Raw genomic sequence first — 56,357 nt, 5'->3', positions numbered from 1 at the left:
CACGCGTAACGATGGTCCGTCCGGACACGGTCTTTGAGCAATAGCGCCTGCGTCCATTTTCTCTTTTGACCAGTAGGTTAAAGATGGTATGGGGTGCCCATGACGCATTCTATCTTGATCTTGAATGGCCCAAATTTGAACCTGCTTGGCACCCGCCAGCCCGAGGTTTACGGGCCAACGACCTTACAAGACATTGAAAACCTATGTGTGACGCAGGCGGATGCGCTTGGTTTTACCGTCGTATTTGCGCAGACCAATCATGAAGGCGAGATGATCGATATGCTGCACGCGGCGCGCGGCACATATGACGGCGTTATTTTGAATGCTGGTGCTTATACGCATACGTCGATTGCGCTCATGGATGCGATTTCAAGCATCATGTTGCCAGTGATTGAGCTTCACCTGTCAAACATCCACGCGCGCGAAGAATTTCGGCAAACCTCTTATATTTCTAAGGTCTGTATTGGGCAAATCTGTGGATTTGGCGCCGCGGGGTACCCGCTGGCGATGCAGGCGATGGCTGACTATTTGGGTGATCCCCTATGAGAACACTTGTTGAACAGTTGTCAAAGCTGACCAACGCGGGCACGGTCGAAGATCTCTGGACCCTGCATACTGAGCAAATGGACGCCTATGGGTTCGACCGGGTGATGTATGGCTACACGCGCTACCGCACGTCCAGTTCGCTTGGGGACCCGCAAGATTGGGTGCTTTTGTCAAACCAAACGCCTGAATATATGCAGGTGTTCTTCGACGAATCCTACTATTATCACGCCCCCATGTTGAAATGGGCCTTGGCGAATGATGGTGCCTGTAGCTGGCGCTGGATGATGGATATGAAGCGGATCGACAATCTCACGCAAAGCGAGGCGCGTGTGATGGAGTTTAACCGCAAGATGAATGTGACGGCTGGCTATACGGTTAGCTTTCGGTCCATTTCAGAACGCACCAAAGGGGCGATTGCTCTCACGGCCAAGCCAGGCATGACGCAAGATGCCGTCGAACAGGTCTGGGCGCAGCACGGTGACGAAATCATCGTGATGAATAACGTCATGCACCTGAAACTTCTCACCCTGCCCTATACTGGCGAACGCCACCTGACAAAGCGTCAGCGCGAAGTGCTACAATGGGTTGGTGACGGCAAGACGACACAAGACATCGCGATTTTGCTGGGGCTTACTTCTGCGACAGTGGAAAAACACTTGCGGCTCGCGCGCGAGGCATTGGACGTTGAAACAACGGCGCAGGCGGTCCTGAAGGCCGCTTTTTACAACCAAATGTTCGTTATAGACGCAGAAATTTAGCGACCTGTGATTCGTCACTCAACCAAAATCAGCCGCTGCTTTTGAAATGATCAACCATATGACGTGGCGTGAAACGTCACAAACATGCGTGAGGTCAGGTTTCCCTGACTTTAATAATGCTGCGTCATTTGGCAACTTGTAGAAGTTCCGTGAGTGGTGGCCTTGGGCCTGGGAACAGCGGTTTGGACCCCTTGTGATTTCAAGGCACTCCAATTCGTGCCGGTTTTCCGGACGCTGGTGTTTTGGGTTTGCCCATTAACATCAGCACAATTGATAGTGTGCGTTCTCGTCCCGAAATTGGAACGCACATAGATCAAAGCGACACCGTGTCTTTTCCCGAGCACGGTGTCGCGTCATTTTTAGAACCGCATTTTCAATACAAAAAGGCCCCGTTGGAAATCCAACGAGGCCTCAATCATTGCACGATTGCAGCTTAGCCGTTCAGCTTTGCAACTTCGGCAGCAAAGTCTTCTTCGACTTTTTCGATGCCTTCGCCAACAGCGACGCGGGCGTAGCCTGTGATTTCAACACCAGCTTCTTTGGCTGCGGCAGCAACGGTCAGATCTGGGTTCACAACGAATTGCTGGTTCAGCAATGTGACTTCGGCCATGTATTTCTTCATGCGACCAACGATCATTTTTTCGATCACAGCTTCTGGCTTGCCAGATTCGCGTGCGATGTCCATTTGAACCTGCTTTTCTTTTTCGACAACAGCCGGGTCAAGATCAGCTTCGGACAAAGACGCAGGGTTTGCAGCAGCGATATGCATCGCAACTTGACGACCGAATGTTTCGTTGTCGCCGTTCAGCGCAACCAGAACACCAATGTTACCCATGCCAGGTGCCGCAGCATTGTGGACGTAGTTCACAACTTGCTGACCTTCGAGCGCAGACATCCGGCGCACAGACATGTTCTCGCCGATTACAGCAACCGCATCAGTCACAGTTTGCTCAACGGATTTGCCGTTCATGTCAGCCGCTTTCAGCGCGTCGACGTCGGAAACACCCAGTGCAACGTCAGCAATGCCAGCAACCATTTTTTGGAAGTCAGCGTTTTTACCAACGAAGTCGGTTTCAGAGTTCACTTCGACAGCGATCCCTTTGCCGTCTTTGACAGCGACAGCGACAAGACCTTCAGCCGCGGTGCGGCCAGATTTTTTTGCCGCTTTTGCAAGGCCCTTGGTGCGCAGCCAATCAACGGCAGCTTCCATGTCGCCAGCTGTTTCTGTCAGCGCTTTTTTCGCGTCCATCATGCCTGCGCCCGTGCTGTCGCGCAGTTCTTTCACCATTGCAGCGGTGATTGCCATGTTACTTCTCCTTAGCGGAATTCATAATATCTGGAGGTAGGGAATAACGCCCCTACCCCACTGTTTTGTGACGCTTACTCAGCTGCGGCTTCTTCAGCGACAACTTCTTCTGCGAACTCTTCCATGGCACCCATGTCAACGCCAGCTGCACCCAGCTGAGCAGACATACCGTCAAGCGCTGCGCGTGCAGCCAGATCGGTGTAAAGCGCGATGGCGCGTGCCGCATCGTCGTTCCCTGGGATGACGTAATCAACGCCGTCTGGTGAACAGTTGGTATCAACAACAGCCACAACTGGAATGCCCAGTTTCTTAGCTTCTGCGATCGCCAGGTCTTCTTTGTTGACGTCGATCACGAAGATCAGGTCAGGCACGCCGCCCATTTCGCGGATACCGCCCAATGATGCTTCGAGTTTGCCTTGCTCACGTTCCATGCCAAGACGTTCTTTCTTGGTCAGGCCAGCGAAACCGTTTGCAGAAGCTTCGTCAATCGCCTTAAGGCGGTTAATGGACTGGGAAACGGTTTTCCAGTTGGTCAGCGTGCCGCCCAACCAGCGGTGGTTCATGTAGAACTGCGCAGATTTCTCAGCAGCTTCCATGATTGGCTTTGCTGCTTGACGCTTTGTGCCAACGAAAAGAACGCGGCCGCCTTTGGCGACGGTGTCACGGATGACGTTCAGCGCTTGATCCAGCATTGGAACAGTCTGTGTCAGATCCATGATGTGGATGCCGTTACGTGAGCCGTAGATGTACTGACCCATTTTAGGGTTCCAGCGTGCGGTCTGGTGACCAAAGTGTACGCCTGCTTCAAGCAGTTGGCGCATGGAGAACTCAGGAAGAGCCATGTCGTTTTTCCTTTTCCGGTTTCAACCTCAGCGGGGGATTAGGCATATGCCCAACCGGTGGATCCTTTGGGATTTCTCCCCATTGGACCCGCCCCCGCCTGCGGGATTAAGTAGCTGCCCTTTAGCCGGGGTTTGCGCCCGGCGCAACCCTTTGGGCGTGGGTTTTGGCTAATACCTAAAGAAATGCGCGTTCAATGAACCAATAAGCGCCAATGACCGCAATTGCGACGGATGCCGGGACCGCAACAATCTGGCGGTAGGCTGCAACACGGTCGCGCATTTGGATCGATAGCGCGCAAAGCGCAAACACGAGCGCAAGAGGTCCTGCAAACAGCCACACAGGCCCTTCTGCCAACCCTTGCAGCACAGGCGGGTTCAGCACGATAAGCGCAACAGCGGCGGCAAAAAGCACGCCATAAAGCACAAACCCCTGCATTACTTCGTTTTCACCACGGTCCACACGGAGTGCCTGCCAGACGCAAGCAAACATCACGGCGATTACGGCAAGCTGGCCAACTTCGACGCCGACGTTAAAGCCGATAAGCGCGGGAATGAATGCGTGCTCGGGCAGGCCGAATTCGGCCAAAACGGACGCAAACCCAAGCCCGTGCAACAGCCCAAAGGCAAAAATCACATAGGGCCGCCATGGGCTTAGCCCCTTGGTGAAAATGTTTTCAACAGCGACATATGCAATCGATAAGGCGATGAGGGGCTCAACAACCGCGATAAATTCAATGTTGAACGTATTGAGAAAGAAATCATCAAGAAACGATGTGTGCCCAAGGGCGGCCAGCGCCAGCGTAATCGTGTGGGCTAAGGTAAAGAGTGATACTTGAACCAGCAGTGGCTTCATCCGCGCGGCAAGGAAAAACAGACCCAGCACAAACAGGATATGATCCAAGCCTTTGGGGACGATATGGTCAAAGCCGATGGGGATATAGCTGGCGAACACCTGCCAACCCGTCTGTGCAGACCCACCGTTAATCAAAAATGGCGGGGTGAGTTCGCCACCTGATACGGTGCCGGTAAACGGCGCATAAGCGATGTCGTTTTGGCGCACGATCAATGTGCCGTAAATTCCGGCCCAACCGACCTGAAATTCGGTCGCATCGACCGGATATTCACCAACGAGGCTTAGCCGCGTGATCCGCACGGCCTCGTCGTTTTCGGCAGGGTATACGATTGTCCCATTGTTTTGAAATGTGATCGGCTCACCGTCAGCCAATACTGTAAAGTTAGATGCGAAAGCGGGCCAATTGGCATCAAATCTATTCGCTATTTCTTGCGGGCTAAGCGCGCGCAGGGCATCGTACCCTGATGCGTTTTCAGCGTTGTCAGTATCGATAATACTGCTGAGATCAACGCTCGCGAGCATCGCTTCAGCGTTCACCTCAATTTCGATCAAGATGGTGCCATCATCTGCACGCAGGTCCAGAATACTTGGAAAGACCTCATGCGCGCGCAACGGCGCTGACATCACAATCAACGTGATGATGCTTGACATCAGGGCCCGAAAAGCAACCTTTGCGATGTTGGATAAGGAAACATTGATGCGCATTTTCTCACTTCTCTTGTTGGTGTCGGCACTGCCCGCGTCAGCTCATGAATTTTGGATCGAACCTACGGCCTACCAGATAACGCCAGACGTTAATCTGCAAGCAGATATTGTCAACGGGCAGGATTTTGGCGGCACTGCGCAAGTCTATTTACCGCAACGATTTGAACACTTTGTGGTGATTTCAAATGATCTTGCGCAAAATGTTCTGGGCCGTATGGGGGACCGTCCCGCGTTGAACCAGACACCCGTCGCCGAAGGGCTGAATATCGTGGCCTATCAGGCACGCAATGCAACTGTTGGCTATAGAACATGGGAAGATTTTCAGGGTTTTGTAGATCACAAAGATTTCGGCGATGTCCTGACCCAACACCAAGCCCGTGATTTGCCCGAAGTTGAGTTTACAGAAGTATATTCACGCTATTCAAAAACCTTGATCGGTGTGGGTGATGGTGTCGGTGCCGACCGCCGCACGGGGTTAGAGACGGAATTGGTGGCATTAACCAACCCCTATACCGATGACCTGTCAGAAGGGTTTTCGGTGCAATTGTATTACCAGCACGATGTCCGGGCCGATGTACAGGTTGAAGTGTTTGAAAAATCTAACGCAGATGAAGTGACCATCACCTATTACCGGACCAACGCCGAAGGTATCGCGACATTCCCGGTTCAGGCGGGCTATAGCTATATGGTGGATGCGGTTGTTTTACGCGAACCAAGTGTAGCGCTTGCGGATGAAACCGGCGCTGTATGGGAAACACTTTGGGCCAATCTTACTTTTGGGGTGCCGGAGTGAACGATAACCTGCGTCAAAAAATCATCGCCGTTTGCGACCAGAAAATCGCGCAAAAGGGCGACAAAGTCGGCCTGTCCTTCTATGCGTTCTTTGCTAATAAAAATGATGATCCTGCACTTTTAATGCAAGCCGCTACATGGTGGATCGAAACCCATCAGCTTGACCATTTTGAAAAGGCTGTAAAAGTTAAGGATATGATACTGGATGGCAAATAACCTCATGAAATTCAATCATATTGGTATTCCGACCAAGGGTGCATTCGACGGTGAAATTCCTCTGCCACATCTGGGAATGACGGTCAGCGACCATAAAAACAACCCTTTTGGCATTCAATGGCAGCGCTATCACGACGACGCACCCTATCCTGAGTTGGTCAAGAATGTCGCGCATGTTGCGTTTGAGGTCGATGATCTGGCCGCGGCATTAGAAGGGCAGAACGTCATCATTGCGCCGAACGCTCCTATTCCCGGTCTGATGGTCGCATTTATCGAGCTCAACGGCGCGCCTATCGAATTGATGGAAGTCGATAGATCCGTGTGTGAGGAAGACATTTAACCCTGATATCCCGACCCGGACAATCGAATAACTTGTTTTTAATGATTGCCCTCTTTGGGCCCCTAGGTCACAACGCAAAACATGACAAGTACATCGAATATCTTATGTATTGGATCCGTCCTTTGGGATGTGATCGGACGCACCGCCAGTTCAATGCGCGTGGGGTCTGATGTGCCGGGGCGGATCACCCGTCTGCCCGGCGGCGTGGCAATGAACATTGCAATGACATTGCGCCGTTTTGGCATGACCCCTGCCCTGCTCACCGCCATTGGCCGCGACGCAGAGGGCGAAGAACTGGTGGCAGAGGCCAAGCGCATGGGCATGGCTTGCGATTATATCTACCGCTCAGATGACCTGCCCACCGATGTCTATATGGCTATCGAGGGCGCAAACGGGTTGATTGCCGCCATCGCTGATGCCCACTCTTTAGAAGCCGCTGGCGATAAAATTTTACGCCCTTTGGCGAATGGGGCCTTGGGCACGGCTGAAACCCCTTATGCGGGGACCGTGGCGCTTGACGGGAACCTGACGGTTGAATTGTTGCAGGTGATTGCTGCATCCCCTTTGTTCCAATTGGCTGATTTGCGGGTGGCCCCTGCGTCACCCGGTAAGGCCGAACGCTTACTCGCGCTGCTTGGGCACCCTTCGGCGACGCTTTATGTGAACCTCGAAGAGGCCGGGTTGCTGTGCAATACGGTGTTTGACGACAGCGCCAGCGCTTGCGCAGCCCTGATGGATCGTGGCGCATATCGCGTTTTGGTCACCGATGGCGGCAAATCTGCGTCTGAGGGCACGCATGGCGATGTGATTACCCAAACCCCGCCTGCTGTGATGGTCACCCGTGTGACCGGCGCAGGCGATACATTTATGGCGGCGCATATCGCGTCCGAGGCCGAGGGCATGGACCGCCCTGCCGCCCTGACACGCGCGCTCAACGCCGCAGCCACTTACGTTTCCGGAGAAACACCCCTATGACAATACCTATTCATTATAGCGAAGAAGTGGCCCATGCCCGCGCCGATGGCCTGCCGATTGTTGCGTTAGAAAGCACGATTATCACCCATGGTATGCCCTTTCCGCAAAACGTGGCGACGGCGCGTCTTGTCGAAGATGATGTGCGCTCGGCAGGTGCCGTGCCAGCAACAATCGCGGTCATCGATGGGTTGCTGCACGTCGGGCTGGAACCCGCACAGCTTGACGCGTTGGGTCAGGCGAATGACGTCGCGAAGTTGTCGCGCGCTGATATGGCTGCCTGTATTGCGACGGGTGGCACAGGCGCAACCACAGTCGCGGCCACAATGATTGCTGCCAATCTGGCGGGTATTCAAGTCTTTGCGACGGGTGGCATCGGCGGCGCGCATCGGGGCGCTGAACTCAGCTTTGATATCTCTGCGGACCTACAAGAATTGGCGCAAACCCCGGTGACCGTTGTTGGCGCGGGTGCCAAGGCGATCCTTGACCTGCCAAAGACGTTTGAAGTGCTTGAAACCCTTGGGGTTCCTGTAATCGCTTACGGGCAAGACACGCTGCCCGCTTTTTGGTCTGCGCAATCTAATTTGGCCGCCCCGCTGCGCATGGACAGCGCTGTTGATATTGCGCGCGCGCAGATCACACGCAGCGCCATGGGGCTGAGCGGTGGACAGTTGATTGCAAACCCGATCCCCCAAGATGACCAAATTCCCGCAGAAGTTTTGGCCCCAATTATCGCCCAAGCACTGTCAGAGGCGGAAGCGCAAAATGTCAGTGCAAAACAGGTCACCCCATTCTTGCTAGGGCGCATTTTTGAGCTCACGGACGGGCAATCGCTTACGGCGAATATAGCGCTCGTACGGAACAACGCGCGGCTTGCTGCACAAATTGCAATCAATATGGCGAAATTAACCGTTCAGGATGTGACCTAAGCTTGTGGCGCGCCTGCGCAGTGCCTAGATGTTTACAAAGCCATTTGAGACAGCAATATGATTGACGCAACACCAGACGAACCCAAACGCCGTGGCAAATTGCGTATCTTTGCGCGGCTGCGCGGCAATTTCCTTGCGGGGTTAATTATCGTCGCGCCGATTGGGCTGACATTTTGGCTGATTTGGACCGTGGTTGGTTGGATTGATAGCTGGGTTTGGCCGTTTGTGCCCAACGCCTACCAACCCGAAGAATTGGTGAACCGCATTTTGGGGCTTGAAGGCGCTGACCAAATCACGGTCAACGTCCGTGGCATTGGTGTATTTATCTTTTTGTTCTTCACCATGATGGTAGGTTGGATCGGCAAGGGGTTGATTGGTCGATCATTCTTGCGCTTTGGCGAAGGATATGTTGACCGGATGCCTGTGGTGCGGTCAATCTATAACGCCGCAAAGCAGCTGGCGGAAACCGTTTTTTCGCAGCGCGATACCTCGTTTGATCGGGCGTGTTTGGTTGAATACCCGCGCAAGGGCATTTGGGCCATTGCGTTCATTTCTATCAACGCAAAGGGCGAGATTGACGCAAAGCTTTCGGATGGTGAACCCTTTGTCACCGTATTCTTGCCGACCACGCCAAACCCAACCTCCGGGTTCTTGCTGTTTTTGCCGCAACGCAATGTCAAAGTGCTTGATATGACCGTTGAAGACGCGGCCAAGCTCGTGATTTCTGCGGGTCTTGTTTATCCTACCCCCAAAGACGCCGAAACAGCGATTGCGGATGCGTCTTAGGTGATTGGCGCTGCACTGACGGGATTTGCGACCGCCTTTAGCCTGATCCTCGCGATTGGCGCGCAAAACGCGTTTGTTTTGCGCCAAGGATTGACGCGCAGCCACGTTTTTTACCTGTGTTTGCTCTGTGCCGGCTCTGATGCGATTTTGATCGTGGCAGGGGTTTTGGGATTTGGTGTGATCACCGAAATGTATCCGCAATTACCGCAGATTATGACATGGGGCGGTGCCGCGTTCTTGATCATTTACGGTGCGATGCGGCTTTGGGCGGCCTACAAGGGTGAATATGCGATGCAGATCGCGGGCCAATCGGCTGGGCTTTGGGCGACGTTGGCCACAGGGGCTGCGCTGACATGGCTCAACCCGCATGTCTATCTGGATACTTTGGGGCTGATCGGGGCGATTTCGGTGCAGTTCACGACCATGCCCTTAAAAACGGCCTTTACCATTGGTGCAGTCACATCATCGTTTACATTCTTTTTCGGGCTTGGTTACGGTGCGCGTTTACTGGCCCCTGTAATGCAATCGGCCAAAGCTTGGCAGGTATTGGATGTGTTAATCGCCCTGGTGATGTGGGCGCTTGCGTTCAAGTTGCTTAGCTAAACATATCCGCCAGATCGACCGTGCTTTGCTGGTTAAGGTCATCTTTATGTGCCGCTAAAAATGCACCAGCGGCCTCTTCGCCAGCTGCACGTAACCGTGCGAGAACAACGGGCGTCGCGATGGTTTTGGTGGCGACATTTAGGTCATTCATTAACGCATCGTCAGCGATCATATGTACAAGTACATCTTTCATCGACCCCGCGGGCACTGCCCCATCGGTGATCAAACGTTTAACAAAATCAATGCTGCGTAATTCGCGCAAGAGTGAGCTGTTAAAGCTGATCTCATTAATCCGGTTCTGGATCGATTGCACATCAGTGGGCAGCGCATCGCGATAAAGCGGGTTGATATTTACGATCAAAATATCATCTGGCAGATGCTTTTCAAACAATGGAAATAGCGCCGGGTTGCCCGTATATCCGCCGTCCCAAAAAGCTTCGGTTTCGCCAGTTTTCGGGTCGATAAATTCCACCGCTTTAAACAGGCTGGGCAGGCAGGCCGAGGCCAAGATCACATCGGAGGAAATCTCGTCACCTGCAAAGACGCGGATCTTGCCGGAACGCACATTTGTCGCGCAGATATGAAGCTCAGGTCCCGCGTCGCCACAGACTTTATCATAGTGAAATTGGTCAACGATGCTCGCGAGAGGATTTTTCCCTGCCATCCCAAAGTCATAAGGCGACATAAGCCGCGATGTGAAATCAACTGCTGTATAAAGCGGCGAATAATGCAGCGATTTTGCCCAATGTTGGGCAGTGGGCCCAAGTGTCGACATCCACGCAGAAAAATAGGGATCGGTGACGGCCCCGACCTGCCCCCAAAGCCAATCAAGGTTATCAATCGCGCCTTGGCGTCCGCCCGCTACCCAGCCGGACTTGAGCGCCGCCGCATTAAGCGCCCCGGCAGATGTTCCTGATATCGCGGCAATTTCGATATCTTCTTCAGCCAAGAGCCGTGACAGTACGCCCCAGGTGAACGCCCCATGTGCGCCGCCGCCTTGCAGGGCAAGGTTTATCCGTTTCACAATGCGGTCCAACCGCCATCGACGCTAATGGTTGTGCCTGTAACCTGCGCGGCCACGTCTGAACACAGATACAGCGCTGTGCCGCCTAATTGTTCTGTCGTGGCGAACTCTTTGGACGGTTGCCGCTTTAACATGACATTTTTAATCACCTCTTCGCGGGTCATGTCGTATTCTTTCATCGTGTCGGGGATTTGCGATTCGACCAACGGGGTCAGCACATAGCCCGGACAGATGGCATTACAGGTGATTGGCTCTTGCGCCGTCTCTAGCCCGATGGTTTTGGTGAGCCCGACAACCCCGTGTTTGGCCGCGACATAGGCGGATTTATAGGGTGACGCTGTCAGACCATGCGCCGAGGCAATGTTGATGATCCGGCCCCAGCCCTTGGCGCGCATGCCTGTGATTGCGGCAGCGGTGGTGTGAAAAGCCGAACTCAGGTTAATGGCGATGATCGCATCCCATTTTCCGCCGGGGAATTCTTCGACCGGGGCGACATGTTGGATGCCGGCGTTGTTTACCAAAATATCACAGGCGCCTGCGTCCGCGATCAGGCGGCGACAGTCATCGCCTTTGGACATGTCAGCCTGAATATAGCGGGCCGACACGCCGGTTTGCGCGGCGATTTCGGCGGCCAACGCGTGATCCTCAGCGTTGTCAGTGTAGGAATTGAGCACCACATTCACGCCAGCTTTGGCCAATTCGCGCGCGACACCCAGCCCGATGCCTGAATTTGAGCCGGTAATAACGGCGGTTTTTCCGGTTAGTGACATGATATTTGCTCCGTCATGATGCTTTGCGACTCACTTTATATGCTGCAACTGCAAAGGTCACTGTGCATTGGGATCGCCAATAAAAAAACGCCCGCACAAGGCGGGCGTGAAGTTATTGAGGCAGGTTTCATACAGGCAAGAAACCTATCGAGCAGTGACCCCTTTATAAGCAATCCGCCGCATGGGTCCAAGCTAAAAGTTTGAAAACACACAAAAGCCGCATTACGGTCTTTGAGAGCAATCGATTCAAAACAACGGGGCATCACAATTATGGCATCACATCGGACACACAGTTGGCGCGCATTTTGCGCAAGTATCGCGCTTGTCGCAGCGGGCACAGTTGCAACCGCCGAACCCCAGCATGGCATAGCTATGTATGGTGATCCGGCCTTACCACATGATTTTGTGTCCCTGCCCTATGCCAACCCAGACGCGCCCACAGGTGGCCGGATGGTCACCGCCGAGGTCGGCGGCTTTGACAGTTTGAACCCGTACATCACCAAAGGAAGCGTGCCTTGGCAGTTGCGCTATTTGGTCGGCGAAAGCCTGATGGGACGTAGTTTGGATGAACCTTTCACACTTTACGGTGTCTTGGCCGAATCGATTGAGGCTGGACCGAATCGCGAATGGGTTGAGTTTACGCTCAACCCGGCGGCAGAATTTAGTGATGGCAGCCCAGTCACGGTCGAAGATGTCATCTGGTCATTCGAAACATTAGGCACCGAAGGGCACGCGCGCTACCGCGGATTTTGGGACAAGGTAGAGAGCCTTACAGAGGTACGCCCGGGTACGGTTCGGTTCAACTTTAACACCGCAGATCGCGAACTGGCCCTTTTGGCAGGCCTACGCCCTATCCTGAAGAAATCGCAATGGGATGGCGTTGATTTTTCACAAAGCAGCTTGGACATCGTGCCAATCACCTCGTCTCCGATGGTGATCGCTGATTATGAGCCCGGGCGGTTTATTTCCTTAGAACGCAACCCTGATTACTGGGGCGCGGATATCCCGTTTCGCCGGGGTACATTCAACCTCGATGAAATCCGGTTAGAGTTCTTTGGCGATGAAACCCCCGCCTTTGAGGCATTCACCGCCGGAGAGGTGAATTTCACCCGCGAATTCAGCATCGCACGGTGGGATAGCCGTTACAATTTCCCCGCCGTCCAAGCGGGCGACGTTGTGAAATCTGTCTTGGCGCATGGCCGCCCAACGGGGATGACCGGGTTTGTAATGAACACGCGTAACCCGCTTTTTGACGATTGGCGTGTGCGCGATGCGATGTTGCATGCTTTCAATTTTCAGATCATCAACGATGCGGCCACGGGCATGGCGCAGCCGCGCATTGAATCCTATTGGGGGAATTCACCACTGGGCATGCAAGCCGGTCCGGCATCCGGGCGCGTCGCAGAACTGCTCGCTCCTTTTGCTAATGATCTGCTGCCGGGGACATTAGAAGGTTATGCGTTGCCCGCAGGTGACGACAGCCAGCGCAACCGCGCGGATATGGGCGTTGCACTGGCGCAATTCGAGGCCGCGGGATGGACCATCCAAGACGGCGTTATGACGAATGAAGCCGGACAACCGTTCGCATTTGAACTTTTGCTCAAACAAGGCAGTTCCGAACATGTGACCATGGCCGATATATACGCGCAGACGCTCGAATCTATGGGTATTTCCATGACAATCGCGCAGGCCGACGGGCCACAGTATAAAGAACGTACAGATGCTTACGATTTTGATATGACCTACTATCGTCGCGGCGTTACGCTGTCGCCAGGCAACGAGTTGTATCTCTATTTCGGTCAGGAAAACGTAGATACGCCCGGTGGACGTAATCTGATGGGGGTGGAATCGCCCGCAATGGATGCGATGGTCGATCAAATGCTGAATTCACCAAGCCAAGATGATTTTGTCGCCTCTGTACGCGCAATGGATCGGTTGTTGACGGCGGGCCGCTATGTGATCCCGTTCTACCAATGGAACGTGTCGCGCATCGCACATGACAAAAACCTGCATCACCCAGAGACGATGCCGGTCATGGGGGATTGGCCCGGTTGGCAGCCAGACGTCTGGTGGTACGCAGAAAATTAAATCACGCTAAGTCAGCGACGTGACCCATAAAATGGTCGCGTCGTCTTGGCTGATGGACACAACGTTATGGCCCATAGATGCGTCATAATAGGCGTTGTCGCCGCGCGAGAGATCGATGGGTTCATAAAACTCGGTAAACAGGCGTACCTGACCGGTCAAAACATACAGAAACTCTTCGCCGTCATGGCGCACCCAGCCTTCAAAATCATCCATCGACCGGGCACGCACGCGGGCACGGTACGGCAGCATTTTCTTTGTGGTCAGTGTTTCCGCCAGCAAAGCATGTTCATACGTCGTGGTGATTTTGGTGCCCTCTTCACCATTGCGGGTGACGGCCATACGCCCGTTCACCTGCCCTTTGGACGGCGGGGTAAATAGTTGTGGAACTGATATTTCCAACCCTACGGCCAGCTTCTTGAGCGCATCGTAGGTCGGAGACATCTGACCGTTCTCGATCTTTGACAGGGTGGACCGGGCCAACCCAGCCTGCTGCGCGGCCTGTTCTAAGGTCCAGCTGCGCGCCTTGCGCAATTCGCGCACGCGGGCGCCTAAATCAAGTGGCTGTGCAATCGTACTATCGCCATTTTCATGGGCAACACGGATCAGTTTTGTTGGGTCATTTTCGCTCATACCGCTTCTTTTATGCAGGCGATCAGAGGCTTGCAACTCTGACACGCACCAAATTTAGGATATGTTGTGCTGTGCTGCACAGCAATTGCACTGGTTCTTTGGCGCTAACATGGTATCAGTGCGTCAGCGCGCGGCACCCGCTTGCATGAAATTTGTAAGGTTATCCGCGTAAACCCATAAGATTCGACACGGCAGGAGGCCCAGATGGTCAAGCTCGACATTATTTCCGATCCGATCTGCCCCTGGTGCTACATCGGCAAAACCAATCTTGATAAGGCTTTGTTAGACTTCCCGGATCATCCGTTTGTCATGGAATGGCATCCGTTTCAATTGAACCCGGATATGCCCGCGGGTGGCATGGATCGCCGCGAATATCTGGAAACCAAATTTGGCGGCAAGGAAGCCGCCGTGCGTGCCTATGCCCCCGTGGTGGAACACGCCGAAAAAACCGGCGCGCATATTAATTTTGATGGGATAAAGATTACCCCCAATACGATTGATGCGCATCGGTTGATTCACTGGGCCGGGATTGAGCAGCGTCAGACCTTTGTGGTTGATCTGTTGTTCAAAGCCTATTTCATCGAAGGCCGCGATATTAGCAATCACGAAGTTCTCGCAGATATTGCCGATACCGCCGAAATGGATGCGGCGACAGTGACCAAGCTGCTGGCCTCGGATGCCGATACCGCCGATATTCGTGCACGCGACAAACATAGCCGCGAAATGGGGGTCAACTCTGTCCCCACATTTATCGTAGCACAGCAGCATGCCGTGCCCGGGGCGCAACCCCCTGAAGTCTGGAAAGACGTGATCACAGAGATCATGAGTAAGCTCGAAGAAGACGCATGACTGCTCCGCAGCCTGCATGGCACACCAATGACCATCACCGCATTTCAGCGGCCCCATAAGCAACGCGGTTAATCACCGCGACCTGTTGCCTGTCGTGGCGACGCTATTTTGCTTTTTGATGGATCTGAAAAATGAAACGACTACCCCAAACTGAATTTATTGCGCTTATGGCAATGCTTGCCGCGACCGTGGCATTTTCGATCGACGCGATGTTACCCGCCCTGCCCCAAATTGGACAGGAACTGACACCGCTGCATCTGAACCGCGCGCAGCTTATTATCACCAGCTTTGTGTTCGGTATGGGGATTGGCACCCTGTTCACCGGGCCATTGTCAGACGCATTTGGCCGCAAACCCGTGATGGTTGGTGGTGCGCTGATTTATATCACTGCCTGTGTGGTTGCATGGCAATCGCAAAGCATAGAGATTATGCTGCTCGCCCGCGTGATCCAAGGCCTTGGCGCTGCCGGTCCGCGTGTTGTGGCAATGGCACTGGTGCGCGATCTTTACAGTGGGCGGGAAATGGCGCGGATTATGTCATTTGTCATGCTGGTGTTTTCGATCATACCCGCACTCGCACCAACAATCGGACATTACGTCATTATCGGCTTCGGTTGGCGCGGCATATTCGGGGCATTTGTCGTCTTTGCAGCCGCCGTATTGCTTTGGCTTCTTCTGAGGCAGCCAGAAACACTGACCCCAGAAAAACGTCGTCCACTTAGTATGAAGTCAATCGGATCGGCTGTGCACGAAATGTTCGTTCATCGTACGGCGCGGCTGTCGATCTTGGTCCAGACGCTGACCTTTGGCATGTTGTTCACGTTAATCTCTTCAACGCAGCAGGTGTTTGACCAGACATTTGGTCAGGCAGAGCATTTCCATCTCTGGTTCGGCGGTATCGCGATTTGCGCCTCGAGCGCCAGTGTGGTTAATGCGCGCCTCGTGGTGCGCCTCGGGATGCGCGCTATTATCAAGACGATGTATACCGCGCAGATTTTTCTGACCATTATGCTGATTTTAGTCACCCTATTTGATGGCCCATATTGGCTGAGCTTTGGGGCCTATGTCATTTGGGTGCTTGGGAATTTCTTTCAGGCCGGGTTGACAATCGGCAACCTGAACGCGCTCGCGATGGAGGAAATGGGGCACATTGCCGGGCTTGCAGCATCGGTGATCGCAGCTGTGGCAACGGTTGGTGCGGTGATGATCGCGGCCCCGGTCGCGCTGATGTTTGACGGCACGCCGATGCCGATGGCTTATGGCGCGCTGGTTTGTGCGAGCCTCGCACTTTGGCTGACAACCATGATCAAACGCCCTGGCGAAGAGTAAGCCCCCTATATCATCTTGCCAAAAATACTCAAAAAATCAGGCCGGGTTTACCCGGCCTTTTTCTTTTTCTCATCGGCCAGTTTTTGTGCCAAGGCGCGGGCAATATTAAACGCGCCTTGAATTTTATCGCGCTCTTTGGACCAATCCTGCAACACAACAATCTTGTTTTCTTTGACCTTCGCCTGCCCGTTTTGGGCATGCACAAATTCGACCAACCCCTGCGGAGAGGCGAATTTATCGTTGTGGAATTGAATCGTGGCCCCTTTCGGCCCTGCATCCAATTTCGCGATCCCAGCGCGTTTGCACATCGCCTTAATCCGCACCACCAACATCAACGTATTGACCTCACGCGGCAATTTGCCAAAACGGTCGATCATTTCAGCGGCAAAACCTTCAAGCTCGACCTTCGTTGCCAGCTCGGACAGACGGCGGTAAAGGCCCAAACGCACATCCAAATCGGGCACATAGTCTTCGGGGATCAATACCGGCACGCCAAGGTTAATCTGCGGTGCCCATTGTCCGTCGTCGATGATGCCCTCTGCGTCACCCGATTTGATCGCAGCGATCTGATCTTCAAGCATCTGTTGATACAACTCATACCCAACTTCGCGCATTTGGCCTGATTGTTCTTCGCCCAACAGGTTCCCTGCGCCGCGAATGTCCAGATCTTGACTGGCCAGGGTAAAGCCCGCGCCAAGGCTATCAATTGACCCCAAAACGCGCAGACGTTTTTGTGCCGTATCGGTCAGTTTTTGACGCGGTTTAGTCGTCAGGTAAGCATAAGCGCGGGTTTTTGAACGGCCAACGCGTCCTCGAATTTGATAGAGCTGCGACAGGCCAAACATATCAGACCGCCAGACGATCATCGTGTTGGCCGTCGGGATATCAAGGCCGGATTCAACAATCGTCGTCGCCAAAAGCACGTCATATTTGCCGTCGTAAAACGCGTTCATCCGGTCATCTAGCTCACCTGCGGCCATCTGACCGGTGGCGGTGATATAGCTGATCTCGGGCATTTGTGTTTTCAGAAACTCTTCCATCTCGGGCATATCGGCAATGCGTGGCACCACGATAAACGATTGCCCACCCCGGTAATGTTCACGCAGCAAGGCTTCGCGGATTGTCACGCTGTCGAATTCGCTAACATAGGTGCGGATCGCCAAACGGTCGATCGGCGGCGTGCCAATGATAGACAGGTCGCGCACACCCGACAATGACAGCTGTAAGGTGCGTGGGATCGGCGTCGCAGTCAGCGTCAACACATGCACATCTGTCCGCAACTGTTTCAGGCGTTCTTTATGCTGCACACCAAATTTTTGTTCTTCATCAATGACAAGCATACCAAGGTTCTTAAACCGCACACCTTTGGCTAATAGCGCATGGGTCCCAACGACGATATCCACCGTGCCTTTGGTGATCCCATCACGGGTCAATGCGGCATCCTTGGCCGAAACAAAACGCGACAGCGGCCGCACATTGACAGGAAAGCCACGAAAACGCTCTGCAAAGCTTTTGTAATGCTGGCGCGCAAGCAATGTGGTGGGGGCAATGATGGCGACCTGAATACCCGCAAGCGCCGCGACAAAGGCCGCGCGAATGGCAACTTCGGTCTTGCCGAAACCGACGTCACCGCAAATCAGGCGGTCCATCGGTTTCCCCGCGGCCAAATCTTCGAGCACATCAGCAATGGCGGCCAATTGATCATCGGTTTCCACGTAAGGGAACCGCGCCAAAAACTGATCCCAAAGCCCCTCTGGCGGGTCCATCGCGGGCGCAGTGCGCAATTCACGTTCGGCCGCCACGCGGATCAGCCGCTCGGCAATCTGGCGAATACGCTCTTTCAGCTTGGCCTTTTTCGCCTGCCATGCGCCGCCACCCAGCTTATCCAGCAGCCCGGTGTCATGCCCGTATTTTGACAGCAGTTCGATGTTTTCGACGGGGAGATATAGCTTTGAGTCTTCTGCATATTCGATCAGCAGGCATTCATGGGCCGCACCCAATGCGCTGACCACTTCCATGCCTTTGAAACGCCCCACGCCGTGATCGACATGCACCACGAGATCACCGTGGGTGAGGCTATTGGCCTCTGACAAGAAATTCTCGGCGCGGCGTTTGCGTTTGGTTTGGCGGATCAGGCGATCGCCGAGAACATCTTGCTCAGAAATCACTGTCAGGCCGGGTGCTTCGAACCCGTGATCAAGCGGCCAAACGGCTAGATGAACGCCCGACTTGCCAACGCGGCTGAAATCTTTGACCAATACAGTTTCTGGAATGCCTTCGTCTGCGATCAGCCCTTCCAGCCGTTCACGCGCCCCTTCAGAATAAGAGGCAATGATAACGGGCCCTTCTTGCGTGCGCACCTTCACATGGCTGGCGAGGGCGCTGAAAAGATTAACATCTTCTTGCTGCCGTTCCGGCGCGAAGTTGCGGCCGATGCGGGCGCCTGCATCAATGACGCCCATGCCAGTGGCCTGTTTTAACGCCGAAAACTGCAATACGCGGTGATCCGCTATTGCTGCATCCCACGCGGCATCATCAAGATAAAGTAATGCGGGTGGCGCTGGTTTATAGACGCTGTCCATACGGCCCTTTTGGGTCAGCGCATGCATCCGCGTGCCATATTGGTCGGCGACGCTCTCCCACCGGGCTAAGCGCATCGGGCCCATCTGGTCATCCAGCGTAACGGTCGCCCGTGGTAAATAGTCGAATAAGGTTTCTAGGTCTTTTTGGAAAAAGCCAAGCCAATGCTCGATACCTGCGTGTTTGCGCCCTGCGCTCACCGCCTCGTAGAGCGGATCATCCGTGCCAGCTGCGCCAAATTCGATCCTATAATTTTGACGAAACCGGGTGATCGCCGCCTCGTCCAAGATCACCTCGGACACAGGTGCCAATTCGATCTCGGTCAGTTTTTCGGTTGTGCGTTGGGTCGCCGGATCAAAGCGGCGCGCCCCGTCCAAAACATCACCAAAAAGATCAAGCCGCACAGGCCCCGCATGCCCCGGTGCGTAGATGTCGATAATCCCACCGCGCACCGCGTAATCGCCGGGTTCCATTACTGTCGGGCTTTGGGTAAATCCCATGCGCACTAAGAAGTTGCGCAAAGCAGCTTCGTCCATACGTTGCCCAACGGTGGCCTGAAATGCTGCCTCGCGCAGGATACTGCGCGCGGGCACACGTTGCGTTGCGGCGGCAAGCGAGGTGAGTAAGATGAATTTTTCAGGCATCCCATGGGTCAGCGCCGCAAGCGTGGCCATTCGCGCCGCAGAAACATTGGGGTTTGGCGACGCCCGGTCGTAAGGCAAACAGTCCCAGGCGGGGAAGGTGAATACCGGGATATCTGGCGCAAAAAACGCGAGCGCGGCTTGCATTGCAGCAAGTCGTTTGTCGTCACGCGCGATATGCACAACGGGCGCACCCTTGGACAATTCGGCCAAAATCAGCTGCGCGTCATGCCCTTCGGGCGCGCCGGATACGGTGATATGCGTGTTGTTTACCATGGCCGATGACCTACCCTGCCCGCACGGCGTGTCAACCGCCTAGTACCCGAATGGCTGCGTCAGGTTAAAGAACATGCCATAGATGACAGAGATAAAAATTGCGACCATCGCCACCACCTGTATCCAGAGCCGGACAAGTATCAAATATTTGACAAGCGCGCCGCCTTCGCGCGGTGCGTCGTTCAAATGTGCCGCTGCACAAATATTTACCAACATGGCAATTGTGATGGGAACGAGAATGAAAAACAAACCCTTGGCGACTTCAAACTCATAGAAAAACGCAGACACCGTGACTGACGTTAGGATAAATGTGGCGAAACCGACGGATGCGATCCGATCCCACTGTGTGAACATCTGCAAACGTCGGACGTTCACCGCAACCAGCATTTCGAGATCTTGCGCCGCTTGTCCGCCATGCCGCCGGGCCCGGTGGATCATATCAAGCGGTACGCCCACAACCCAATAGCAGGCGATCATCCATGAGGTACAAACAGCCAGCCAATACCAAAGGTTCGAAAACGTCCGAAAGCTGAGTATCCGCGAAAAAACATCGTTTAGATCCAAAGCACTGCCCCAATTCTCTTTGCGCTCGCTTGCCAACTTAACGACCTGTTTCCCGGATGCCCAGACTTGTGAAGCGCAAAAATCCGTGCGACCAAGACTTAAGTAAAATATGAAGGCATGTCATGAAACCTACTATCGCATCTTTTCCGGCCACCCGGCTGCGGCGCAATCGTAAATCTGCCAGTCTCCGTGCGCTCACACGGCAGAATTCACTGAGCGTGGATGACTTGATCTGGCCGGTGTTTGTGATGGATGGTGTCGATGCGGAAACGCCGATCGCTTCTATGCCCGGTGTGACGCGCAAAACCGTTGACCGGATCGCCAAGGCAGCAGTCGAGGCGCAAGCGCTTGGCATTCGCGCGATGTGCATTTTTCCGTACACCGGGATGGACGCCCGTACTGAAGATTGCGCCATGGCGTGGGACCCAAATAACCTGACAAATCAGGCCATTCGCGCGATCAAATCCGCGGCGCCAGAAATCGCTGTGATGACCGATATCGCGCTTGATCCTTACAATATCAACGGCCACGACGGGTTTGTCGAAAATGGCGAAATCGTGAATGACCGCACGGTTGAGGCGCTCGTGAAAATGGCGCTGGCGCAAGCGGAAGCCGGGGCCGATATTCTGGGGCCGTCTGATATGATGGATGGGCGGATTGGCGCGATCCGTGCGGGGCTTGAAGCCGCAGGGTATCAGGATGTCGCAATCCTAAGCTATACGGCCAAATACGCTTCTGCGTTTTATGGGCCGTTTCGGGACGCGGTTGGGGCGTCATCGGCGCTCACTGGTGATAAGAAAACCTATCAAATGGACCCGGGAAATTCAGATGAGGCGCTGCGCCTTGTGGAACGCGATCTGTCCGAGGGCGCGGATATGGTCATGGTCAAACCCGGCATGCCCTATTTGGATATTTGCCGCCGCGTCAAAGATGGGTTTGGCGTGCCGACATTCGCCTATCAAGTAAGTGGCGAATACGCGATGTTGCAGGCGGCGGCGCAAAACGGTTGGCTTGATGGCGATGCGGTCATGATGGAAAGCCTATTGGCTTTCAAGCGCGCGGGCTGTGATGGCGTTTTGACCTATTTCGCGCCACGTGCCGCAAAGTTGTTGGCACATTAATGTAGGGTATTTTTCGGGTTTCCCGCAAAACTTTGCAAAAGTGGTTTTTGATTTTTGCGATGCCGCGCCACCAGCGTGTTTTGTCTTGGTGCGGATGTCATTCTTAATGCGCTGCGCGCGATATATCCGCGCTGCATTTGGTGTGGAAAAAGCGTTGTAAGCTCTTCAACAGCTGCAGCAGGCAGCGCAACGCGCGCCTGCTCGCCAAGCAAAAGGCTTTCTGCGGGCGCACCTTCGGCAAAAAGGACAACATGTTCGGTGCATAGAATGTGGAAATACCTGATTTCCGTGACCGTTTTGTCAATATAGATGCCCGGAATTCCAACAAGCCGGATGGCTGCGACAAGAACCTCTGACACACCAAACATGCGCTCAGAAATTTTGGACGACACCAAAATGCGGTGCTGACGCGACACAAGCAAGTCGCGTTTTGGCAATCCATGCCCAAGTGCACCGGCTGTAATACGAATGGGGCGTAGTTTGGGGTTTTGCGCCAATCGGTCAGCGGGAATGTGGATGTGCCCGATCCACTCAATCGGTGTATCCGCCCCCGACGCGGTCGTCACCAAATCACCGATACGAAGATCTTCGATCTTTGTCGCGCCATTTGGCATCGTAATCTTTGTGCCAAGCGCGAAACAGACAACGCTTTGATCATCGATATCGAAGCCGCCGCCCGGGTTCTGATTTCCAGTGCCATCAGCGGTAGTCCAGTTGTTCGTGTCCATGATCGAATCGATCAAGTCACTTTGCTGGACAGGATCAGGCAAACTGGCGTCGCCCGTCCATTCCATAATGTCTTCGTCACCATCGATGATCAACGCGCCGTTACTGGTCGTCAAACCGGTGCCGGTTAGATTTGGTGTCTGCGTGTCACTGCCATCGGCCTCGTTGGCAATCACGGCGATATAATTTGTTGCGGTTACGTCGTCCCCAACGCGCGTACCCTGAAACGCCCAAAACATTTCGTTTGCCGTCGCGATTTGGTAGCCACCTTTGATATAGTCGACAGTACCACCCGCATCAAAAGTGACTGTATCGGCAACGGGGTCCATGTCGATTGTCACGACGGTTCCTGCCGATATACCACCTGCTGGAACCGTCCATTCCATCAGTTGTTCGGAACCAAAAAACCCCGAGGCATCACGTTCATCGTCGGTAAAATAGATCACCTCGCCAGCGGCAATATCCGTGGTTGCAATAAATGCAATATCTTCGTTGTCGGCGTCCCAGCCGACAAACAAGAGGTCTCCGGGATTGAGAGCCATCGTGCGCGTCGCCTTAATAGTTAATATTGATTTAGCTTTGCTCCCTAGCGTGTATAGCAACGAATTTGTAACGCGACAAGGTTTGGGTGTTTGTCGATCTTTTTCCTCATAAAACCAAATGGTGACAGTGTTCCACCGTTCATCTATAGTTCCTCGCATAAGAGACGGACAAACGTCTCAAAACAGGTAAAATAAGGTGGATCAAATGGATTTCATTTCACGGCGTAGTTTTGCGCTCGGCGCGTTGGCAACGTCAACTCTGGGCGCTTGTAGCAATGGCATTGGCGGCGCTGGCGCAAGCACCATTGATGCGCGCGTCGACACGACATTGAACGCACTTTACGCATCCTACCCCGGCGTCAGCGACCTTGCGAGCCGTGCAAACGGGATGTTGGTCATGCCGCTAATCACAGAAGTCGGGCTTGGGCTTGGCGGATCATTTGGACGCGGTGCGTTGCGCATCGGTGAATCGACCGTTGATTACTACGCTGCGGCCTCGGGCAGTGCTGGTTTACAAATTGGCGCGCAGCAATACAGCCACGTGCTGTTTTTCATGACCCAAGAAGCATTGATGGAGTTCCGCCAATCGCCGGGATGGGCCGCCGGTGCCGATATCGAATATGCTATTAGTGATCAAAGCGAAATGTTGCGCGCAGAGACGACGACATCGCTTTCTCCTGTGATTGCTGTGGTGTTCGGGCAAACTGGTTTGCGCCTTGGCGCCACACTTGAAGGCACAAAATATACGCGAATTATCCCTTAGGGTTATGCACGCGTGCTGCCCAATCTTGATCCTTGCTGCGGGCAAATCGACGCGCATGGGCGGGCGTGACAAGCTTCTTGAGACTGTTGAAGGCCACACGTTGATCCGCACGCAGGTATTGCGTGCGCTTGCGACTGGGCAGCAGGTATTTGTCACCCTGCCCGCCCTTGACCATCCGCGCGCACAGGCGATTGGCGATCTCAATGTGCACATCGTCGCAGTCCCAAACGCCGCCGAAGGAATGAGCGCAAGCCTGCGCGCGGGTGTCGCAGCGCTGCCAGATGCGGATGCTTTTATGGTCGTGCTGGCGGATCTTGCCGACATACAAACGCAAGATATGGATGCGTTGTTGCGGGCCCGCAGCGGACATCCCGATGCGTTGATCTGGCGCGGTGCAACGCAGACCAATAAGCCGGGACATCCGATCATTTTCAACGGGTCATTGCGCCCACAGTTTGCGCTATTAACAGGCGATACAGGTGCGGCGCAGATTGTCGCCGCACACGGCGATCGCGTCCACTTGGTCCCCATTGGTGATCAGGCTCTACTGGACCTCGACACGCCCGCAGATTGGGCTAGTTGGCGGGCATCTCAGTAACCAAAAGCTTGGTTTCTTTTTTCTGCAACGTCTTGCGCGCGGCGCGGTAATTTTTGCGCCCTTCCATCGTCGCGAGCTGGGGAAAGAGCCGAAACAGTTCTTCGCGCTGCGGGCCATCTACACCTTGCAGGGAATGGTCGCCGGGTTGAAATGTCTCTGTCCATGATCCGTTTGAAAGGACAATTTCGTGATGTTCGCACATAAAGTGGATGTATTTGACGTTTTGGATCGGTGCGACACCAACGCCTTTTAACTTGAGCAGATCTTTCGCGTAGACCAGTACTTCGTTTTGTTCAAAATACATCTGCGCCAATTCAGAAACGATCAGCATCCGGTGGAAAGGTGATACCTGCATATCACGTTCAGGCAGGCCGCGGCCCAAAGCCCCTGCTTTGATAAAGATGGGGCGGATGGTTTGTGTGATTGTCAGATCTTCGGCGGTGGCGTTTTTGTGACCGACCCAGCTGATGTGCTGAATGCCGTTGTCACGGGTCAAGACGCGCGCGCCAACCTTCAGGTCTTCAACCAAGACTTCACCGCGCGGGGTAGCAATGGCTGTACCAGGGGTAAAGCACGGCACAATCTTGTTCGACTGCTTTGGTAACTGCTGGGCGGATGGCCCATTTCGCAGTGCACCTTCGTGATTTGGCATCGTCATTTAAACGTCCTGAGTACTAATCATCAAATCCATTCAAAACCCGAACGAAGTTAAAATCTGATATCACCGCGCCGAGCGCGTTATCAATATGAGTTGCCGCAAAACATATCAAAAGGCTAGGCATTACGCACAATTACCTCAATTTGAGCAATATTTGACCTGTTTTGCGCCACAGTGCGGCCGGGCTCTTGCCCATATTGGTATAACGCGGAAGGTTTAAGAAGTTGATACTGGTGCCGATGGAGAGCAACTTAAGTAGCTAAAATTAAACTAAGTATTAAATCTATTCGTAAATTATTCGGAATGAGTGATAGCAAACCCGACGACAACCGTTGGCTAAAACGGTCTATATCACAATTGTGTGATGAAACAACCACGGCTAACCCGGCTTTGATCGTCATTCACGGCCCATTGCTGCCGTTCGCACATACGAGCGTAGCTGCGAAGCAACCGTCCCTAAACAGATCGCGCACTTCGGGTCGGTCGTTGATCGACAGCACGAACACCCTCTCGATCGCACCAAGCGCCTTAGCGATCAGCGCAAACTGATCTCGGTCAAACATGCCCTTGCCATAGTCCTCTTCACCGCCCGATACGGCGGATCAAGATAGAACAGCGCAGTCGGGCTATCATAGCGGGCCAGCACGTCATCCCAGTCCAGATTCTACAATCCACGTCACCGCCACTCAGCACTGGGCTGGAAAAGTCCCGACGCTTTCGAAAGGAAAGTGACTAAAACGAGTACTTGGGGCGACACGCGAAAAATATCTCATTTCCGGTAGTTTTAATGTTATGTCATTAAAAACTTTATAACACTTATAGGTAATCTTATGAAACAAAACACTTATCAAATGCAATGGATTAACAATGTTATGGGCGTCAGTTGGAATGCATGGGCCGCAGCAACAGGCACCAATGCACAACCTACGCAAGGTAGCTTCGAGACTTACCCTGGCGATACTCTCGTCACTGCCCAAGAAATGGTATACACTGTTAACGGTGCGTTTTTAGCTGCCGGGAACCTTGATATCAATAGTGGTTGGACTGATGGGACCGTTGCATTTGCTGTACGTATTGTCGTTCCGCCGCAAGTGTTTGATATGGGAAATCGACCATACTACCAGGTAGCGTACACCACGGATCCCAATTCCACACCGCAATTCGAAGACGTCGTAGACGATCCAGCGTACCCATACACGCTTAATTTTACAACGAGCTGGGGTGACGGAACATTGACCATAACCAGCACATCTGAACATGATGGCCTCGCACTAGATTGCATAATTGAATAAAAATCTGACAAGGGAGTATCAGACAAATGCCAAAATTGATGATCAGGTTGGAAATGATTGACACGAAGACAGGTGCACAACTTTGGCAAGCTTATTCTGAAGGCGCTGACAGAGCCTACAACTTTGCTGGTGATACGCTGAAAGAACAGGAAGAATACATAGAACGCCTAGCTGATTGTATGGAGGCGGGACAGGATGTGGCTTTAGAGGAGGCACCTGAATGCTTCGACCCCGCGCCTAGTCCAGCGGATATTCAAGAGGTACTTTTTGAAGTCAATGATCAACTATTGTACGGGACTACACAGGCGACCGAAGCCATTATTTACACAGTAGGCGAAGATCAAGACGGTGAAGGGCTTTGGGATTCCCTTAAACAGGCAGGGGAAGCGCTGGCTGAGTGTTTTGCTGTGTAATGGCTGGAAGTGCCTGTACATCAAAGTCCAATATCGTGACGCTAAGTACGGCAATATACTGATTAGTGTCGAATCCTAGGGTACGGCACAAACGGCAAGTAAAACTCGCCGGACAATAAACCCATTTCCAAGGTGATCTATGTTGGCAATCCCGCTGTCGAAACATCGATCGCGCCGGGCGACCAACACGCTAGAGTGAACCGTGGCGACGTGTCCTTGGACACACCAAAGACGCCACCCACCTGCCCGCCAAACGCTGCAAAAACAGAAACCGCGCTGCGCGCTCCAGATCCGTCAACGTGCTTGGATCGCAATTGCGCAACCGCTCAAACTCGCGCCGCGACGCAATCTGAAACCGCATCACCTCCATGAACTGCGGATAATGGCGCTGTAGGATCCGAAACAGGTTTGTGATTTCGCCGTTCAGATCGTTCATGACCTCAAGGCGCGGTCGCCATTGACGGCGCAGAAATACACCACCCATGCCCACGAATGGCTCAACATAGGTTTGATGTGGGATTGCATCGATCACTTCGATGATCTTTTGATTGAGGGCCTTCTTGCCCCCAAGCCATGCAGCTACAGGTGCAGCAGCAGAAACTTTAGTCATTGTCATAGTTGTAGTTTCCAGAATATCAGGGCCGCACTCTCGCGAGAGTCGGGCGGCATATTCTGTACGCAGCTAGGCTCAAATCAGGCTGCGTGGTGGTCGTAACTGGCCACCCCCGCCCAAGGGCGGATGTGGCGTTCTCAATAATGGGTTGGTTAATTCTGCTACCGCGTCACGGTGCGCACATACTCCTGCAGCCCTAAGACAGTGGCGCGGAGCTTGTCAGCGCGGTGTGCCATGTCTCGATATTTGCTTGTGCATTCGGCAAGGAGGGATCGGGCACGGGCCGCATCAAGCTCGCCGGGGGCGCTGGGGTCTGCACGGGCGTTGGCGTCACGTATGGCTTGGCGCAACCGCTCAACGCTATCGTCAGCAGCAGTAAGCCGCGCTTGCATGTTTGTGCGTTCACGTTCGGCATTTTCAGCCACCCTTTCAACGGCCCGCATCAGGGCCTTTTGCTCATCTGCGTTTGCAGCTTCGGCCTGCGCAAAGGCGACCGCGTATTCACCCTGCCCGCGCGCATAGCCACGCAGGTCGCCCAGCACCTGCCCTGCAACGAACGTAGCCCCCACAGCCACACCGCCCGTGAGTACCAGTGACAAGCGGTTCATGTCTGATACGGCGTGTCACGGATGCGCGCCCACTTCTTGAATGCCGCCTCGAGCTTTGTGTGATACCCATGCCGGGTATAACCGGGGCCGTTGTAACCCCGCGCAAAGCCGCGCCAGTCATGTGATCGCAACTCGTCATCAAGGCCAGCATTGACGATAAACATCACCATGCCTGCCAGCTGCGCCTCTTCGTCAGAGGCAAATGCAGTCACCATCGCTTCGGCACTGGCATAGCCAGCTAGCCCTGCATTGAACCCCATCATCTGCGGCAGGCCCCATGACGTTGACCGCAGAGCTACATCGCGGTCGATGGCCATGGCAGCCGCGATACGTGCGTAACTGTCGCGCGGATAGCGCTTTTCTCCCCACCGACGATACGCCAATCCCTGCACGACAGCAGCGTCGCGCTTTGGCCCCTCGCCCAACTGGCGGTAAAAGATGTGTGGCTCGAACAGTGCTTTTAGACGGCCTTTACTGTCGAACCCAGAGCCTGCGGCTTCGACATCCAGCACCGCATGGATTTCGTCTTCACCGACACCAATCGTTGCCCCGATACGTGGCAGATCGATATCATCAAGCCGCTTTGCGGCCCCTTTCCAGATTGTCATCGTGGCACCTCGTTAGATGTTGTGGTGTTTAAGTTTGCCTGTCGGTCATCCCCCCAAGAGGAAATCACCAAGATCAGAAAGGCGATCACGACCCCCGGCACCAATGTCCGAAGGTCGTCTGCGTTTTTGGTCGTTTTAGGTTTTCTGATCATCAGGGGTTTCCTCTCCCGAGATGAATCGTTCAACGATTGTCACAGCGAGCAGACCTGTCAGAAAGGCGACAGCCGTGAGCGTTCCAATGAGGCTTGAGGCATCATCGGGAAGATCCCCAATCCAAGGCTTGAGAACGGTCGGTCCAAGCACGCCAACACCAAAGGCAACAGCCCCACCAACGAACATGACGCGCAAACCTTCGCGCCACGTCGTCTTGAGCGTCACCGCACGTACGGATCCACCCAATGCGCCAAAGAATGCGAGGATGCCCGCACGCTGGTTAAACACCTCAGAGAATAGGTTTGGATCTTGCGCGGCCATCAGTAGTGTCCACCATCTTGAGAGTTAAGGAAGCCACCCAGCATGTCGGCTTGTTCACGTCGCCACGGGTCAGGCGATGACTTGTGGCGCTTGAGCCGGGTTGTTGTGAAGAACTCGCGCGGGAACTCCCGAAACAAGACCGTGCAGACTGTCCAATTATGCGCCGTGTTCACGACGGCAAAGGCAATCGAATACGGATAGACAAGAAACCCCAACTTGGTATCACTGAGCCAATACCCAAAGGCGTATAGCGCGTAGACCAGCGCAATAACTGGACCCAACAGTAAAAGCACGAAGACGTTCCAAAAGCCGATGAGGCGGGTTTCAGAGAGATGATGGTTTTGCATTATTCCGATACCTTTAATTTGGCTTCAAACGATGTTCGAAGACCGCCAGATTTTGTGAATGAGTGTTTGACCATTTCTGCGAGGAAGACTGTGCCATCCACGCCCGGCCGCACGCCGATATAAGTGATGGGCTGCCCCGCCATGAGACCGGGACGCCCAACAATTGCGCATGATGTTTTGACCAACCCGCGCAGCATTTCGCGCGCATATGCCTGCGCTGCGGTGAGCGCCTCAGCCTCAGAGCTAAATGGATCGCGAATGACGTGTTCGCCTTCGGCGTCAGCGTCACCAACCACAGTGACCTCATGACGTTTGGCGCCGGTGCGGTCATAGTAATGCGCCTTCACGACGCCATAACGATCAACGTCATTTTCAGACACACGACAGCTTCCCAAAATGATTTCCGTTGGGACAATGATTGCAGGCGGAGCAGCCGTGCCATCAGCCGTCTTGCCTGCCCCGCGCTCTAACCACAGCAAGGCACCGTTTTTGATAGTGAACAGCGCACCATGGCGTTTCGCGAGCCGCCCCAAGAAATTCAAATCGGATTCATCTTGCTGGCCAATCCACGCATAGACGTGCCCAGAGACTTCCGCTGCGATCTTGGGTTCCAACCCGTATTCTCCGGCAATTTGGGTGACGATCTCCGAGACCGACAGATCATCCCAATGGCGTGACCTATTGGTTTTCATATTGGATCGTAGATCCGCAGAATGCCCGCCAACGGTGATCGTGTAAGGCAGGCAGCTATGATCAACGCGGTCGATGACATAGGAACCAACGAACCCTGCCCCGCTACCAGACAAGATCGTCACGTTTGCGACCGCACCACGGCGCGGGCTGGCGAAATGCGGATCGGCATCGTTGAACACAAGCTCCAAAGTGTCCGCCTGGATGCCCTCGCGATCAACAATGTTCAGACCGACAAGGCGATCAAAGAATATGCCAGACACAGGAATGCCGTCGATATCGACATAGATTTGAGGATGCATGATGCTCACCTGAGATTATGGGTTTGGGGTAGCCACACGCATTGAGCGCAATGCCACGTGTGCATTGCGGATATTGACGGTATGTTGCTAAACTTACGTTATTGTGGGTCTACTAAGCGGACAGAGCTGCCCTTCGCTGCGGCTGCGCTAAAGTCCGCTTTTGGTCAGTTAAAAATTTTCCACCCCAAAATGAACCATAGGCTAGTGGACTGAAATGGACACAACTACCGCTGTTGCTTCACCGAAAAACTCCCCGCTTTGTAACCTCAGTCAACGCGTTACCGTCCTTTTTGAAAGTGATAAATAGCCCGTCACGTACCACCGTGAACTCAATTTCGTTGCACCCATCCCGGCGAGATGATTCCGGAGCAAGAAGAAAGCTCCTCGCGAAGTTTGCCGGTGCAAATATCCTCGGTGCATCGCGCTGCCCACCTTCGGTATCTGTGTTTCTAACGATGCTAACCCCATAGCTCCGGCATAAGAACGCCGTTAGATCAACCAATCTCGCGTTCTTGTCACCTTCGTTTGGAAGAAAAATCATCGAGCTGCTCAACGCACCCAATTCACTCAGGTCAGTAATTCCCGCTTCAATGAGAATATCTTCCACACGTTCTCGTGGTTCAAACAACACAGATTCAACAGTAGCAACCGGAAGTGTCAGTTGTCTCTCTGCTAGTCCGATCTGTCTTTTTTCGATGTCTTCACTACTTAATTTTTCGACCCGCATAGCTCTTGCTGCAAGCGTCGCATATTTCCTATCGGCGTTAGCTTGAAGACCTAGACTTACCAAGTGTTCCAGAAGCAAATGAAACGCTCGTCTATGAAATTCGTCTATTGGGTCTGTTCCGTTAAATGCCTTGTCCCAAGCCGATTTAAATTTGTCCGTTGCTGATATCGGTCTCGGATTCTTGAGCTTCATCCAGCCTTTTGAGACCTGCAACTCTGCAAGGATACCAAACGGCTTGTCGTTTTTAGGCGGAAGAACTCTAAAACAATCCTTTGCATCTAAGAGCGATCCAACCAGAGGAGAACAATCGGGGTTCGGATGAAACCTTATTTGATCAATACCGATTTGAACTTGCTCAAACGACCTTTCCCCAGTTACCTCGTAGGCATCTGTACTGGATTTGCTTGCTTCTCTTGCGGCCGAGATGCTGGCGCTGGCGTCAGCTACCTCATTTGGCGTTGAAGCACTTAGACCACCCACTGCCTTGCTTTGCGAGATTTGAGAGGTTTCACGTTGACCGTGAAATTTTTGGTTGTACGTGAAACCGACGCCATCCGGCTTTCCTTCCCCTTCCGAAAGATCGCAATTAAAAGTCTTAACGACTACAATTGCTTCGCTAATCTCACAAGAGGCTTCAAGAACAGTTCCGTCACTTAGTTCGATCCTCACATCGTCTGTACCGAAGCTGGCATCAACATCGAGGTTCAGTCCGTCTTCAAGAGAATTACTACGGCAGCGGATGTTTAAGTTTGCAATCGCCCGATCGAAAGGTTCTGGCGGAACAAAACTATCATCTATCGAGAAAAAACCGTCTGTCATCAAAATCCACCACAAATATCTAAAATCAAAAGTGACTGATGACTGAAGGGTTAGTCAAGCAGGTCAGCGAACATTAACAGCTATTCCTATGTTTGACGGCACAAATAGCGGACCTTCGCGGCAAAGCAGAAACTTGGAAGTTTGGGTTCTTTGCAGACTTTCGCTGCATGTGCGAACATTAATCATCCTCCTTATCCAAACCTCCTCCTCAATCCCACAGCTTCACCGTTTGCTGACCCGCGCTATCCACGATATCCGGCAAAGTTATTTTCAGCCCTGCGGGCAAACGATGCGCGACCTCGGCAAGGTCGGGGTTTGCCTCAAGCACGCGTTCAACCGCACCTGCCTGCTGTCCGTAATGACGCGCACAGATGAGATCCAAAGCGTCATGCATCGATGTAATATGAATGGCCGCCATCAGATTGCCCCCAACAACGACAATAAAGAAAACCCAGAACTCATGCGCTTCACCTCAATCGTATAAGCATTGCGGCCCGGAGCCCCGTGACGGTCATGATAGGTCCGGTCCTCATCCACTTTCTGGATGGCGTGGCTTCCGAACACCTTACCCCCGAGTGACACCAGCATCAGCGGAATGCCGTTCCTTGCCGCCAAGCGCACGCCTTCGAGCGTGCTTGTGCCCCCCCATTCTGCAGGGAATAAAACACCGGTAATCGTGATGGTTTCAGAGCGAGCCCCGGTCCACTGCAGCGCGTTCAAACGCCCCGCAGTTTCAATTTCAGCCCACGTCGTATCCAACTTACGGCTTACATCTGTGTACCCAAACCCATGTGATCGAAACATAAAAGGCCCAAGCGCCATTGTGACTGGTCCAGACATCACGTGCCCCTTTCGTTAATCAGAAAAGCTTGCTGCAATCGTTGCCGACAACCGCTCACCTACGCGCGCCTCTATTAGGTCAACCAATCCTTCAGGGTCCGACACACCAGAGGGTGCCACGATACTGATACTGCCTATCTCAACATGGGTGGTCGCAGGCTTCGCAGAAGGCGCACCACCCGCTGCAAGCGCGGCAGGTGCCCCGACCAATGCAGAGGTGGCCAACGCAGCCAAGCCCGCCGACCGGATACGCTGTGCGCCACGTTGAGCCGGTTGGCGACCCAGAACAGACCCGCGCAATGCTGCTTGTGCTTGCGACACATTCAATACCGCACCAGATTGCGACGGCACCATGATTTCAGAATGGGACGTGTTCTCGTTCACCAGATACGGCAACCCACCCTGTACAGGCCCACCGGTCGCGCGCGCACCAGCGGTTGGCGTCACTTGCTGCCCATAAGCCAATGACGTACCACGACGGATCGATGCAGCCACCTCTGCCGGGTTCGACGACAGACTGCTTGGTGCCTCATCAAAGAACAAGCGCTCTGCCATGTTGAACAATGGAATAATCGCCGTCCAATCCCACGTCGGCAGAAGGTTCACCCATTCAAAATTAAAGAACCAATCTTTCCATTCAATCGCCGTATTGAGGTAGTCGCGCCACGGCAATTCGCTCAGCCCAAGATGACGCCAAGCGAACATACCGATTTCTGCGGCCATCACGGCCCAACCAATCACCGGAATGAGACGCAGCGCACCACGGCCAAACCAACGCAGCGGCGTGATGAGACGCCCCCACCCGCTCGCATTCATACCAAATCGCCCAAGCCGACCAGCCATTGCTGACCAGCCGATGGCTGGAATGAGCCGCGCAGTCCAACGCAGGGGCGCGACTAAACTTGACAGCCGAAAACGTGGCAAGCGCCTGAGCATACCAAAACGGCCGACCACATTTGCAAGCCCGCCACCTGCGAAGATGGCGCGCGCACCCAATCCAACAAGCCCAAACCGAAGAACCGCCAATGTGCCAATCAGTCCAGCAGCGGCGGTCAACATTGCGCCGCCAGCGATTGCCATGCCGCCAAGAGCAACACCACTGATGACAAGCCATTTCGTCAGCTTTGGGTGTTCCTTCGTCCAGGTCACCATCTTGTCGATGAACACCTGCGACTTTGCCAGCAAGTCATTCAACGGTGGCAAAACAACTTCACCAATGCTTACACCCAACCGCGTCGTCTGGTTGCGTAGAAGCTGCATGTTGTTCGCAGTCGTGCGCGAACGCTCAGCATATTCAGCCTCAGCGCTGCCGAGGTATTGGGTTTCATCTGCGACGAGCGCCAGCATGTCAGGCATCAGCTGCATGTTGTTCATCAGCTTTGTCAGCTCGCGCGCCTCATCGCCGAACAGATCCGACATCACCGTTGCACGCAAGTGATCAGGCAGTTCATTCAAACGCTGCATGACATCCATTGTGGTGCCCACCGCATCTTCCTGCATCGCGCGCGCGACGTCCGCAGAGTTCAGCCCAAGACGGGTCATGGCCGCGCTTTGGCGGTCCGTCGCCCCTTCCCCACGGACCAACGCGCGGCCCATGTTACGAAACGATGTCGCCGCCGTATCGGCACCCGCACCCGCTGCGATCATCGCCGCACCAATGGCCAGCGTCTCATTGCTGTCAAAACCAAAGTTAGCGCCGTCAGCGCCTGCCCTGTTCAAGAATTGCAACGTTTGATCCGCGCGAGCCGCAGAATTATTCGACAGATGATTCATTGCATCAAACAACGACCCCGTTTGATCTAAATCGAGCGCCATTGCGGTCTTAATGCTCGCCATGGCCTCGCCAGACTGCCCCGCAGAAATATCAAATGCGACGCCAATCTTTGCCGCCATTTCTGCAAATCGCGCCAAGTCATCTTGCGCAATGCCCGACTGACCACCCGCTGCAACAATCTCTGCAAGACCCGTTGCTGCAATTGGGATCCGAGTGGACAACTCCATAATATCATCAGACATCGCTCGGAACGCCGCAGGGCTCTCAAAGTCGACCACTTTGCGCACATCTGACATCGCACTTTCAAACTCGACAGCCTGCATGACGGGTGCGGCAAGCCCCGAAAGCATGCGCCGCCCCGTTGCCATTGACGCATTGCCGACAAAGCTCAGGTTCGCCGAACGCGCCAAAGCACGATCCATCTGCGCGCGACCCGCCGTAATGCGGTCCTGCATCACCTTGAGGCGTTGCATCCGCTCAGCTTGGCGCGCAAACGCGGTGTTCGCTGCACCCAACGCCGTGGTGAGGCGGCGCTGTTCGCCAGCCAAATCAGCAGTGTTCACACCCGCAGACCGCATCTGACCTTGCAAGCCACCAAGCGTGCGTCGGTGTTGCGCGTGCTTTTCCTCCAGCCGTGCCGCTGCCGTGCGCGCGCGTTCAAACTCACGGCGCATCCGGGCCGTCGGATTACGTGTTGTGGTGATGGCGTGCTGCAACTGGCGTACACGTTCACGTGCAGCATTGAGCGTTTCGCCAGAGGCACGCACAACCTGCTGTTGACGCCGGAAATCTTCAATCAAACGCAGCGGCCCGCGTAAGTTCTGCAATCGCCCCATTTCAGATCGCACGTTGGACGCAAACCGACCAGTAACACCCGACATATTCCGGATCATACCCGAATATTGATCGACCGCCTTGACGACCAGTTCCGTTGTGATCCGCTTATCTGCCATGGGCTACACACCTTGAAATTGAATAGAAAATGCCTAGGTTAAAGGCATGGATATTTTTGCGATGATTTTTGCCGTTTTCATGATTGGCTTGGCGCTTACTGCGACGGCCATGATTGGCGTGTATGCAGGCGGCATGTGGGGCGCTGGCGCTTTTGCGCTGCTGATCTACGCGCTGTACCGCACAGCGACCCATCAAAGCGGCCCCGATCACATGCGCAACCGGGACACGCTGAATGCATTTCAGCAACCTATGTCTGACGACTAAAACTACTCGAACTTCAAACGCGTGGCATCCAGCACCCTCTGGGCGACCTCATGCCACTTGTTGAACGCTGACATCTTCATCGCCAAGACTTGCGGCAGTGGCGTCGATAACACCGACGACACGATGCCAGCGGCAAAGCGCAGGTCTTGTGCTACTTTGCCGGGATTGCGTTTCCCGGCGCGCCACCAGCGCCTTCGCCCTTATCCGTCGCGATGCCCATGACGACCTCAGCCGCAGCGTTAACCGCTGCAAGGTCTGAATCCTTCACCTTGCCGACCACCTGTTCAGAAACCCCTGCCAAACGCGCAAGCCAAAACCGATTGACCTTGGCCGCAGTGATCGCTGTGTGAACTTCCGCAATTGACCCGTCGGGCTGTTCAACCTTCGCTGGTTCAGGAAGCGAGGCTTCTAGTTCCGCATAGGCGATCTGCGCATCCAGATCAGGTTCATCAAATGACAACGCATCAATGGTTTGATCTGCCAGTTTAATGGGGCGGGTCAGCGGAACGACAATTGGTAAATCCATATTTCGCACCCCCTTAGTTCAGCAACAGTGCAGAGCGGATGTCGCCAGTCTGCGACACGCCACCGACTGAGAAATCGAAGTCATCGATCTCAAACACTTCCGATCCATCCACTTCAAGCTTCAGATAGTGGGTTGCAACTTTGCATTTCAACTCAGCCTTCTCGCCGGGCTTCCACGTCGAATTGCCTAGATCGATCAACCGGCCACGAATATACAGCGTCGCAGTATGGGTTGTGCCATCTTCATCGACCAAAGCGCCTGTGGCCATATACGGATGCTCACTGCCCGGCTTACCCAGCATCAGTTTAAGTACCGAAGGATCCAATGCCGACATTGTAAATTCAAGATCGTCAAGCTCATAACCCATTGAGAGCGTGCGCTCTTTGATCATGCCCGCATTACGGATTTTGTCTGTTTTTTCTTTCGGAAACGGCACTTCAATTTCAGACGTTTGCCCGACCTTTACGTCGTTATCCGCCCAAAAGGCGCAGTTGCGTAAGATATATGATGGGGTGGATTTCATATTAAGTCTCCAGAATAGGCCATGATGCCATGGCTGCATTGTAGATGCGCGACCAGCGCACCTGCATCGTGTATGGGAATGGGCTGAACTTTACGCTGAGGCTTGAAGCGCCTGCGCGGTCAGTTCCAGATAGTATTCAATATTGCGGTGCGCGATGAAGCGGATGTCTTCCATCGGCGCAGGCGGTTCAAAGTCGAGCGACAACGTAATGCGGCCCGACGCCAGTTGGATTGGTTCGTTCAAATCTTGATCCAACCAAACCTTGCCACCGATAATCGCACCCTCAGCAATAAACGTCCGCATCGCCGCATTGCCTGATTCAATCATCAGCTTCACATTCGCCGCTGAGAACGGTTTATCCACAAACTCCAGATAAGCCTTTTCGATGGCTTCGTTGATGAAGTCAGCCGTGCGGCGCACCGCAAGAAACACCCAAAGATCATCCCCCGTGGCCCCACGGTTGCCCCAAGTGATGAACCCTTCGCCTGTGTTGATAATCGTGCCCACATGGTTTTCGTTGAGGTAGTTGGAATGCGCACCGTAGGTCACAGGTCGCGTCACGCCACCGATGCCATTGATCGCTTTGTTCGAAAGTGAATGCCAAAAGCCCAACTCTTTATCGACACGCGCTTGCACACCCGCAAAACGCGCCGAGGCAGGCCGCGCGACATATGCGCTTGTATCCGTGTCCCACACCAAAACCTTTGGATCGACGACATAGACGCGCTGTGAATTAATCAACTGGCGATAAAGAATGGCCGTCGCATCATCCGTGTCAGGGCCGTCAACAAAGGCGACAGACCCCAGTTGATCCAAGACGCCAACCAATTCTGCAACAACCGGGTTTGCCGTGACGCCATCACCCGATGTGAAGCCCGGAGCCGCAATTAGACGCGGCTTGATACCCAGCATCGGTTCGGATTTCAAAAGCGCGTGCACACCTGTGCGCGCTGTCGCATCACCAACAAGGTTGGACATCGTTGCCGCAAGGTCTGCGCCTTCTTCAACGCGAACGACGACAGTATATGCGCCAACTTGGTCAAACACATCGTCAATCGCGTCCTTCAGTGTGCCCGTATCCCCAATACCGGCAGCATCAGTTGGCGTGCCCTTCAACAACACGGGCGTGTTTAGCGGGAATAAATCTGCGTCCGCATCAGGTGCGGTCCCCAACAGTCCAACGACAGCCGTTTGCGCAACCTGCACCAAAACGGGTGTTTCGTTTGATTCCGACAAGCGTGTGCCGTGATGATAACTTAGATCAGCCATAGGTGTCTCCTTTGGGCAAAACAAAACCCGGCACGATGGCCGGGTGGTAAATGACGCTGGGCGTCGTGATTGTGAGGGTGGTTAGTCGCCGCGCGTTACGGATCGGCCACAGCCGCAATGCCAAACAGTGCGTCAACCTGTGCGTCTGTGTAATCAAGGTGCCATTGCAGCAGTAGTATCAAGGGCGACATACGGCGCACTGTTGTCACGTCACTCCATTCCATTTGCGCATCAGCCTTTTGGTTATCAGTCAAACCATCCAGTGCGGCCATCAACAGCGCAGGCCACTCGCCGCGCGCAGCTGCGATGGCGTCTTCATTCGTGAACAAGCCAATATCGCGGCAGGCCATGCACAAGGCACGGCGCGTGATTGTTGTCGCTTCGCGAAGGTCCGACAATGCAGCGTCCGCGTCAGGCACAACAAAGACCCAATCCTCGCCATCGAACTCGTAATCTGACCCCGGCTTAGAGGGCACTTCGACAGTCCCTTCAGGGTAGCTCGCAAGGATATGCGAAGGCACTTCCCCGGTTGCCTGCCAGTAGCCGCGCGTGAGGTGATAAAATCCGCGTTCATTCATGCTCTCAACTCCATCCAATGCGTCGGAGCATTGTCGTCTTTGTAGTAATAGCCATCAGGGACGATAAAGCTTTCGCCCCCGTAGGAGCCCGCCCCGATATGATGCCAGGTGATGTTGTCCGCGGACACTTTTGCACTCGCGCTTGAGTTGGAATTGTCGCGGTAAGTATAGACGCCAATAGTGCGTCCAGTGGTGTTCTGATAAACAACACCATCCGCACGTGACGCCGTCATATCTTGCCACGTCTGCCCAGCACCAAGCGGTGGTTCATGCAAGTCGTCGGTGGCAGCAAGCTCGCGCCAGTCACCCCAGCCCCCGGAATACGACCGCCACATGACTTGCCCTGACACCATCAGTTGCGACAGCTGATCACCACCCGCGCGACGGAACATAATCATATTAAACGCGCCTGTCGGCTTATCGCCGGTTGCGGCCCCCGTGACCCGGTAAAATCCGCCTTCCAGAGCAGGATCGTCAATATCGCCGCTGTATTCGATAATGCTTCCAGTCTGCGCCAGCGGGCGTGCAATGACAGACAGCCCATCATCGCTGACACCAATCGATGTCCCGCCATTCGTTGCAAGATCAACTCCCGGAAGCTTAGATGCTAAGGATGTAAGAATTCCAGAAATAGCACTGTCGTTGCCTGCTAACTCAGTTGCAATCTCGTTTAGCGTGTCCAAAGCACCCGGAGCGCCATTCACAAGATTTGCGATAGCCTGAGAGACGACTGCTTCGACCAGCGCGGGCGACATCACCTTGACGCTGGACGCCCCCGCAAGTGCTTCGGCCTCAGTCGCAAACGTAACTGCAAGAGTGCGATCCTCGGAGAGATCACCGCCGCCAGTTAACCCGTCTCCCGCTGTAATTTCGCGCTCGCCCGGTACATATGTCGTCGCGTTATCAATCTGAATAACCAAGTTTTCCAAGTCGGAAAACAGCACATTGATGCGCAAGATTGCACTGACAGTATCCAGCGGCTTGTTGACCGCAGGATCATACCGGGCAATCGCAATCATATCCCCATCATCGTCAAACAGCCCCGCCTCACGGATCACATAGGGCCCTTCACTCTCGGCAAGAAGCACTTCAAAGAACGCCGTATCGGGCGATCCATCGGTCAACCCACGCCGCGTGACTGCTTTGCGCCCGGTCTCACTTTCAAGCGCGGTTTCACCTCCGCCCGGAATTCGGTCACCGTCACCCCACGCCAAAGCGGAGATCGCAAGCGCGGTACCGTTCGCCAGCGCTGCGGCCTCTTTGTTGCGACCGACATTGGTCAGCATTGCATATGATGCCATAACTAGATCCTTGTTTCGACATTGATGTGTGTTGTCGGCAGCAAGACAGGTCCCGCCAACAAAGTGATTTCAGGTGGTGGTGGAATGACTGCTGACGCGCTCGCCAAGATGGCCGTGTTTTGAAACACGCCCGCGTAACATGCAGCACCCGCCGCCCAACCGATGTTCAGCGACCAACCGCGCGAGATTGGAGCGACGGTTGCTAAGACGCTGCCGACCGATTCAATAAGCGAAGGCCCGAATTCAAAATTACTGTCGACGTCAATCGGATCAGTTACAAAAACACTCACGCTAAAGGTGCCGCGAACGCCGCTACCGTCAGGATCAAACCACTCTAGGATTTCGACCTCAAAACCAAAAACCGCCAAAGCAACCTGAATGCCGTATGGCGTCCCCTTATACCGGTGAACCTCTTCGGACACAGTCACGATCCGACGTTTAAGATCTTCCGACAGCCCTGCCCCCCAGCTATCGACGGAATACTCCCAAGCCAAATGCTCCAATAGCTCTGGAGCAACCTGATCAACATCTTTCGTGATCATCTCAACAGGCAGCGCAAACAGCCGCTCTTCTAACACATCAAGCGCACGCGCCAGATCAGTGGCGGATTTTGGCAGCAAGCTGTCTGCACGATCAAACATTCCGCCAGCCCCCAGCAACCACCTCAACGCTCAACGCAATATTGGTACAATGCGGCGCTTCAAACGGGCCAACATCGATGTCAGCGGCAGGTGACGCAATCACAACATCCACGACACCATCGACACTTAATGCGGCCGCCAGAGACGTGCGGTAAAGCTTACGCCCAATTGTCCTGCGGCTTTCCACAAAAGCGGCTGCTGTCACTTCGGCGGCGGCCGCAACACCGTCAATCGAAGAGGCACTGCCAACGTAAAGCGTTGCCGTGATTTCATATGGGATCGGTTGCGCCGATACCACCTCAAGCAAATCTGCAACCGGGCGACGCGTGTCAGCCGTGCAATGACCAAACACCGTTTCCAGCAACTCTGCAGGTGCAGTGCCATCCCCCTCACGGTTCAAGACAACCATTTTAGGCTGTGCAGGCAAAATAGCAGGCACAACAGCATCATTCGGCCCGTAAACCACGACGTCCAAAACCCGGTCGTCAGCATCCAGCGCCCAATAGACATAAGACCCTTGCGTGCCATGCGGCGAATAGGATTCCATCACAAGCTGGATCCGCGCCCGAAACGTCTCATCATCCTCAAGAACAATGTTATCAGGGTCGCTCTCATCGACACTCTTGCGCACAACACCCCGGTTCGCGCCGATTTGATCAAGGTCAGACCCGCGTGCCGTCGATAAGAACACAGAACGGATCGCGACATTGATCTGGTTCGACATGTAAAGTTCGCGCGCCGCCGCCGCCTCATTGAGATAGCGCGTTGGGCTTGCCGCAATATTGCGCGCCAACCCCATAACCTCAGAGACCTCGGTTGCGCTCATGACTTCGGCAAGCTGGGCTTCCAACTCGACAAGCCGCGCCTCTAGGATCGCGTCAAAGTCTAAGACGCCAACCGACGACAGGTCCGGCAAAGCTGATAGATCAAGATCCGCAAATCGGCTCATGCTGTAAGGCTCCAATTATCTACGCCGGTGGTTTGCACACGAACGACCTGTGTTCCGTCATCAACGATGGTTGCATCGCCAAGATGTGCGTTGGGCAGGTGATTGCCGGTTAGGTTCAACGTCAACACGCCATCAGCGTCAGCCGATATCGTTACATCAGTCAGCGCAAATCGGGGCTCCCAGGTATCAATTGCCTCAGCCACCGACACATAGAGCGCCATGATGTTGGCGTCGTTCATCGGCATATCTACCATCGCAGGCACATCAGACCCAAATTGACGCATGAACACGCGCGTGTTCACGCGGGTCGCCAAAATGGTTTCAATACTTTGCACGACATGTGACCAACCAGAAATCACAGCACCAGTGTGGTGATTAAGATCCACGACAGATCAGCCCTGATCGGCTTTAGCTGGCTTGTCGTTCGTTTTCTTTGAAACGGTTTTGGTTTCCAATGCTTTGACGGCCAGCCCTTCGCCGTTGGGCGCGAGGTAGTATTTCGCTTGTGCCTGTGTCATGCGCACCACTTCGCCTGCAACCCGGTGCTGACCGCCGATAAAGCGCGTGTGCGTGACGTCGTATTCAACAAGTTCCTTGGCCATGCTGGCCTCCTTTAATTTGGTGTTCCAGTATTGTCCGGCCCGGCGCTGATCCCCTTGTGGGTATGCGTGTCACCGATGTTCTTTCCATTGTGGGACAAGGCCCCACCGCTGTTCACGGCCCCGGACGCCGATAGCGTCAGAGAGTAGCCACCAACCGAAAACACGATTGAAGATCCACCGCCGACAGCCTTGATCGATGCGGAGCCAACAGACAGCAGCACAAATTCATCACCCGCCGCAGATGGCCGGCCATTTGCATCAGAATTCAAACTGCCCTGAATAATCGCATCATGCAGATCGCCGCTTTCAGAGGTGATCTTGACCTGTTGCCCCACAGACGGCGGGTTATGCGTCTTATTTGCACCCGCCGCAGCTTCAGCCCACGGGATCCATCCCGTTAGCATCGCCGTGTCGCCATCTGAGAGTTGAACACGCGCCAGACCATTAGACGCATCAACTTGCGTCACAACACCCGTGCGCCCTTGTGATCCCACGCGGCGCTCCAACTCAGACACGCGTCGGCGGAGATTATCAAATTCCTCAGCCAGTCCCATTAACCGCGATCCTCAACAGATATCGGTGATGCAACAACTACCCCAGCAGGCACGCCATCCATCGCGTAAAGCGCCAAAGAACGCGCATCACGCGTCGTCATACCCGTCAGGGCCTCATAGCTCTGGTCTGTCGAGGTATTCGCCTGCCCCAGCATCAGCTCAAACAGCCCCGCTTGTGCGACGCCATTTTGCGCCATTAACGCTAAAAACTTCAGCCAATGGCTATCCGGCGCGAACACCTGACCAAGTGGCGGATCCGCATAAGCTTCAACCGTCAACTTAATCTGTCCACACGCAAGACGCACACCATCCGCAGCGCTGCTAGAGCGCACCTGCGCTTTTGACACCAGCGTGCAAAGATCACCAAAGACCTGCGACCAAGGGTTACTCGGGTCAGTGAGTACCCGACAAATCTGACAGCCGACTACGTCTAAGATCGCTTCAAATTGCGCATCCGTTGACGGCAATCCTTCAATGATTTCAGTGACGCCCGTCTCTTTGTTTGTCTGCCCCATCGTCAGAGACACACCGCAGTTGAACGTCAATTCAATCTGCCCGTTCGTGCGCAGCCCCGTATTGCCCAAGTCAGACGCCTTGCTTGTGTCCGAATAGACCGCAATGAATGGGCGCTGTTGATCCGTTTGCAAATCACCATCAGCAGTCTGATCAATCGCAGAAATCTGACTGTCTAGCACGTTCGTGCCAACAAGCGTGCCACCCAGCTTCAAAGCCTCAACAGCAGCAATCCGCAAAGCCATCATGGTCAAAGACATCAAGCATCTCCTAGCTCGCAGATCAAACGCAGATGCGAACGATCATCAACAGATAAGATTTCAAATGCGGGTGTGCCGCCGCGATCTAACGCAACGACCTTGTCACCCTTGCGTATGATCACATCAGGGTTCGCAATTCGGTCGATCCGCAAATGCCCACCAGCCGCCGCGATTGAAGTTCGCTCACTCCGGCCTCGACCGAATCCCATGCCCTCAGAGCCGCGATCACCAGTGCGAATGACCGCGCCGAATTCGCTCACGCCGCGCGCTTGATCTTGTAAGCCCGCGACAAGCGGAAGATGCCTGATCGTTTCCGACCAGACATCATCCACCTCATCCATCAGTTCGGCGCGCAACGAGCGATCCATTAGGCTTGCAGTGCCTTCAAAGCAGCCTGTGCAGCATCAAGCGTGGCTTGGGCCGCTGTGACGGCTTCGTCACCGTCAGCAGCGTCCAGCACCACTTGCGCTTGGTCGACAGCCGCTTGCGCATCAACCAATTGCTGTGCGGTATCTTTGGCGTCAGTCTTCTTGGGAGCCGCCTTCTTCTTGGGTGCATCGCAGAATACGGCAATCCGGTCCTGCACAACGCTATCAGCATAAAACGCAGGCACCTGAACCGGCTCACCGGCCCGCACCTTGACGTCTTTATCTTCCCCAGCCATCGCGGCGGGAATGATTGAATTGCCGGTGAACGACACCCATTTTTTCTTCGTAGTCGCCATGATCTTCTCCTGTACTGGCTGAATGCCAATGCGGTGCTCCGCATAAGAATGCAGCCAAAAGCCCGGCGCATCCGCACCGGGCCTTTGTTTGATTGATGTGTTGAATTGTGATCGCTTAAATCGTCAACTTGCGCAGCGCGCCCGGACGTGTGCACAGAGAAATCGCATTCATCTGCGCATCCAAATGACGCCCTTTGCCGTTTGCCATCGGATATTGGTTGGCATAGCGCGGCAGGCCAATGGTGTTGACAGTTTCTTCAAGATCCGCAGGTGCAAACCGTGTGATAAACAGATCGGGCACGCCGACCGGGAACACACGCGCTTCATTGTCTGCGATGAAGGATACATCGCTATTAGCAGCCTTGGCGCGACGCCCGGTGCGGTAGCGCTCCCATGTCACACCACCAACGCGGAACACGTCAGGCGCACCATCGCGCAGCTGGTAGCCTTGGTTGTCAGCAAGGAAGGTTTCACGCACCTCAGCTTGATCCCAAAGTGCGGCGTGATATTCGCGCCCACACATCGCATGGATGCCGCTGTAAGCTTCGTCGAGATCATCTTCGATAGAGTAGACAATATCTTCTTTGATCTTCGTCGCGATCCCAGACACAGCGCTGCCCAAACCCATGACAATCGGCGCAGGAACCGCCAAGCCGAAGCGGTCATAAAGATCGTGTAAAACGCGCCCCTGACCTGACACAACAACCCCTTTGATCGCACCCACACGCTGGTGTTCAAGCGTCGTATCAAAGCTGCGCGCGTGCTTCACCTGCTTGCTATCGATACGGTTTTGCACTGTTTCCAGCTGATCCGTTTCGCCAAACATGCGTACGCCTTGGACTTCGTCTGCCATCACAGCGTCATTGATCTCAAAATGGTCAATTTCAAACGGGATCAAGCGACGCGTATCATCGTCAGAAGTTTGCCCCGGACCACCGCGCGCCGTTGGCTCAATGATCGCCAAGGTGCCGTTGTTTTCTTCGATCTTAATGGTGGTCGTCGACACACCTTCTTCATCAAAGATGCCAGTCGCGCCAACTTGACCGGGCACAAAAGGTTGATTGTTCAGCGCTGCTGTCAGCGCAATAACGGAAAATTCTTCCCACATAGTTTTGGTTCCCTTAGCGCGCGCGAATGTTGACAGCGTCGAGCTGAGCAACTTTGGCAGCGATTTTGGTTTCATCATCAACTGACGCCTCAAACGTCAGCATCGGCAATTTGACTTCGGCAAGCCGGTCAACAATCGTGACCCGTACATCAACGTCAGTCGCATCGACTGCATATCCGAGAACGGCCTTCGCCGTTTCGGCACCCTCAATGCCAGCGACTTCGGCATAGGGTGATGGTGCAAAAGAACCCGGTGCGGCTGTCAGTTCGCCCAAGACAGTGCCCGCTTCGACCTTGCCAGTACCAGCTGGAATAACAGCCTCAGATAGAGAGATATTCCCTGCCAACGGCGATAGTAAGAACGCAAGATTGCGCTTGCCCATTGTAGAAATCGTCATGTCTTACACCCCTTTTTGTGCGCGACGGCCAGCATAGATACCGCTGGTGTCAATGGTTGCGGCGGTTTTCTTGGGCGCTGGCGCACCTCCACCGGGTTGCGCCAAATCAGCTGCTGCCGACCGGCGCGCTTGATAGCCTTTCGGATCGACAGGCTCATCGCCAGATGGTGCTGGCGCATCGGACGCCGACGCTTTCAAAGCCGCAAGGGCTTCGTCAACAGGAAGGTCGGTGTCAAAAGCCAAGTGCTTTGCAAGACCTTCACAGCCCTGTGCTGCATCGTCTTCGGTGATCGCCTTAATGCGAGCCTTCACGTCAGCAGCAGAAAGCGGTGCAGATGATTGTGCAGACGCATTCGGATCCGCTGGTGCGGGTTGTGTTGCCATGGTGGGTGTCTCCTTTACCTTGGCTGGGGGTGATGCAGCGGATGCCGCTTTGCGCGCTTCGGTTTTGAAGGACCAGTTTTCCTTCTTTGCCATCGCCACGAGTTTTTGAGGGGCGTTGTCATAAACGCGGTAGTCAAACGCGGCGACCGACTTGGATTGGCCACCTTCGGTTTCAGTTGCGAACCCGCGCGACACGGCCTCATCGCCGGTCAGCCAAATCTCTGCTTTCATATCGGTGCGGATATCTGCAGCATCTTCGCCAGATTGATCGGCGTAAATGCCAGCCATCAAATCCGCGAGCTTGTTCAGCTGCGCTACGGATTTGGCATGGCTTTCAGCATTGCCCCAAGTGCTGCCAGCAGGATCATGGATCATCATCAACGCGCCTGCGCGCATCGTGATACTGTCGCCCGCCATTGCAATCACAGACGCCGCAGAAGCGGCCATCGCATCCACGACAACGGCAACATCGCCTTTGTGCGCCAGCAGCGCATTATAGATTGCGATGCCATCATCGGTGTAACCACCGCCCGAGTTAATCCGCACCGTGATATCTGCGTCGCGGCCAACTTCAGCCAAGGCGTCGAGCACTTCGGAGGCTGTGAAACCGTCACCCCAATAGCTCTCACCAACGAACCCGTACAACACGAGTTCGCCATCCACGAGAATGGTCATGTCTTTCTCCTAAGGTTTAGGTGTAGCGAAATCGCTTCGCAAATCGGGTCCGCTTCTTACCATCACCCGACCGCGCGCATGCGCTTTCATAATGCGCAATCAATGACGCCAACCGACTGTCATTTGCCTGCATGAACGAGACTTCTTCACCATCAATCCGCACGGTTTCGCGCACACCGCCGACAGCGAGCTTCAACTGCATTTTCTTTAACGCCGACACCACATCACATGGCTTCGCGATATCAATCAGGTCAGACCCAATTTTGACTGTACCTGTTATAGTCATGTCGCGCTCCCGACTGGGGCTGTTGACGCGCCTTTCGGCGCATATGGCGATTGCATGCCAGCATCGAGATAACGCCTATGGGCGCGCTCACGCTCTTCAAACAGAGCGTCAGCATCAATCCCGAGATCACCCGTCTCAATTGACACGGAACTTGTGCCATTGCGCATGCGCTCAGTCGATGCCTTTGCAGATTTCAGATCATCAGCCGTTGGCTTTGGTGGACCTTGCCACCCTGCCATGCAAACCCGCGCCCGGTTCGCGCGGAATGCACGATACCCGCCTTTGAATGGAATACGGCCTTCGCCGATTTCCTCATCCAACCAGCTTTCATAAACCATCTGGCACATCGGTGCGGCCACACGTTCGCGACGACGCGTCACAACGGGCCACAACGATGATGTTTCCATGCGCACACTGGCATAGCTTGCATCCGTGTAATCCATCGTCAGGCCGCCGTAAGAACAGCCAATCGTGCGGGCCATGTCCCGCGCCAGACTGTTCGAGAACGGCAAGAAATCTTTGCCCGGCACGTTTGCCGTTTCCAAACCAAGCTTTTGCCCCGGCCCCAAATGTGACACTTGCGGATCCGCACCGACCGAAATCCGGCTCTCAGCCGCCGCATCTAAGCTGCCAGCAAGGTAACCCAAATACTCTTTGCCGTATTCAACACCGTCACCGCCCTGCTCTTTCAGCACTTCAAGCGCCTCATAAGCATCCGCGCTTGGCGTCTCTGACGTTAGTGTGATCGCAAAGACCGTTTGCAACAGCGCCATTTGCAATGTCGCATCATCGAGCATTTCGGCTTGAATGTGTTTACGAAACGCTGGTGCCAGCTTCGATATCCCACGTACATCAGTCGCATCCATCGGGTCAAAGATATGCATGACTAGTGGCAGTCCATCTGCATCAAAAGCCGCATAATCACGTTTGACACATCGACCGTTCGAACTGGTGTCAAACCGATATGACATAGGGCGGCCCTTGGCGTCATGGCCCACTCCCTGAAACATGCCATCAAATGTATTGGTGTCCTGCACCAATTTTTGCGGTGGCACCAAGCACAGCTTTGTCCCCGTCGAAATCCCGTAGTGCGCGCGATCTGCATCACCAAAGAAATCAAAAACACCCGTAACTTCGCCAAACGCTATATCCCAACGCAAACCAACATCAACCATCTGCGGTCCCGTCAGCTTACCGCGCAGGTCGCATTCTTTTTTGTCGTTCCAAAACGGTTTCCAGCGCCGTTTCAGCAGGCGAATAAATTCCGCTTTTTCTTCTTCGGAATACCCAAGGCCCGTTAGGTCAGGGTCAGGCGTCAATGTCAGCCCAACCCCCACCGTATCTGCAATCACTTGGTCACAGGCCCCCTTCAAGCGGCCTGAGTTTTGAATGAGATCCATCGCCAGACCTGCGCTGCGTGACCAAGCCCGGCGGATATCATCCCGGCTATTCGTCAGAGGTGCTGCACGCGATGCAATGGCGCCGCTTTTGGTGTCCCGCAGATAACGCGCCGTCGTGCGAGACGGCACAGCTGCCCCCTGCTTTACACCTGGACGCATCAACCCCATCGCTTTTTTAATCAGGCCAGTCACAGCTATTTCTTGCTCCACTTACGTCGGGCGCGATCTTTTGCCCGTTCAGATTTAACCGCCTCTTCTGGCGCTTCAGCAGCCGTTGGCCGCGTGACCATAAGCAGGTCTTCGAAATCGGCTTGGACATCTTCAGGCGGGCATTCACGTGCCGCCATCAGTTTGTCCCATTCCGTATCCGGCAAGCTGCGCACGCCCAAACGGGTGGCCGCAGCCTCTGCCTGCAAATGCGTATCCAGCCCTTCGTTTGCTTGGCTTGGATCTTTGACCCAAAGATACCGCGTGAACCCTGATTTTGCCTTTTGCGCCTTGCGCGATTCAGATGTCAGCTGGCGGAAATATTCGTCTTCCAGCCCCTTTGGCAGCGCAACAAACCCACGCTCTTCAGGATCATCTTTTTTCAAGTTGCGATAGAGCGCCATTTTCAACACCGATGATGCGAAGTTGAAAAAGCGTTTTGAATAGCGCACCAGCTTGCCCCGCCGATTGCGTTCCTTTTTGACCTGCGCCAGTAACGGTGCGCTTTCAGGATGCACACCGCGCACCATGATCACGCGACCAGCCGGGTGCTTGCGCGCCCAATCCCAGACGTCCTCGGTATAGGCGTTGCCATCAATCGCCAGCAGATCGATTTCAATCTTGCGCCCATAGGCATTGCGAAAGCCCTGCTTGAGCAACCCGTTCAACTTGGTCTGGCGGGCCTCATCCGAGATGTGCCCGTTGAACACGCCGTATTCGACAACTGCCCGGCGTCGGTTTGTTCCCCATGCAACAACCTGCCATTCCACCCGATCCCCTTGGCAATCGACGCCGCATGTCAGCAGCGGATAGCCTGCAGGAATTGTGCCATGCACATAGTCAGATTCTGACGCGCGATCTCGCAAGTCTTCCCAAGGTGGCGATTCACCCAAGACCCGGTAGGCTTTGCCAACAACGTCATTCCAAAACGTCTGCTCCTTCGGTGGATCTCCCTTTGCAGCCAGCCAAGCGCGCGCGATGCGTTCAAACGATTGCAACGGCGAATAGGCCGACCACAGATAGAATGAGCGGTGATAGCGTTTCTGCTTTGGGTTTGACGCCCGCCATTCGACAAGCGGGATAATCTCAGCCCGGTGATGATCTTGGATTGCACAGCCGCAATCTGGCCCCTGACACGTAAAATGCGCGCGCTCTGGATGATCCTCATCCAGGTTTTGCAACATGTTTTCCCACGCAAGCACCTGCATAAACCCGCAATGCGGACACGGCACATAGGGGTATTCTTGGCTCCCCGCTTCAAAGCTGCTCGTGATCCGACATCCCGGCACCACCATTGGCGTCGAGATCTTAAATATCTTTGCGAACTCGCGGCCCTGACTGCGGCTGTCCGCTTGGTTCTCAGGATCGCCCGCGCTGTTCATATCCCATTTCGCAAGGTCATCTTGGACCTGACGATTGATTGAGACCTGCGACAAAGACGCCGGCGAATTCGCCCCCGAAATCAAGAGCGCACCGCGTCCATCACGACGCTCTTTATAGGTCACCGAATCCTGCCCATCGCGGGCTTTCATCGGAAAGATTTTGCGCAGTGCCGTCGTGCCCTTAAGCATCGGCGACAGCTTCATCTTTGACCAGCGCACCGCGTTGTCATGCGTTGGATGCACATAAAGAAAATCACCGGGGTCCATATCCATAGAACCGCCCGTGAAAATATTCGCAAGAACCGTCCCACCAAGCTGCGCGGATTTGGAAAGGCTAACGATACGGCACGGATCATCTGGCGAGAGCGCCCGTAAAATCTCATCAAAATACCGAAACCGTTGACGGTTATACGGCCCCGAAAACTCACTCTCGCGTTCCGAGAACACGATGTTGTCTTCGGCCCATTTGAGGTAATCGACTGGCGGTGGCGGGTTCAAGATCTCGGCCAACACATCGCCAGCCATCCACTCTGCACTTGTCACCGCAATGTCTAACATCACCCATCCAATTCAACAGACGTCGTTGTGTTCCTTTCCAGGCTCGCAAGCCGCGCGCGTTCTTTTTGCGTGGCGGACTGGCGCACTTGCCTGAATTCGCTTTTCAACAGATGCAGCACATCGCGCTGCGGCACAGTAAATTGCGATGCAATCGATGCTGCGAAATCCGTCAAAGATCCTTCAAAAATCTGCAACATCATCACTGCAACACGCGCCATTTGCTCGCGCGCATCCTCTGACGACATCAGCTTGCCTTGCTGCCGTGCCTCTTCCGCCGCCCCCATCCGGTTCTTGCGGTGCTGTTCCTCTAACCGCGCGCGCTTTAATTGATCTTCGACCGTGTCTCGTTTCGGTTCAGGCGGCACGGTATCTGGCTGATCAGTTGGCACAGCGCTCAAGGCTTGCTGGGTTGGCTCGGTTTCCTCTGCTAAAGCATCTTCAGGTCGCCCAACATTCGGCGCGGCATCCGTCGACGTCCGGGTTTCAATCCCATTCCCAAGCGCTTGACCAATATCGCGATTGCGGCGCACCTGATCGACGGCCACCGACACGACCACCTTTCCTTTTTTTTCGGGACTAGTGAACGCGTTGTCGCGCAATATGTCTTTCTTTTTCCACTGACTGACAGCTGCGCGGCTCACTCCCATGTGGCGCGCAAAATCCGCCTGCGAAAGATGTTGCTGTTCTGGCTGCATATCTCATAGCCCCTTCGGGTTTCGCATCACCTTCTATTGTTAAGCCGTTGTTTGTTAAGCAACACCACGGATTGTTAAGGCTTCACAAAACCCGTCTGACTAGCAAATCCTCGGGCCGCTTACGCACCGCGTGCATCCCAAACGGCCTACGGTCCCTAGTTTTTTCTGGCGCATTAAAGGCCCATCGTGCGGTTGAATTCGTGGTCGAGACGGCGTGGCAGCACGTCAGCGATAACATCCTCAAACGCATTCGCCGTTGCGCCCGAAACCATCTCAAGCGGGATGAACACGCCTGATTTAAGCCGCTCCAATTCGGTGCGACCACCAATACGCTGGAAGGCATGGCCACCCATGTTCAACGCCACACGCCCCCGATCAAAGCTGCCGCCTTTGATGAAAACGTTCTCAAACAGTTCCCGCTCACCACGGACATAGGCGGTCACACCACGGCGCGTCTCGCGCGCTTTAAAATACTTGAGCGACACATCACCGCCCGATGCCTCAAGCCTGTATTCCAAATCCTGCCACGACGACCGCTTGGCCTTCACCGCCTTGCGAATAATCTTTTGCGGCAGTCCCGTTTGCTTGGACAATGCCCGCACAACCTGCGTTCGGGCCATATCACCCGTCCGGTTCAGCGCGAGATTGATAACCTTTGGACCACCCTGCCCCAACGCGCCCAGCATATTGCCGAACTGCGTAAGCTCGCGGACATCGATCTCGCCAACGCGGAACATGGGTTGCCCTCTCTTCGCATGATCGAAGTCACACGCCAAACACGTGATGAACCGAGGTTGATCATGGCCAACGCGGATAAGCTTCAGACATATCTCTTAATTTTAGACACGGTGATCGGCTATCGCCTGTTCACCTATCCGGGGGCCTCGGTATGCCACTTCCAGCTTGCGCTGTGATTACCTCGTTTGGCAGGGACTTGGGGTCATCCTGCGACAGTGTTAAGCGAGACGCAAATAATCTGTCAACGGCACTTAACGTTAAGTGGTGATGTTAAGCCCGGCACAACGCGACTTCGGGGCACCCAAGCGGCGCTTTTTTACACATTTTGGATGCAAACCGCGTTGTTCAATCCTCTTCCAGAACGAAAAAAGAACTTTTTGTAACAAGGCTTTACAGCAGCCAAGCGCAACGTTAACGATTTACCTAATATATCATTAATACCAAAAGTTGATTCTAAATGAGAACTAAAATTTTTGCCGAAACTGTGATGGTCGCACTTGGATGCGCGGTATTGACCACAGCAAGCATAGCGGAAACCGCCCCCACCTATCATATATGACGTGGCTGAACACGGGGCTAGGCACAGACGTTTACCGACCTTCCGGCCGGGACAGAACCGGAATATGCTGCGCTCGCATAAACGCCTTTATGGAGAAAACAAGATGGTGGCTGTTTATTCACTAATTTACACTTTGGGGTGGGCCCTTTTTGGGCCCTTAATTACTCTTGCGGCCGTGCCTTTTTTTGTAAGGAGAGGGCCAGAAAGGCCGATCAAGTATAATGTTCCAAACCTTAATTTGGTCATAGTTATTTCCTTCGCTGCGAGTTTGACTGCAAGTGGTATATTTTACTTCTGGACACCCAATAGAGGTGTTTTGGAGGTGGCCCAAACAATCGCCTCTTTCCAAATTCTACCATCGTCAATCTCTTCGGCAGTGCTTTCTGGAAGTGTAACCGCGATAAAACCATTTCTCATGATACAGACTGGCGGTATTTTATCATTGGTATTTGGAGTTATGCTATATGCAAACCCGGCGCATTGGGCAAATACCGTTTATGATATATTTAGCCAACTGGAACGGCACCCAAACGGGAAGCCGCGAATCGTCGCATTGTTTAGCGCAGCAATGGTGGGGCTTATCCTCTTCACACAATATCTGACTACAGATGATTCCGCTCACTTAGGAAAGATATCAATAGCATTCACCCTAATGCCGAGCCTGCTGTTTTGTAGCAGTTGTCTTTGCGTAATTTTCACACAAAAACTCACTTCATCAAAAGAAGATAAAAAAGGTACTCAATGACTTCACCTGCACAATCTGCAATTCAACTCGTAATTTCTCAACTTGATGAAGCTGTAGCGTTGGCACGCGCAGCGGGTTATGACGGCTTGGCAGACGCAATATATGACACCGCCGATTTTTTAATTACAATGGACGGATTAGAAGGCGGGCTAGAAGCTGCCCTGATCGATGAAGATCAAAATGAAGGATTTCGAGTTCTTGTCGAAACCCTTATTTCAGTTGCTGCAGGTGTCGGAGCTAGTGTCGTTATAGGATCACTTCTAGCCCCCGTCATGACATTCGCGGCTGGAAGTATCGTCATTGGAGGCATAAGCTTTGTAGCTGGGGTCGCCGTAGGTTCAGTAATCGAGTTTCTAGGCGACAGTGGGATAACACCGGTAGGAAAAATCGTAGATGCTTCAGATCTTCCAGGTCCAAAAGTCTTAATTGGGACTATTGTCGGCGACGAATTCATAACTACCCAACAAGACGATACTGTCAGATCGAACGGTGGTGATGATACTATCAAAAATGTCGGTGGCTCAGACATAATTGACGGTGGTTCGGGCTACGACACTGTTTCGTATCAACAGCTCGCGGGCGTGGGGTCAAACGGGATTGTTGTCGACAATAGAGATCTGTCAGATGGGGTTATGGTTCAGCATGGCGGCGAATCTGATACACTTATAGAAGTTGAAGCCATCATTGGAACCGATCGCGCCGACGCTGCATTGTTGGGTGCAGGAACTGCAACAACTGTTTTCGACGATGATCTTCGAAGCATCGACCTGGCAGGGGGCGATGACGTGGTCTTCCTTCACAACGAAGGAACAACTGCGCTAAGCGTTATTTCTGTCAGCGGAGGCGCACACATTGATGGGGATTTGCTAGTTATCGGAACGGAGGGAGCCACAGCGTTTACTGACCTGCAAGGCGGGACCGTTCGGTACAGCACTCCCTCGACGGGTGACGCCTCATTTAACATCGATGGCTTTGAGCATGTAATGGGAAACACGGGGGATGATCACGTAACCGGATCGGACGCAGGCAATACTATTTATGGTTACGAAGGCGAGGATCGTATCGACGGTGGCGATGGTGACGATATCATTAACGGTGGAAACGACGACGATGATATTGATGGTGGTGCCAACAATGACATTATCGAAGGCGGCCTTGACGACGACAGACTACATGGCGGTTCCGGCAACGATCTTATCTTTGCGGACTCATATGGTGGCACTGACAGCTCGACGAGTGAACTGTGGGGCGACGCGGGCAGCGACATTCTCGTGGCCGATGCGGGGAGCAACACGCTCAACGGTGGCGCGGACGCGGATATCTTGATTGGCGGCGATGGGAGTGATGTTCTCAATGGTGGCGACGGCAACGATCTGATCATTACCGGTGGCACTGGCGATATTGTTGATGGCGGTGCCGGTGACACATGGGTCGTCGCGACAGCCGGATCAGAAGCGATCATTAATTTTGATGGCTCTGGCGGTGATATGTATATCAGCGGCTTGGAAAGCGGCGTATCTGAGATCAACCTCGTTGGGCTTTCAAGCGATGATGTCGAGTTGGTGTGGAGTTATACCTATACGGGCGAAGTAGACGGTAGTCTTGAACTGCCTGACGAGTACGATTTTTATGAGTTTCCCGATATTTCTGAAACGAAATTTCTTTCAGGTGACGCGTATTTACGTGTGAAGAGCACGGGCGCATTAATCTATATTGGAACCGTTACCGGCGAAGAGACTACTACAATCTACTCTACGGGGCACGGCCCATTAGAGCCTGGAGAACAGCCAGAGCTTTATGAAGAAACTGAATTATACCAAACCGACTATAGCGCCGCAGATGTCACTCTTACAAATGGCCAACTAACTGATATCATTTGGGCTATCGATTTAAGTGACGCATCGTATCCGAACCCCGACAGTATCATTTCATCCGTAACTGATGACTTAAGCAATGACTATGCGTCAACGATCACGGCCAGCACCGACGAAATTGATGATATCTTGTCTGATGCATCCATCGAAATACTAACATCTGGCCCCTTTGGCGACATCGATACAGGTTCTGGCACTGGGGGCGGTGACACTGGGGATGGTGGTTCTGGGACAGGAGGCGACTCCGGTTCTGGCACAGGCGACGGTGACACCGGGGACGGTATCGTGACTGGCACCGGCTCCGCAGATATTATCGACGGCAGCTTTACCGATGCAGATGGCGACGCCATCGATGATTTGGGACAAACAATCGATGCGGGTGCAGGTGATGACACCGTGGTTGCTGGCGCAGGCAACGACACCGTTTTAGGGGGCACCGGCAATGATACCCTTACGGGTGGCGCAGGCCTTGATACATTCACCTTCATCTCAGGTGACGGCACCGATACGATCACTGATTTCGACCCAGCCGAAGATGTCATCTCAATCGATGCCGTCGTGATCAGCGATCTCGGCGCGTTGCCTACTGGCGTGACCGGCGCAACCGTTGGCACTGATTTTGTGCTGAGCTACGGCTCTGGCGATCAAATCACTATCGTGACGAATACCGACCTTGAGGCCGCCTACCCTGACCTGTTTGGTGAGCAAAGCGATGGTATCGTGACTGGCACCGGTTCAGGTGATGTCATCGATGGTAGCTTTATTGATGCTGACGGTGATTTAATCGATGATTTGGGTCAAACAATCGATGCTGGTGCGGGTGATGACACCGTGGTTGCAGGCGCAGGTAACGACACCGTTTTAGGGGGCACCGACAACGACACCCTCACGGGTGGCGCGGGCCTCGATACATTCACCTTCGCATCAGGTGACGGCACCGATACGATCACCGATTTTGATCCAGCAGAAGATGTCATCTCAATTGATGCCGTCGTAATCAGCGATCTCGGCGCGTTGCCTGCTGGCGTAACTGGTAGCTCATTACCTTCTGGCGCTTTCGTCCTATCCTATGGAACCGGCGATCAAATCACGATTGAACCAACATCGGCGCTTGTTGGAGCCTACCCTAGCCTCTTTGTGCCAGACAATGGCCGGACGGTCACCGGTTCGAGTACCGACGACGTCATCGACAGCAGCTTTGTCGACGCTGACGGTGATATCATTGATGACCTTGGTCAAACGATTGATGCCGGGTCTGGTAATGACACAATCAGCGCAGGTCTTGGTAACGATACGATCACGGCTGGCGATGGGGATGACACGATCATCTACAGTGGCGGTGATGATGTCATCGCAGGGAACCTTGAGAACTTTGGGA

The 56,357-nt window shown here is 54.0% G+C and carries 64 protein-coding genes (1 of these 64 running past the window's edge); 22 read left to right on the top strand and 42 right to left on the bottom strand.

Annotated features, from left to right (window positions below; genetic code table 11):
• The 3 genes in view from Yoon_RS00320 to Yoon_RS00310 are tightly spaced (at most 55 nt apart) and all read left to right on the top strand, a layout consistent with a single transcriptional unit that may run on beyond the window.
• On the top strand, positions 1-44 hold the final stretch of the coding sequence (locus Yoon_RS00320; RefSeq protein WP_238109165.1) for a hypothetical protein. It extends 898 nt beyond the left edge of the window; only the last 44 of its 942 coding nucleotides appear in the window; its start codon lies off the left edge, out of view; its stop codon occupies positions 42-44.
• Positions 45-99: 55 nt separating this feature from the next.
• Positions 100-546, top strand: coding sequence for a type II 3-dehydroquinate dehydratase (aroQ, locus tag Yoon_RS00315; protein ID WP_238109164.1), 447 nt, complete (start codon positions 100-102; stop codon positions 544-546).
• Positions 543-1,304 carry an autoinducer binding domain-containing protein gene (locus Yoon_RS00310; RefSeq protein WP_238109163.1) on the top strand — a complete coding sequence of 254 codons (762 nt, stop codon included), beginning with the start codon at positions 543-545 and terminating at the stop codon, positions 1,302-1,304. Before aroQ ends, Yoon_RS00310 begins: the two co-directional genes overlap by 4 nt.
• A 433-nt stretch (positions 1,305-1,737) precedes the next feature.
• Here the strand turns inward: Yoon_RS00310 and tsf are convergent, their stop codons facing one another.
• From tsf to Yoon_RS00295, 3 genes are all read right to left on the bottom strand, one after another.
• Positions 1,738-2,610 carry a translation elongation factor Ts gene (tsf, locus tag Yoon_RS00305; protein ID WP_238109161.1) on the bottom strand — a complete coding sequence of 291 codons (873 nt, stop codon included), beginning with the start codon at positions 2,608-2,610 and terminating at the stop codon, positions 1,738-1,740.
• Between the two features lie 74 nt (positions 2,611-2,684).
• Positions 2,685-3,452, bottom strand: coding sequence for a 30S ribosomal protein S2 (gene rpsB / locus Yoon_RS00300; RefSeq protein WP_238109159.1), 768 nt, complete (start codon positions 3,450-3,452; stop codon positions 2,685-2,687).
• 175 nt (positions 3,453-3,627) lie between these two features.
• Positions 3,628-4,956 carry a HupE/UreJ family protein gene (locus Yoon_RS00295; protein ID WP_238109158.1) on the bottom strand — a complete coding sequence of 443 codons (1,329 nt, stop codon included), beginning with the start codon at positions 4,954-4,956 and terminating at the stop codon, positions 3,628-3,630.
• A 46-nt stretch (positions 4,957-5,002) separates the two neighbouring features.
• Here Yoon_RS00295 and Yoon_RS00290 point away from each other — a divergent pair, with 46 nt between their 5' ends.
• From Yoon_RS00290 to Yoon_RS00260, 7 genes are all read left to right on the top strand, one after another.
• Positions 5,003-5,803 (top strand): DUF4198 domain-containing protein, encoded by an 801-nt coding sequence (locus Yoon_RS00290; RefSeq protein WP_238109157.1) that lies wholly within the window; start codon positions 5,003-5,005, stop codon positions 5,801-5,803.
• The gene (locus Yoon_RS00285) at positions 5,800-6,018 is read left to right on the top strand and encodes a DUF6500 family protein (RefSeq protein ID WP_238109149.1); all 219 of its coding nucleotides are present in this window, start codon (positions 5,800-5,802) and stop codon (positions 6,016-6,018) included. Before Yoon_RS00290 ends, Yoon_RS00285 begins: the two co-directional genes overlap by 4 nt.
• A complete protein-coding gene (locus Yoon_RS00280) occupies positions 6,008-6,358 on the top strand; it encodes a VOC family protein (RefSeq protein WP_238109147.1) in 351 nt (116 codons plus the stop codon). The genes Yoon_RS00285 and Yoon_RS00280 overlap by 11 nt, the downstream gene beginning before the upstream one ends.
• 81 nt (positions 6,359-6,439) lie before the next feature.
• A complete protein-coding gene (locus tag Yoon_RS00275) occupies positions 6,440-7,333 on the top strand; it encodes a PfkB family carbohydrate kinase (RefSeq protein ID WP_238109145.1) in 894 nt (297 codons plus the stop codon).
• Positions 7,330-8,259: a pseudouridine-5'-phosphate glycosidase gene (locus Yoon_RS00270; protein ID WP_238109143.1), complete on the top strand. Its 930-nt coding sequence runs from the start codon at positions 7,330-7,332 to the stop codon at positions 8,257-8,259. The genes Yoon_RS00275 and Yoon_RS00270 overlap by 4 nt, the downstream gene beginning before the upstream one ends.
• Before the next feature lie 57 nt (positions 8,260-8,316).
• Positions 8,317-9,045: a DUF502 domain-containing protein gene (locus tag Yoon_RS00265; RefSeq protein ID WP_238109141.1), complete on the top strand. Its 729-nt coding sequence runs from the start codon at positions 8,317-8,319 to the stop codon at positions 9,043-9,045.
• Positions 9,046-9,648: a LysE/ArgO family amino acid transporter gene (locus tag Yoon_RS00260; protein WP_238109140.1), complete on the top strand. Its 603-nt coding sequence runs from the start codon at positions 9,046-9,048 to the stop codon at positions 9,646-9,648.
• On the opposite strand, the gene Yoon_RS00255 is transcribed toward Yoon_RS00260, so the two are convergent.
• Positions 9,641-10,672, bottom strand: coding sequence for a patatin-like phospholipase family protein (locus Yoon_RS00255; protein WP_238109138.1), 1,032 nt, complete (start codon positions 10,670-10,672; stop codon positions 9,641-9,643). The two genes, Yoon_RS00260 and Yoon_RS00255, sit on opposite strands and share 8 nt — an antisense overlap.
• Positions 10,669-11,442: a 3-hydroxybutyrate dehydrogenase gene (locus Yoon_RS00250; RefSeq protein ID WP_238109136.1), complete on the bottom strand. Its 774-nt coding sequence runs from the start codon at positions 11,440-11,442 to the stop codon at positions 10,669-10,671. Before Yoon_RS00250 ends, Yoon_RS00255 begins: the two co-directional genes overlap by 4 nt.
• A gap of 270 nt (positions 11,443-11,712) precedes the next feature.
• Here Yoon_RS00250 and Yoon_RS00245 point away from each other — a divergent pair, with 270 nt between their 5' ends.
• Positions 11,713-13,530: an extracellular solute-binding protein gene (locus tag Yoon_RS00245; RefSeq protein WP_238109135.1), complete on the top strand. Its 1,818-nt coding sequence runs from the start codon at positions 11,713-11,715 to the stop codon at positions 13,528-13,530.
• A 6-nt stretch (positions 13,531-13,536) separates the two neighbouring features.
• On the opposite strand, the gene Yoon_RS00240 is transcribed toward Yoon_RS00245, so the two are convergent.
• On the bottom strand, positions 13,537-14,160 hold the full coding sequence (locus tag Yoon_RS00240; protein ID WP_238109134.1) for a helix-turn-helix domain-containing protein: 624 nt from the start codon (positions 14,158-14,160) through the stop codon (positions 13,537-13,539).
• 204 nt (positions 14,161-14,364) lie between these two features.
• On the opposite strand from Yoon_RS00240, the gene Yoon_RS00235 reads away from it, so the two are divergent.
• Both Yoon_RS00235 and Yoon_RS00230 read left to right on the top strand, forming a co-directional pair.
• Positions 14,365-15,009: a DsbA family protein gene (locus Yoon_RS00235; protein ID WP_238109133.1), complete on the top strand. Its 645-nt coding sequence runs from the start codon at positions 14,365-14,367 to the stop codon at positions 15,007-15,009.
• A gap of 131 nt (positions 15,010-15,140) precedes the next feature.
• Positions 15,141-16,337: a multidrug effflux MFS transporter gene (locus Yoon_RS00230; RefSeq protein WP_238109132.1), complete on the top strand. Its 1,197-nt coding sequence runs from the start codon at positions 15,141-15,143 to the stop codon at positions 16,335-16,337.
• Positions 16,338-16,384: 47 nt separating this feature from the next.
• Here the strand turns inward: Yoon_RS00230 and mfd are convergent, their stop codons facing one another.
• Together mfd and Yoon_RS00220 are read right to left on the bottom strand one after the other, a co-directional pair.
• Complete coding sequence (mfd, locus tag Yoon_RS00225; RefSeq protein WP_238109131.1) at positions 16,385-19,834, bottom strand: transcription-repair coupling factor; 3,450 nt, start codon at positions 19,832-19,834, stop codon at positions 16,385-16,387.
• Between the two features lie 39 nt (positions 19,835-19,873).
• Positions 19,874-20,398, bottom strand: a complete 525-nt coding sequence (locus Yoon_RS00220) for a hypothetical protein (RefSeq protein ID WP_238109129.1) — start codon at positions 20,396-20,398, stop codon at positions 19,874-19,876.
• A 122-nt stretch (positions 20,399-20,520) separates the two neighbouring features.
• Here Yoon_RS00220 and hemB point away from each other — a divergent pair, with 122 nt between their 5' ends.
• Complete coding sequence (gene hemB, locus Yoon_RS00215; protein WP_238109128.1) at positions 20,521-21,519, top strand: porphobilinogen synthase; 999 nt, start codon at positions 20,521-20,523, stop codon at positions 21,517-21,519.
• Here hemB and Yoon_RS00210 read toward each other — a convergent pair.
• Positions 21,516-22,787 (bottom strand): Hint domain-containing protein, encoded by a 1,272-nt coding sequence (locus Yoon_RS00210; RefSeq protein WP_238109126.1) that lies wholly within the window; start codon positions 22,785-22,787, stop codon positions 21,516-21,518. The two genes, hemB and Yoon_RS00210, sit on opposite strands and share 4 nt — an antisense overlap.
• A 205-nt stretch (positions 22,788-22,992) precedes the next feature.
• On the opposite strand from Yoon_RS00210, the gene Yoon_RS00205 reads away from it, so the two are divergent.
• The gene (locus tag Yoon_RS00205; RefSeq protein WP_238109125.1) at positions 22,993-23,550 is read left to right on the top strand and encodes a YSC84-related protein; all 558 of its coding nucleotides are present in this window, start codon (positions 22,993-22,995) and stop codon (positions 23,548-23,550) included.
• 25 nt (positions 23,551-23,575) lie between these two features.
• On the top strand, positions 23,576-24,148 hold the full coding sequence (locus Yoon_RS00200) for an NTP transferase domain-containing protein (RefSeq protein ID WP_238109124.1): 573 nt from the start codon (positions 23,576-23,578) through the stop codon (positions 24,146-24,148).
• Here Yoon_RS00200 and Yoon_RS00195 read toward each other — a convergent pair.
• Both Yoon_RS00195 and Yoon_RS00190 read right to left on the bottom strand, forming a co-directional pair.
• A complete protein-coding gene (locus Yoon_RS00195) occupies positions 24,126-24,806 on the bottom strand; it encodes a Hint domain-containing protein (protein WP_238109123.1) in 681 nt (226 codons plus the stop codon). The two genes, Yoon_RS00200 and Yoon_RS00195, sit on opposite strands and share 23 nt — an antisense overlap.
• Positions 24,807-25,207: 401 nt before the next feature.
• Positions 25,208-25,369 (bottom strand): hypothetical protein, encoded by a 162-nt coding sequence (locus tag Yoon_RS00190; protein WP_238109122.1) that lies wholly within the window; start codon positions 25,367-25,369, stop codon positions 25,208-25,210.
• Positions 25,370-25,636: 267 nt separating this feature from the next.
• Between Yoon_RS00190 and Yoon_RS00185 the strand changes: the two genes are divergently transcribed.
• Together Yoon_RS00185 and Yoon_RS00180 are read left to right on the top strand one after the other, a co-directional pair.
• Complete coding sequence (locus Yoon_RS00185; RefSeq protein WP_238109121.1) at positions 25,637-26,098, top strand: hypothetical protein; 462 nt, start codon at positions 25,637-25,639, stop codon at positions 26,096-26,098.
• 26 nt (positions 26,099-26,124) lie between these two features.
• The gene (locus tag Yoon_RS00180; RefSeq protein ID WP_238109120.1) at positions 26,125-26,511 is read left to right on the top strand and encodes a hypothetical protein; all 387 of its coding nucleotides are present in this window, start codon (positions 26,125-26,127) and stop codon (positions 26,509-26,511) included.
• 190 nt (positions 26,512-26,701) lie between these two features.
• Here the strand turns inward: Yoon_RS00180 and Yoon_RS00175 are convergent, their stop codons facing one another.
• The 10 genes from Yoon_RS00175 to Yoon_RS00130 form a co-directional block, all read right to left on the bottom strand.
• A complete protein-coding gene (locus Yoon_RS00175; protein ID WP_370642061.1) occupies positions 26,702-27,127 on the bottom strand; it encodes a DNA adenine methylase in 426 nt (141 codons plus the stop codon).
• Between the two features lie 158 nt (positions 27,128-27,285).
• A complete protein-coding gene (locus Yoon_RS00170; protein WP_238109119.1) occupies positions 27,286-27,732 on the bottom strand; it encodes a hypothetical protein in 447 nt (148 codons plus the stop codon).
• Positions 27,729-28,340 (bottom strand): N-acetylmuramidase family protein, encoded by a 612-nt coding sequence (locus Yoon_RS00165; protein ID WP_238109118.1) that lies wholly within the window; start codon positions 28,338-28,340, stop codon positions 27,729-27,731. Before Yoon_RS00165 ends, Yoon_RS00170 begins: the two co-directional genes overlap by 4 nt.
• Before the next feature lie 135 nt (positions 28,341-28,475).
• Positions 28,476-28,814, bottom strand: coding sequence for a hypothetical protein (locus tag Yoon_RS00160; protein WP_238109117.1), 339 nt, complete (start codon positions 28,812-28,814; stop codon positions 28,476-28,478).
• On the bottom strand, positions 28,814-29,161 hold the full coding sequence (locus Yoon_RS00155; protein WP_238109116.1) for a hypothetical protein: 348 nt from the start codon (positions 29,159-29,161) through the stop codon (positions 28,814-28,816). The genes Yoon_RS00160 and Yoon_RS00155 overlap by 1 nt, the downstream gene beginning before the upstream one ends.
• Complete coding sequence (locus tag Yoon_RS00150; RefSeq protein WP_238109113.1) at positions 29,161-30,153, bottom strand: phage late control D family protein; 993 nt, start codon at positions 30,151-30,153, stop codon at positions 29,161-29,163. Before Yoon_RS00150 ends, Yoon_RS00155 begins: the two co-directional genes overlap by 1 nt.
• A gap of 238 nt (positions 30,154-30,391) precedes the next feature.
• Positions 30,392-31,699, bottom strand: a complete 1,308-nt coding sequence (locus Yoon_RS00145; protein WP_238109111.1) for a hypothetical protein — start codon at positions 31,697-31,699, stop codon at positions 30,392-30,394.
• Between the two features lie 208 nt (positions 31,700-31,907).
• Entirely contained in the window at positions 31,908-32,117 is a 210-nt protein-coding gene (locus tag Yoon_RS00140; protein WP_238109109.1) for a tail protein X, read from the bottom strand.
• Positions 32,117-32,539, bottom strand: a complete 423-nt coding sequence (locus tag Yoon_RS00135; protein WP_238109107.1) for a phage tail protein — start codon at positions 32,537-32,539, stop codon at positions 32,117-32,119. The genes Yoon_RS00140 and Yoon_RS00135 overlap by 1 nt, the downstream gene beginning before the upstream one ends.
• Positions 32,540-32,554: 15 nt before the next feature.
• On the bottom strand, positions 32,555-35,266 hold the full coding sequence (locus tag Yoon_RS00130; RefSeq protein ID WP_238109105.1) for a phage tail tape measure protein: 2,712 nt from the start codon (positions 35,264-35,266) through the stop codon (positions 32,555-32,557).
• Between the two features lie 46 nt (positions 35,267-35,312).
• On the opposite strand from Yoon_RS00130, the gene Yoon_RS00125 reads away from it, so the two are divergent.
• On the top strand, positions 35,313-35,531 hold the full coding sequence (locus tag Yoon_RS00125) for a hypothetical protein (RefSeq protein WP_238109103.1): 219 nt from the start codon (positions 35,313-35,315) through the stop codon (positions 35,529-35,531).
• 151 nt (positions 35,532-35,682) lie between these two features.
• Here the strand turns inward: Yoon_RS00125 and Yoon_RS00120 are convergent, their stop codons facing one another.
• The 21 genes from Yoon_RS00120 to Yoon_RS00020 all read right to left on the bottom strand — a co-directional run bounded on the left by Yoon_RS00120 (position 35,683) and on the right by Yoon_RS00020 (position 51,800).
• Positions 35,683-36,057 carry a hypothetical protein gene (locus Yoon_RS00120; protein WP_238109101.1) on the bottom strand — a complete coding sequence of 125 codons (375 nt, stop codon included), beginning with the start codon at positions 36,055-36,057 and terminating at the stop codon, positions 35,683-35,685.
• A 13-nt stretch (positions 36,058-36,070) separates the two neighbouring features.
• Entirely contained in the window at positions 36,071-36,580 is a 510-nt protein-coding gene (locus tag Yoon_RS00115; RefSeq protein ID WP_238109098.1) for a phage major tail tube protein, read from the bottom strand.
• A gap of 90 nt (positions 36,581-36,670) precedes the next feature.
• Entirely contained in the window at positions 36,671-37,849 is a 1,179-nt protein-coding gene (locus Yoon_RS00110) for a phage tail sheath subtilisin-like domain-containing protein (protein ID WP_238109096.1), read from the bottom strand.
• A 95-nt stretch (positions 37,850-37,944) separates the two neighbouring features.
• Complete coding sequence (locus Yoon_RS00105; protein ID WP_238109085.1) at positions 37,945-38,427, bottom strand: hypothetical protein; 483 nt, start codon at positions 38,425-38,427, stop codon at positions 37,945-37,947.
• Positions 38,424-39,728, bottom strand: a complete 1,305-nt coding sequence (locus tag Yoon_RS00100; protein WP_238109084.1) for a phage tail protein — start codon at positions 39,726-39,728, stop codon at positions 38,424-38,426. Before Yoon_RS00100 ends, Yoon_RS00105 begins: the two co-directional genes overlap by 4 nt.
• Before the next feature lie 2 nt (positions 39,729-39,730).
• Complete coding sequence (locus tag Yoon_RS00095; protein ID WP_238109083.1) at positions 39,731-40,369, bottom strand: phage tail protein I; 639 nt, start codon at positions 40,367-40,369, stop codon at positions 39,731-39,733.
• The gene (locus tag Yoon_RS00090) at positions 40,362-41,318 is read right to left on the bottom strand and encodes a baseplate J/gp47 family protein (protein WP_238109082.1); all 957 of its coding nucleotides are present in this window, start codon (positions 41,316-41,318) and stop codon (positions 40,362-40,364) included. The genes Yoon_RS00095 and Yoon_RS00090 overlap by 8 nt, the downstream gene beginning before the upstream one ends.
• Positions 41,315-41,704: a GPW/gp25 family protein gene (locus Yoon_RS00085; RefSeq protein WP_238109081.1), complete on the bottom strand. Its 390-nt coding sequence runs from the start codon at positions 41,702-41,704 to the stop codon at positions 41,315-41,317. The genes Yoon_RS00090 and Yoon_RS00085 overlap by 4 nt, the downstream gene beginning before the upstream one ends.
• Before the next feature lie 6 nt (positions 41,705-41,710).
• Entirely contained in the window at positions 41,711-41,920 is a 210-nt protein-coding gene (locus tag Yoon_RS00080; RefSeq protein WP_238109080.1) for a hypothetical protein, read from the bottom strand.
• A gap of 11 nt (positions 41,921-41,931) precedes the next feature.
• Complete coding sequence (locus Yoon_RS00075; RefSeq protein WP_238109075.1) at positions 41,932-42,474, bottom strand: phage baseplate assembly protein V; 543 nt, start codon at positions 42,472-42,474, stop codon at positions 41,932-41,934.
• Complete coding sequence (locus tag Yoon_RS00070) at positions 42,474-43,247, bottom strand: hypothetical protein (protein WP_238109074.1); 774 nt, start codon at positions 43,245-43,247, stop codon at positions 42,474-42,476. Before Yoon_RS00070 ends, Yoon_RS00075 begins: the two co-directional genes overlap by 1 nt.
• Positions 43,247-43,615 carry a hypothetical protein gene (locus Yoon_RS00065; protein WP_238109072.1) on the bottom strand — a complete coding sequence of 123 codons (369 nt, stop codon included), beginning with the start codon at positions 43,613-43,615 and terminating at the stop codon, positions 43,247-43,249. Before Yoon_RS00065 ends, Yoon_RS00070 begins: the two co-directional genes overlap by 1 nt.
• Positions 43,615-43,971 carry a hypothetical protein gene (locus Yoon_RS00060; RefSeq protein WP_238109071.1) on the bottom strand — a complete coding sequence of 119 codons (357 nt, stop codon included), beginning with the start codon at positions 43,969-43,971 and terminating at the stop codon, positions 43,615-43,617. Before Yoon_RS00060 ends, Yoon_RS00065 begins: the two co-directional genes overlap by 1 nt.
• Positions 43,972-44,086: 115 nt before the next feature.
• The gene (locus Yoon_RS00055) at positions 44,087-45,079 is read right to left on the bottom strand and encodes a major capsid protein (RefSeq protein ID WP_238109069.1); all 993 of its coding nucleotides are present in this window, start codon (positions 45,077-45,079) and stop codon (positions 44,087-44,089) included.
• Positions 45,080-45,092: 13 nt separating this feature from the next.
• Complete coding sequence (locus Yoon_RS00050; protein ID WP_238109068.1) at positions 45,093-45,476, bottom strand: head decoration protein; 384 nt, start codon at positions 45,474-45,476, stop codon at positions 45,093-45,095.
• Between the two features lie 3 nt (positions 45,477-45,479).
• Positions 45,480-46,535: a head maturation protease, ClpP-related gene (locus Yoon_RS00045; RefSeq protein ID WP_238109067.1), complete on the bottom strand. Its 1,056-nt coding sequence runs from the start codon at positions 46,533-46,535 to the stop codon at positions 45,480-45,482.
• Positions 46,536-46,551: 16 nt separating this feature from the next.
• Positions 46,552-46,821, bottom strand: a complete 270-nt coding sequence (locus tag Yoon_RS00040) for a hypothetical protein (RefSeq protein ID WP_238109066.1) — start codon at positions 46,819-46,821, stop codon at positions 46,552-46,554.
• Positions 46,818-48,413 (bottom strand): phage portal protein, encoded by a 1,596-nt coding sequence (locus Yoon_RS00035; RefSeq protein WP_238109065.1) that lies wholly within the window; start codon positions 48,411-48,413, stop codon positions 46,818-46,820. The genes Yoon_RS00040 and Yoon_RS00035 overlap by 4 nt, the downstream gene beginning before the upstream one ends.
• 2 nt (positions 48,414-48,415) lie before the next feature.
• Positions 48,416-50,368, bottom strand: a complete 1,953-nt coding sequence (locus Yoon_RS00030) for a phage terminase large subunit family protein (protein ID WP_238109064.1) — start codon at positions 50,366-50,368, stop codon at positions 48,416-48,418.
• Positions 50,368-51,063, bottom strand: coding sequence for a helix-turn-helix transcriptional regulator (locus Yoon_RS00025; RefSeq protein WP_238109063.1), 696 nt, complete (start codon positions 51,061-51,063; stop codon positions 50,368-50,370). Before Yoon_RS00025 ends, Yoon_RS00030 begins: the two co-directional genes overlap by 1 nt.
• 173 nt (positions 51,064-51,236) lie before the next feature.
• Entirely contained in the window at positions 51,237-51,800 is a 564-nt protein-coding gene (locus tag Yoon_RS00020; protein WP_238109062.1) for a phage tail protein, read from the bottom strand.
• A gap of 18 nt (positions 51,801-51,818) precedes the next feature.
• Between Yoon_RS00020 and Yoon_RS00015 the strand changes: the two genes are divergently transcribed.
• From Yoon_RS00015 to Yoon_RS00005, 3 genes are all read left to right on the top strand, one after another.
• A complete protein-coding gene (locus Yoon_RS00015; RefSeq protein ID WP_238109060.1) occupies positions 51,819-51,977 on the top strand; it encodes a hypothetical protein in 159 nt (52 codons plus the stop codon).
• Positions 51,978-52,424: 447 nt separating this feature from the next.
• Positions 52,425-53,105: a hypothetical protein gene (locus Yoon_RS00010; protein WP_238109059.1), complete on the top strand. Its 681-nt coding sequence runs from the start codon at positions 52,425-52,427 to the stop codon at positions 53,103-53,105.
• Positions 53,102-56,357: calcium-binding protein (locus Yoon_RS00005; protein ID WP_238109058.1), on the top strand; the 3,256-nt coding region annotated here is incomplete at its 3' end. The genes Yoon_RS00010 and Yoon_RS00005, both read left to right, overlap by 4 nt.

It is taken from the genome of Yoonia sp. I 8.24 (assembly GCF_022096995.1).
GTDB lineage: Bacteria > Pseudomonadota > Alphaproteobacteria > Rhodobacterales > Rhodobacteraceae > Yoonia.
Note: the sequence above shows the minus strand (reverse complement) of the source record. Positions and strands in the feature narration are given on the sequence as shown.

Bases quoted from the DNA above. Each gene is read 5' to 3' on its own strand.
- aroQ (WP_238109164.1), top strand. From the start codon at position 100: ATGACGCATTCTATCTTGATCTTGAATGGCCCAAATTTGAACCTGCTT.
- Yoon_RS00310 (WP_238109163.1), top strand. From the start codon at position 543: ATGAGAACACTTGTTGAACAGTTGTCAAAGCTGACCAACGCGGGCACG.
- tsf (WP_238109161.1), bottom strand. From the start codon at position 2,610: ATGGCAATCACCGCTGCAATGGTGAAAGAACTGCGCGACAGCACGGGC.
- rpsB (WP_238109159.1), bottom strand. From the start codon at position 3,452: ATGGCTCTTCCTGAGTTCTCCATGCGCCAACTGCTTGAAGCAGGCGTA.
- Yoon_RS00295 (WP_238109158.1), bottom strand. From the start codon at position 4,956: ATGTCAAGCATCATCACGTTGATTGTGATGTCAGCGCCGTTGCGCGCG.
- Yoon_RS00290 (WP_238109157.1), top strand. From the start codon at position 5,003: ATGCGCATTTTCTCACTTCTCTTGTTGGTGTCGGCACTGCCCGCGTCA.
- Yoon_RS00280 (WP_238109147.1), top strand. From the start codon at position 6,008: ATGGCAAATAACCTCATGAAATTCAATCATATTGGTATTCCGACCAAG.
- Yoon_RS00275 (WP_238109145.1), top strand. From the start codon at position 6,440: ATGACAAGTACATCGAATATCTTATGTATTGGATCCGTCCTTTGGGAT.
- Yoon_RS00270 (WP_238109143.1), top strand. From the start codon at position 7,330: ATGACAATACCTATTCATTATAGCGAAGAAGTGGCCCATGCCCGCGCC.
- Yoon_RS00265 (WP_238109141.1), top strand. From the start codon at position 8,317: ATGATTGACGCAACACCAGACGAACCCAAACGCCGTGGCAAATTGCGT.
- Yoon_RS00250 (WP_238109136.1), bottom strand. From the start codon at position 11,442: ATGTCACTAACCGGAAAAACCGCCGTTATTACCGGCTCAAATTCAGGC.
- Yoon_RS00245 (WP_238109135.1), top strand. From the start codon at position 11,713: ATGGCATCACATCGGACACACAGTTGGCGCGCATTTTGCGCAAGTATC.
- Yoon_RS00240 (WP_238109134.1), bottom strand. From the start codon at position 14,160: ATGAGCGAAAATGACCCAACAAAACTGATCCGTGTTGCCCATGAAAAT.
- Yoon_RS00235 (WP_238109133.1), top strand. From the start codon at position 14,365: ATGGTCAAGCTCGACATTATTTCCGATCCGATCTGCCCCTGGTGCTAC.
- Yoon_RS00230 (WP_238109132.1), top strand. From the start codon at position 15,141: ATGAAACGACTACCCCAAACTGAATTTATTGCGCTTATGGCAATGCTT.
- mfd (WP_238109131.1), bottom strand. From the start codon at position 19,834: ATGGTAAACAACACGCATATCACCGTATCCGGCGCGCCCGAAGGGCAT.
- hemB (WP_238109128.1), top strand. From the start codon at position 20,521: ATGAAACCTACTATCGCATCTTTTCCGGCCACCCGGCTGCGGCGCAAT.
- Yoon_RS00210 (WP_238109126.1), bottom strand. From the start codon at position 22,787: ATGGCTCTCAATCCCGGAGACCTCTTGTTTGTCGGCTGGGACGCCGAC.
- Yoon_RS00205 (WP_238109125.1), top strand. From the start codon at position 22,993: ATGGATTTCATTTCACGGCGTAGTTTTGCGCTCGGCGCGTTGGCAACG.
- Yoon_RS00195 (WP_238109123.1), bottom strand. From the start codon at position 24,806: ATGACGATGCCAAATCACGAAGGTGCACTGCGAAATGGGCCATCCGCC.
- Yoon_RS00190 (WP_238109122.1), bottom strand. From the start codon at position 25,369: ATGTTTGACCGAGATCAGTTTGCGCTGATCGCTAAGGCGCTTGGTGCG.
- Yoon_RS00185 (WP_238109121.1), top strand. From the start codon at position 25,637: ATGAAACAAAACACTTATCAAATGCAATGGATTAACAATGTTATGGGC.
- Yoon_RS00180 (WP_238109120.1), top strand. From the start codon at position 26,125: ATGCCAAAATTGATGATCAGGTTGGAAATGATTGACACGAAGACAGGT.
- Yoon_RS00175 (WP_370642061.1), bottom strand. From the start codon at position 27,127: ATGACAATGACTAAAGTTTCTGCTGCTGCACCTGTAGCTGCATGGCTT.
- Yoon_RS00170 (WP_238109119.1), bottom strand. From the start codon at position 27,732: ATGAACCGCTTGTCACTGGTACTCACGGGCGGTGTGGCTGTGGGGGCT.
- Yoon_RS00165 (WP_238109118.1), bottom strand. From the start codon at position 28,340: ATGACAATCTGGAAAGGGGCCGCAAAGCGGCTTGATGATATCGATCTG.
- Yoon_RS00160 (WP_238109117.1), bottom strand. From the start codon at position 28,814: ATGGCCGCGCAAGATCCAAACCTATTCTCTGAGGTGTTTAACCAGCGT.
- Yoon_RS00155 (WP_238109116.1), bottom strand. From the start codon at position 29,161: ATGCAAAACCATCATCTCTCTGAAACCCGCCTCATCGGCTTTTGGAAC.
- Yoon_RS00150 (WP_238109113.1), bottom strand. From the start codon at position 30,153: ATGCATCCTCAAATCTATGTCGATATCGACGGCATTCCTGTGTCTGGC.
- Yoon_RS00145 (WP_238109111.1), bottom strand. From the start codon at position 31,699: ATGACAGACGGTTTTTTCTCGATAGATGATAGTTTTGTTCCGCCAGAA.
- Yoon_RS00140 (WP_238109109.1), bottom strand. From the start codon at position 32,117: ATGGCGGCCATTCATATTACATCGATGCATGACGCTTTGGATCTCATC.
- Yoon_RS00135 (WP_238109107.1), bottom strand. From the start codon at position 32,539: ATGTCTGGACCAGTCACAATGGCGCTTGGGCCTTTTATGTTTCGATCA.
- Yoon_RS00130 (WP_238109105.1), bottom strand. From the start codon at position 35,266: ATGGCAGATAAGCGGATCACAACGGAACTGGTCGTCAAGGCGGTCGAT.
- Yoon_RS00125 (WP_238109103.1), top strand. From the start codon at position 35,313: ATGGATATTTTTGCGATGATTTTTGCCGTTTTCATGATTGGCTTGGCG.
- Yoon_RS00120 (WP_238109101.1), bottom strand. From the start codon at position 36,057: ATGGATTTACCAATTGTCGTTCCGCTGACCCGCCCCATTAAACTGGCA.
- Yoon_RS00115 (WP_238109098.1), bottom strand. From the start codon at position 36,580: ATGAAATCCACCCCATCATATATCTTACGCAACTGCGCCTTTTGGGCG.
- Yoon_RS00110 (WP_238109096.1), bottom strand. From the start codon at position 37,849: ATGGCTGATCTAAGTTATCATCACGGCACACGCTTGTCGGAATCAAAC.
- Yoon_RS00105 (WP_238109085.1), bottom strand. From the start codon at position 38,427: ATGAATGAACGCGGATTTTATCACCTCACGCGCGGCTACTGGCAGGCA.
- Yoon_RS00100 (WP_238109084.1), bottom strand. From the start codon at position 39,728: ATGGCATCATATGCAATGCTGACCAATGTCGGTCGCAACAAAGAGGCC.
- Yoon_RS00095 (WP_238109083.1), bottom strand. From the start codon at position 40,369: ATGTTTGATCGTGCAGACAGCTTGCTGCCAAAATCCGCCACTGATCTG.
- Yoon_RS00090 (WP_238109082.1), bottom strand. From the start codon at position 41,318: ATGAGCCGATTTGCGGATCTTGATCTATCAGCTTTGCCGGACCTGTCG.
- Yoon_RS00080 (WP_238109080.1), bottom strand. From the start codon at position 41,920: ATGGCCAAGGAACTTGTTGAATACGACGTCACGCACACGCGCTTTATC.
- Yoon_RS00075 (WP_238109075.1), bottom strand. From the start codon at position 42,474: ATGGGACTGGCTGAGGAATTTGATAATCTCCGCCGACGCGTGTCTGAG.
- Yoon_RS00070 (WP_238109074.1), bottom strand. From the start codon at position 43,247: ATGTCTTTGACCATGATGGCTTTGCGGATTGCTGCTGTTGAGGCTTTG.
- Yoon_RS00065 (WP_238109072.1), bottom strand. From the start codon at position 43,615: ATGGATCGCTCGTTGCGCGCCGAACTGATGGATGAGGTGGATGATGTC.
- Yoon_RS00060 (WP_238109071.1), bottom strand. From the start codon at position 43,971: ATGGCGACTACGAAGAAAAAATGGGTGTCGTTCACCGGCAATTCAATC.
- Yoon_RS00055 (WP_238109069.1), bottom strand. From the start codon at position 45,079: ATGTGGGAAGAATTTTCCGTTATTGCGCTGACAGCAGCGCTGAACAAT.
- Yoon_RS00050 (WP_238109068.1), bottom strand. From the start codon at position 45,476: ATGACGATTTCTACAATGGGCAAGCGCAATCTTGCGTTCTTACTATCG.
- Yoon_RS00045 (WP_238109067.1), bottom strand. From the start codon at position 46,535: ATGACCATTCTCGTGGATGGCGAACTCGTGTTGTACGGGTTCGTTGGT.
- Yoon_RS00040 (WP_238109066.1), bottom strand. From the start codon at position 46,821: ATGACTATAACAGGTACAGTCAAAATTGGGTCTGACCTGATTGATATC.
- Yoon_RS00030 (WP_238109064.1), bottom strand. From the start codon at position 50,368: ATGTTAGACATTGCGGTGACAAGTGCAGAGTGGATGGCTGGCGATGTG.
- Yoon_RS00025 (WP_238109063.1), bottom strand. From the start codon at position 51,063: ATGCAGCCAGAACAGCAACATCTTTCGCAGGCGGATTTTGCGCGCCAC.
- Yoon_RS00020 (WP_238109062.1), bottom strand. From the start codon at position 51,800: ATGTTCCGCGTTGGCGAGATCGATGTCCGCGAGCTTACGCAGTTCGGC.
- Yoon_RS00015 (WP_238109060.1), top strand. From the start codon at position 51,819: ATGATCGAAGTCACACGCCAAACACGTGATGAACCGAGGTTGATCATG.
- Yoon_RS00010 (WP_238109059.1), top strand. From the start codon at position 52,425: ATGCTGCGCTCGCATAAACGCCTTTATGGAGAAAACAAGATGGTGGCT.